Annotated in this window: 49 protein-coding genes, 1 pseudogene and 1 riboswitch (1 of these 51 running past the window's edge); of the genes and pseudogenes, 24 read left to right on the forward strand and 26 right to left on the reverse strand. The window is 69.3% G+C overall.

What is annotated here, in order from left to right:
* The first annotated feature begins 102 nt into the window (after positions 1 to 102).
* The 4 genes from ACWDUD_RS20615 to ctaD all read left to right on the forward strand — a co-directional run bounded on the left by ACWDUD_RS20615 (position 103) and on the right by ctaD (position 4,981).
* Positions 103 to 1,185: an alpha/beta fold hydrolase gene (locus ACWDUD_RS20615; protein WP_450110511.1), complete on the forward strand. Its 1,083-nt coding sequence runs from the start codon at positions 103 to 105 to the stop codon at positions 1,183 to 1,185.
* A 5-nt stretch (positions 1,186 to 1,190) separates the two neighbouring features.
* Positions 1,191 to 2,408: a glycoside hydrolase family 1 protein gene (locus ACWDUD_RS20620; RefSeq protein WP_450110512.1), complete on the forward strand. Its 1,218-nt coding sequence runs from the start codon at positions 1,191 to 1,193 to the stop codon at positions 2,406 to 2,408.
* 25 nt (positions 2,409 to 2,433) lie between these two features.
* A complete protein-coding gene (rhtB, locus tag ACWDUD_RS20625; protein WP_248674892.1) occupies positions 2,434 to 3,066 on the forward strand; it encodes a homoserine/homoserine lactone efflux protein in 633 nt (210 codons plus the stop codon).
* Between the two features lie 202 nt (positions 3,067 to 3,268).
* Entirely contained in the window at positions 3,269 to 4,981 is a 1,713-nt protein-coding gene (ctaD, locus tag ACWDUD_RS20630) for an aa3-type cytochrome oxidase subunit I (RefSeq protein WP_450110513.1), read from the forward strand.
* Between the two features lie 48 nt (positions 4,982 to 5,029).
* Here ctaD and ACWDUD_RS20635 read toward each other — a convergent pair whose 3' ends face one another.
* A complete protein-coding gene (locus ACWDUD_RS20635; protein ID WP_248674891.1) occupies positions 5,030 to 5,329 on the reverse strand; it encodes a DUF2470 domain-containing protein in 300 nt (99 codons plus the stop codon).
* Between the two features lie 159 nt (positions 5,330 to 5,488).
* Between ACWDUD_RS20635 and ACWDUD_RS20640 the strand changes: the two genes are divergently transcribed.
* On the forward strand, positions 5,489 to 5,917 hold the full coding sequence (locus tag ACWDUD_RS20640) for a CBS domain-containing protein (protein WP_450110473.1): 429 nt from the start codon (positions 5,489 to 5,491) through the stop codon (positions 5,915 to 5,917).
* A gap of 10 nt (positions 5,918 to 5,927) precedes the next feature.
* Here the strand turns inward: ACWDUD_RS20640 and ACWDUD_RS20645 are convergent, their stop codons facing one another.
* The 3 genes from ACWDUD_RS20645 to thiC all read right to left on the reverse strand — a co-directional run bounded on the left by ACWDUD_RS20645 (position 5,928) and on the right by thiC (position 11,034).
* Entirely contained in the window at positions 5,928 to 7,322 is a 1,395-nt protein-coding gene (locus tag ACWDUD_RS20645) for a WS/DGAT/MGAT family O-acyltransferase (RefSeq protein WP_450110474.1), read from the reverse strand.
* Between the two features lie 179 nt (positions 7,323 to 7,501).
* Positions 7,502 to 9,175: an MDR family MFS transporter gene (locus tag ACWDUD_RS20650; protein ID WP_450110475.1), complete on the reverse strand. Its 1,674-nt coding sequence runs from the start codon at positions 9,173 to 9,175 to the stop codon at positions 7,502 to 7,504.
* A gap of 128 nt (positions 9,176 to 9,303) precedes the next feature.
* Complete coding sequence (gene thiC / locus ACWDUD_RS20655) at positions 9,304 to 11,034, reverse strand: phosphomethylpyrimidine synthase ThiC (protein WP_450110476.1); 1,731 nt, start codon at positions 11,032 to 11,034, stop codon at positions 9,304 to 9,306.
* A riboswitch (TPP riboswitch) is annotated at positions 11,033 to 11,142 on the reverse strand. (Overlaps the previous gene by 2 nt.)
* Before the next feature lie 327 nt (positions 11,143 to 11,469).
* Between thiC and ACWDUD_RS20660 the strand changes: the two genes are divergently transcribed.
* Positions 11,470 to 13,152, forward strand: coding sequence for a PHA/PHB synthase family protein (locus ACWDUD_RS20660; protein ID WP_450110477.1), 1,683 nt, complete (start codon positions 11,470 to 11,472; stop codon positions 13,150 to 13,152).
* A gap of 124 nt (positions 13,153 to 13,276) precedes the next feature.
* Here the strand turns inward: ACWDUD_RS20660 and nadC are convergent, their stop codons facing one another.
* Genes nadC through nadA form a run of 3 tightly spaced genes read right to left on the reverse strand, consistent with a single transcriptional unit; the run spans position 13,277 to position 16,746 of the window.
* Entirely contained in the window at positions 13,277 to 14,143 is an 867-nt protein-coding gene (nadC, locus tag ACWDUD_RS20665; RefSeq protein ID WP_450110478.1) for a carboxylating nicotinate-nucleotide diphosphorylase, read from the reverse strand.
* 3 nt (positions 14,144 to 14,146) lie between these two features.
* Positions 14,147 to 15,718, reverse strand: a complete 1,572-nt coding sequence (locus ACWDUD_RS20670; protein WP_450110479.1) for an L-aspartate oxidase — start codon at positions 15,716 to 15,718, stop codon at positions 14,147 to 14,149.
* Positions 15,715 to 16,746 carry a quinolinate synthase NadA gene (gene nadA, locus ACWDUD_RS20675; protein WP_197255389.1) on the reverse strand — a complete coding sequence of 344 codons (1,032 nt, stop codon included), beginning with the start codon at positions 16,744 to 16,746 and terminating at the stop codon, positions 15,715 to 15,717. Before nadA ends, ACWDUD_RS20670 begins: the two co-directional genes overlap by 4 nt.
* 80 nt (positions 16,747 to 16,826) lie before the next feature.
* Here nadA and ACWDUD_RS20680 point away from each other — a divergent pair, with 80 nt between their 5' ends.
* Positions 16,827 to 17,537 (forward strand): NUDIX hydrolase, encoded by a 711-nt coding sequence (locus ACWDUD_RS20680; RefSeq protein WP_450110480.1) that lies wholly within the window; start codon positions 16,827 to 16,829, stop codon positions 17,535 to 17,537.
* On the opposite strand, the gene ACWDUD_RS20685 is transcribed toward ACWDUD_RS20680, so the two are convergent.
* Positions 17,500 to 18,102 carry a radical SAM protein gene (locus ACWDUD_RS20685; protein ID WP_450110481.1) on the reverse strand — a complete coding sequence of 201 codons (603 nt, stop codon included), beginning with the start codon at positions 18,100 to 18,102 and terminating at the stop codon, positions 17,500 to 17,502. The two genes, ACWDUD_RS20680 and ACWDUD_RS20685, sit on opposite strands and share 38 nt — an antisense overlap.
* A 325-nt stretch (positions 18,103 to 18,427) precedes the next feature.
* Here ACWDUD_RS20685 and ACWDUD_RS20690 point away from each other — a divergent pair, with 325 nt between their 5' ends.
* Positions 18,428 to 20,176 (forward strand): cutinase family protein, encoded by a 1,749-nt coding sequence (locus tag ACWDUD_RS20690; protein WP_450110482.1) that lies wholly within the window; start codon positions 18,428 to 18,430, stop codon positions 20,174 to 20,176.
* Positions 20,177 to 20,264: 88 nt separating this feature from the next.
* On the opposite strand, the gene bsaP is transcribed toward ACWDUD_RS20690, so the two are convergent.
* Positions 20,265 to 20,462: a biotin synthase auxiliary protein BsaP gene (gene bsaP, locus ACWDUD_RS20695; protein WP_197256707.1), complete on the reverse strand. Its 198-nt coding sequence runs from the start codon at positions 20,460 to 20,462 to the stop codon at positions 20,265 to 20,267.
* Between the two features lies 1 nt (position 20,463).
* Positions 20,464 to 21,477 (reverse strand): biotin synthase BioB, encoded by a 1,014-nt coding sequence (gene bioB / locus ACWDUD_RS20700; protein ID WP_197256709.1) that lies wholly within the window; start codon positions 21,475 to 21,477, stop codon positions 20,464 to 20,466.
* 120 nt (positions 21,478 to 21,597) lie between these two features.
* Between bioB and ACWDUD_RS20705 the strand changes: the two genes are divergently transcribed.
* The 9 genes from ACWDUD_RS20705 to ACWDUD_RS20745 all read left to right on the forward strand — a co-directional run bounded on the left by ACWDUD_RS20705 (position 21,598) and on the right by ACWDUD_RS20745 (position 31,457).
* The gene (locus ACWDUD_RS20705; protein WP_450110483.1) at positions 21,598 to 22,224 is read left to right on the forward strand and encodes a TetR/AcrR family transcriptional regulator C-terminal domain-containing protein; all 627 of its coding nucleotides are present in this window, start codon (positions 21,598 to 21,600) and stop codon (positions 22,222 to 22,224) included.
* A gap of 42 nt (positions 22,225 to 22,266) precedes the next feature.
* Positions 22,267 to 23,562, forward strand: a complete 1,296-nt coding sequence (locus tag ACWDUD_RS20710; RefSeq protein ID WP_450110484.1) for an SWIM zinc finger family protein — start codon at positions 22,267 to 22,269, stop codon at positions 23,560 to 23,562.
* Positions 23,559 to 25,028, forward strand: coding sequence for a DUF5691 domain-containing protein (locus ACWDUD_RS20715; RefSeq protein ID WP_450110485.1), 1,470 nt, complete (start codon positions 23,559 to 23,561; stop codon positions 25,026 to 25,028). The genes ACWDUD_RS20710 and ACWDUD_RS20715 overlap by 4 nt, the downstream gene beginning before the upstream one ends.
* Positions 25,025 to 26,128 (forward strand): ATP-binding protein, encoded by a 1,104-nt coding sequence (locus tag ACWDUD_RS20720; RefSeq protein ID WP_197256717.1) that lies wholly within the window; start codon positions 25,025 to 25,027, stop codon positions 26,126 to 26,128. The genes ACWDUD_RS20715 and ACWDUD_RS20720 overlap by 4 nt, the downstream gene beginning before the upstream one ends.
* Positions 26,086 to 28,341, forward strand: a complete 2,256-nt coding sequence (locus tag ACWDUD_RS20725; RefSeq protein WP_450110486.1) for a DUF5682 family protein — start codon at positions 26,086 to 26,088, stop codon at positions 28,339 to 28,341. Before ACWDUD_RS20720 ends, ACWDUD_RS20725 begins: the two co-directional genes overlap by 43 nt.
* Entirely contained in the window at positions 28,338 to 29,495 is a 1,158-nt protein-coding gene (locus tag ACWDUD_RS20730) for a VWA domain-containing protein (RefSeq protein ID WP_450110487.1), read from the forward strand. The genes ACWDUD_RS20725 and ACWDUD_RS20730 overlap by 4 nt, the downstream gene beginning before the upstream one ends.
* Before the next feature lie 80 nt (positions 29,496 to 29,575).
* Positions 29,576 to 30,232, forward strand: a complete 657-nt coding sequence (locus ACWDUD_RS20735; protein WP_450110488.1) for a TetR/AcrR family transcriptional regulator — start codon at positions 29,576 to 29,578, stop codon at positions 30,230 to 30,232.
* A 26-nt stretch (positions 30,233 to 30,258) separates the two neighbouring features.
* Positions 30,259 to 30,969 (forward strand): hemerythrin domain-containing protein, encoded by a 711-nt coding sequence (locus tag ACWDUD_RS20740; RefSeq protein WP_450110489.1) that lies wholly within the window; start codon positions 30,259 to 30,261, stop codon positions 30,967 to 30,969.
* A complete protein-coding gene (locus ACWDUD_RS20745) occupies positions 30,969 to 31,457 on the forward strand; it encodes an SRPBCC family protein (protein ID WP_450110514.1) in 489 nt (162 codons plus the stop codon). Before ACWDUD_RS20740 ends, ACWDUD_RS20745 begins: the two co-directional genes overlap by 1 nt.
* Positions 31,458 to 31,469: 12 nt before the next feature.
* On the opposite strand, the gene ACWDUD_RS20750 is transcribed toward ACWDUD_RS20745, so the two are convergent.
* The gene (locus tag ACWDUD_RS20750; RefSeq protein WP_197256735.1) at positions 31,470 to 32,423 is read right to left on the reverse strand and encodes an alpha/beta fold hydrolase; all 954 of its coding nucleotides are present in this window, start codon (positions 32,421 to 32,423) and stop codon (positions 31,470 to 31,472) included.
* A 266-nt stretch (positions 32,424 to 32,689) separates the two neighbouring features.
* On the opposite strand from ACWDUD_RS20750, the gene ACWDUD_RS20755 reads away from it, so the two are divergent.
* On the forward strand, positions 32,690 to 33,865 hold the full coding sequence (locus tag ACWDUD_RS20755) for a serine hydrolase domain-containing protein (protein ID WP_450110490.1): 1,176 nt from the start codon (positions 32,690 to 32,692) through the stop codon (positions 33,863 to 33,865).
* Positions 33,866 to 33,969: 104 nt separating this feature from the next.
* Here the strand turns inward: ACWDUD_RS20755 and ACWDUD_RS20760 are convergent, their stop codons facing one another.
* The 8 genes and pseudogenes from ACWDUD_RS20760 to ACWDUD_RS20795 form a co-directional block, all read right to left on the reverse strand.
* On the reverse strand, positions 33,970 to 34,548 hold the full coding sequence (locus tag ACWDUD_RS20760) for a class I SAM-dependent methyltransferase (RefSeq protein WP_197251036.1): 579 nt from the start codon (positions 34,546 to 34,548) through the stop codon (positions 33,970 to 33,972).
* A gap of 81 nt (positions 34,549 to 34,629) precedes the next feature.
* On the reverse strand, positions 34,630 to 35,676 hold the full coding sequence (locus tag ACWDUD_RS20765; protein ID WP_450110491.1) for a zinc-binding metallopeptidase family protein: 1,047 nt from the start codon (positions 35,674 to 35,676) through the stop codon (positions 34,630 to 34,632).
* Entirely contained in the window at positions 35,669 to 36,604 is a 936-nt protein-coding gene (locus ACWDUD_RS20770; RefSeq protein ID WP_450110492.1) for a transglutaminase family protein, read from the reverse strand. Before ACWDUD_RS20770 ends, ACWDUD_RS20765 begins: the two co-directional genes overlap by 8 nt.
* A complete protein-coding gene (locus ACWDUD_RS20775; protein ID WP_450110493.1) occupies positions 36,601 to 39,147 on the reverse strand; it encodes a circularly permuted type 2 ATP-grasp protein in 2,547 nt (848 codons plus the stop codon). Before ACWDUD_RS20775 ends, ACWDUD_RS20770 begins: the two co-directional genes overlap by 4 nt.
* Positions 39,148 to 39,205: 58 nt before the next feature.
* Positions 39,206 to 42,242 (reverse strand): annotated as a pseudogene (locus ACWDUD_RS20780) (transglutaminase family protein).
* A 185-nt stretch (positions 42,243 to 42,427) separates the two neighbouring features.
* Positions 42,428 to 44,053 (reverse strand): MFS transporter, encoded by a 1,626-nt coding sequence (locus tag ACWDUD_RS20785; protein ID WP_450110494.1) that lies wholly within the window; start codon positions 44,051 to 44,053, stop codon positions 42,428 to 42,430.
* A gap of 134 nt (positions 44,054 to 44,187) precedes the next feature.
* Positions 44,188 to 44,817: a hypothetical protein gene (locus ACWDUD_RS20790; RefSeq protein WP_197251039.1), complete on the reverse strand. Its 630-nt coding sequence runs from the start codon at positions 44,815 to 44,817 to the stop codon at positions 44,188 to 44,190.
* Positions 44,818 to 44,916: 99 nt separating this feature from the next.
* Entirely contained in the window at positions 44,917 to 45,537 is a 621-nt protein-coding gene (locus ACWDUD_RS20795) for a TetR/AcrR family transcriptional regulator (RefSeq protein ID WP_450110495.1), read from the reverse strand.
* Positions 45,538 to 45,584: 47 nt separating this feature from the next.
* Here ACWDUD_RS20795 and ACWDUD_RS20800 point away from each other — a divergent pair, with 47 nt between their 5' ends.
* The gene (locus ACWDUD_RS20800) at positions 45,585 to 46,103 is read left to right on the forward strand and encodes an FBP domain-containing protein (protein ID WP_197251031.1); all 519 of its coding nucleotides are present in this window, start codon (positions 45,585 to 45,587) and stop codon (positions 46,101 to 46,103) included.
* 34 nt (positions 46,104 to 46,137) lie between these two features.
* Here ACWDUD_RS20800 and ACWDUD_RS20805 read toward each other — a convergent pair whose 3' ends face one another.
* Positions 46,138 to 46,773, reverse strand: coding sequence for a pentapeptide repeat-containing protein (locus ACWDUD_RS20805; RefSeq protein ID WP_450110496.1), 636 nt, complete (start codon positions 46,771 to 46,773; stop codon positions 46,138 to 46,140).
* Positions 46,774 to 47,434: 661 nt separating this feature from the next.
* On the opposite strand from ACWDUD_RS20805, the gene ACWDUD_RS20810 reads away from it, so the two are divergent.
* Positions 47,435 to 47,713 (forward strand): hypothetical protein, encoded by a 279-nt coding sequence (locus ACWDUD_RS20810; protein ID WP_197251029.1) that lies wholly within the window; start codon positions 47,435 to 47,437, stop codon positions 47,711 to 47,713.
* 54 nt (positions 47,714 to 47,767) lie between these two features.
* Here the strand turns inward: ACWDUD_RS20810 and ACWDUD_RS20815 are convergent, their stop codons facing one another.
* The gene (locus tag ACWDUD_RS20815; RefSeq protein ID WP_197251028.1) at positions 47,768 to 48,565 is read right to left on the reverse strand and encodes an SMP-30/gluconolactonase/LRE family protein; all 798 of its coding nucleotides are present in this window, start codon (positions 48,563 to 48,565) and stop codon (positions 47,768 to 47,770) included.
* 109 nt (positions 48,566 to 48,674) lie between these two features.
* Here ACWDUD_RS20815 and ACWDUD_RS20820 point away from each other — a divergent pair, with 109 nt between their 5' ends.
* Positions 48,675 to 49,664, forward strand: coding sequence for an iron-siderophore ABC transporter substrate-binding protein (locus tag ACWDUD_RS20820; RefSeq protein ID WP_450110497.1), 990 nt, complete (start codon positions 48,675 to 48,677; stop codon positions 49,662 to 49,664).
* A 10-nt stretch (positions 49,665 to 49,674) separates the two neighbouring features.
* On the opposite strand, the gene ACWDUD_RS20825 is transcribed toward ACWDUD_RS20820, so the two are convergent.
* Positions 49,675 to 50,313 (reverse strand): pyridoxamine 5'-phosphate oxidase family protein, encoded by a 639-nt coding sequence (locus ACWDUD_RS20825; protein ID WP_450110498.1) that lies wholly within the window; start codon positions 50,311 to 50,313, stop codon positions 49,675 to 49,677.
* A gap of 39 nt (positions 50,314 to 50,352) precedes the next feature.
* Positions 50,353 to 51,237 carry a LysR family transcriptional regulator gene (locus ACWDUD_RS20830; RefSeq protein ID WP_450110499.1) on the reverse strand — a complete coding sequence of 295 codons (885 nt, stop codon included), beginning with the start codon at positions 51,235 to 51,237 and terminating at the stop codon, positions 50,353 to 50,355.
* A 110-nt stretch (positions 51,238 to 51,347) separates the two neighbouring features.
* Here ACWDUD_RS20830 and ACWDUD_RS20835 point away from each other — a divergent pair, with 110 nt between their 5' ends.
* Together ACWDUD_RS20835 and ACWDUD_RS20840 are read left to right on the forward strand one after the other, a co-directional pair.
* On the forward strand, positions 51,348 to 53,054 hold the full coding sequence (locus ACWDUD_RS20835; RefSeq protein ID WP_450110500.1) for an acyl-CoA dehydrogenase family protein: 1,707 nt from the start codon (positions 51,348 to 51,350) through the stop codon (positions 53,052 to 53,054).
* Positions 53,051 to 54,229 carry a CaiB/BaiF CoA transferase family protein gene (locus ACWDUD_RS20840; RefSeq protein ID WP_450110501.1) on the forward strand — a complete coding sequence of 393 codons (1,179 nt, stop codon included), beginning with the start codon at positions 53,051 to 53,053 and terminating at the stop codon, positions 54,227 to 54,229. Before ACWDUD_RS20835 ends, ACWDUD_RS20840 begins: the two co-directional genes overlap by 4 nt.
* 25 nt (positions 54,230 to 54,254) lie before the next feature.
* Here the strand turns inward: ACWDUD_RS20840 and ACWDUD_RS20845 are convergent, their stop codons facing one another.
* Positions 54,255 to 54,740, reverse strand: coding sequence for an ester cyclase (locus tag ACWDUD_RS20845; RefSeq protein ID WP_450110515.1), 486 nt, complete (start codon positions 54,738 to 54,740; stop codon positions 54,255 to 54,257).
* Positions 54,741 to 54,906: 166 nt separating this feature from the next.
* Between ACWDUD_RS20845 and ACWDUD_RS20850 the strand changes: the two genes are divergently transcribed.
* Positions 54,907 to 55,548, forward strand: coding sequence for a TetR/AcrR family transcriptional regulator (locus ACWDUD_RS20850; RefSeq protein WP_450110502.1), 642 nt, complete (start codon positions 54,907 to 54,909; stop codon positions 55,546 to 55,548).
* 39 nt (positions 55,549 to 55,587) lie between these two features.
* Here the strand turns inward: ACWDUD_RS20850 and ACWDUD_RS20855 are convergent, their stop codons facing one another.
* Positions 55,588 to 56,334: a succinate dehydrogenase/fumarate reductase iron-sulfur subunit gene (locus tag ACWDUD_RS20855; protein WP_450110503.1), complete on the reverse strand. Its 747-nt coding sequence runs from the start codon at positions 56,332 to 56,334 to the stop codon at positions 55,588 to 55,590.
* Position 56,335: 1 nt separating this feature from the next.
* A protein-coding gene (locus tag ACWDUD_RS20860; RefSeq protein ID WP_450110504.1) for a fumarate reductase/succinate dehydrogenase flavoprotein subunit crosses the window boundary here: on the reverse strand, positions 56,336 to 57,671 show its 3' portion. It continues 581 nt past the right edge of the window; only the last 1,336 of its 1,917 coding nucleotides appear in the window; its start codon lies beyond the right edge, outside the window; the stop codon is at positions 56,336 to 56,338.

A 57,671-nucleotide genomic window follows, 5' to 3' on the forward strand; every position in this document is an offset into this window, starting at 1 on the left:
GCAGGTACCGCCCGAGACCGGACCGGTGCAGATCGCCCGCTGCCGTCGCGATCAGGCCGATCCCCGCCACCCGGCGGCCGATCTCGTGCGGATGCCGCGGCGATCGCCGGTTGGAGCGCCTATCTGCTCGGTCTGGCCCGGCGCGGTGCCGGTCCGCTCGACATCGTCGACGACGCCACCGCGTTCGTGAACGTCCTCACCGACCGCGACCGGCCCGGCTGGGCCCATCCGTGGCCCGTGGCCCTGCAGTGGCCGCTCGCGCGGCTGCGGGACTGCACCGTCGCATCACCGTCGGCGGCCGGGACCGTGCCCACCCTGCTCCTGCCACCGCAGGCCGGCACCGATTCGTGCATCGTCGACCACTCCACCGAACGCAGCCAGATCGCGGCGCTGCACGCCGGCGGACTGACCCGGCTGTACTGCCTGGACTGGCTACCCGCGACGGCCGAGACCGACGGCGACTCGATCGACGAACATCTGGCCGTCGTCGCCGAGGCGGTGGCCCACCTCGGCGGACGGGTCAATCTCATCGGTGACAGCCAGGGCGGGTGGCTCGCCACCGTGTACGCGGCGCTGCACCCCGACGAGGTACACACGCTGACCGTCGCGGGAGCCCCGATCGACTTCCACGCCGACCGGCCGGGACTCGGCCTGCTCGGCCACCTGCCCCGCAGGATGGGCGCCGCCGCCGCGGCCCTGGTCTACGACACCGGGCACCTGTTCGGCGTCCACCTCACCGACCCCGTCGGCGAGGTGCAACGGGCGATGGACCTGCTCGGCGGGCTCGACGACCCCGAGGTGATCGCGCGGATCACCGAGCAGCGCCGCTGGTTCGTGTGGCGCCAGCCGATCCCCGCCGCGTTCCGGGACTGGATCGTCGAGCACCTCGTGGTGGGCAACGAACTGGCCCGCGGGGAACTGGTGATCGGCGGGCGGCGCGTCGACCTCACCGAGATCGACTGCCCTCTGGTTCTGCTCGCCGGTACCGGCGACCTGCTGGCCCCGCCCGCACAGGTGCACGCCCTGGCCGCGCTCGTGGGCACCGCACCCGAACGGATCGCCCTGCACACCGTCGAGGACGGGCACATCGGGCTGTTCGTCGGGCGCCGGGTCCTGGCCGAACAGTGGACCCCGATCGCGTCCGCCGTCGCAGCGCAGTCCGGATCGGCAGCGGGGTTCGGGTGAACCGGGTGCGGGCGGCGGTCGTCGCGGTCGCGCTGATCCTCACCGCGTCGATCCTGCCCACAACGGCCGCAGCGGCACCGACCGAGTTGGCACCGACCGAGTTGGCACCGACCGAGTTTCTGTGGGGCGTCTCCTCGTCCGGCTTCCAATCCGAGGGCTCGTCGCCGGACAGCAACTGGTCGCGCTACTCGGCCTCGGGCCGCACCCGCGACCCGATCGGTGCCGCCGTCGACTTCCGCCACCGCTATCGCGAGGACATCGCGCGCGCCGCCGACCTCGGGGTGGACGTGTTCCGGTTCTCCGTCGAATGGGCCCGGGTCCAGCCGCGGGCAGATCACTGGGACGAGACGGAGTTCGCGTACTACGACGACGTGGTCGCCGCGATCCGGGAGCACGGCATGACGCCGATGATCACCCTGGACCACTGGGTGTATCCCGGGTGGATCGCCGACCGCGGCGGCTGGGCCGATCCCGGCACGGTCGCGGCCTGGCTGGCCAACGCCGAACGGGTGGTCGCCCGGTACGCGAGCGTCGGGGCGCTGTGGGTCACCGTCAACGAACCGACGATCTACGTGCGGCAGGAACTCACCTTCGGCGGGTTGTTCCCCACCGACGTCCCCCGCATGTTCGACGGGCTCGTCGCCGCGCACCGCGGTGCGTACGAGCTGATCCACCGGCACGATCCGGACGCGAAGGTCACCTCGAACGTCGCGTACATCCCCGGCGCCCAGTCCTACCTGGACACGTTGTTCCTCGACCGCGTCCGCGACCGCCTGGACTTCGTCGGGGTCGACTACTACTACGGGGTGGAGCCCGGCAATCTCACCGCGATCCACGCCGCGTTCGACGACTTCGCGGCGGTGCGCCCGCATCCGCAGGGGCTGCACGACGCGCTGATGGACTACACCCGGCGGTATCCGGGGCTGCCGCTGTACGTCGTCGAGAACGGTATGCCCACCGCCGACGGGGCGCCGCGTCCGGACGGCTGGACCCGCTCCCGGCACCTGCGCGAGCACGTCGCCGCGGTGGCCCGCGCGATCGACGACGGCGCACCGGTGTTCGGCTACAACTACTGGTCGCTCACCGACAACTACGAATGGGGCTCGTACACGCCACGGTTCGGGCTCTACACGGTCGACGCCCGCACCGATCCGACACTGGCCCGCCGCCCCACCGACGGCGTCGAGGCCTATCGCGCGATCATCGGCGGCGGCGCACCCTAGATCTGCGCTGTCCTAGAATCGTGCGATGACCTGGCAGATGTGGCTCGCCTTCCTCGGCGCGGCGTGGGTGATCAGCCTGTCCCCCGGCGCCGGGGCCGTCGCGTCGATGTCCTCGGGACTCGCGCACGGCCTGCGCCGCGGCTACTGGAACATCCTCGGTCTGCAACTGGGTCTGCTGCTGCAGATCGCGGTGGTCGCCGCGGGCGTCGGCGCCGTCCTGGCCCGGTCCGCGACCGCGTTCACCGTCATCAAGTGGTTCGGCGTCGCGTATCTCGTGTATCTCGGAATCCGGCAGTGGCGGGCCCGGCCCACCGAAACCGAGGCCGAGACGCCGACGCGGGGCGCGTCCGCGCCGGCGCTGGTGCTGCGGGGCTTCCTCGTCAACGCCTCGAATCCGAAGGCCGTCGTCTTCATGCTGGCGGTGCTGCCGCAGTTCCTGGAACCGGCGGCGCCGCTGTTGCCGCAGTATCTGGCGATCGCGGCGACCATGGTCGCCGTCGACGTCGTCGTGATGACCGGCTACACCGGTCTGGCCGCGCGCGTGCTCACCCTGATGCGGTCCCCGCGGCAGCAGTCGATCACCAACCGCGTGTTCTCCGGACTGTTCCTGACCGCGGCTGCGTTCCTGGCGACGGTGCGCCGCGCCGCGACGGTCTGACCCGCCCCCCGAAAGCCCCGCGAGCGCCGGCGGAACGGGGTTACGCTGGCCCGGACCAGCCAACTGCCGGTCGTCCGGTACCGGGTGTCGGTACCCGCGTCCGAACCTCTCGGTGGTGCACGACTCGGCCGTTCTCGGACGGCGGACCGGAGGCATCGTGAATCCAGTGGTGACCGCACCCGCGCCCCGCGCGACGCGTCCCATGCCCGCGCGTTATCACCTCAAGGGCTCGGTGCTCTACAAGCTGATGACCACGACCGATCCCAAGGACCTCGGGATCATGTACATGGTCACTTCGTTCGGGTTCTTCCTGGCCGGCGGCCTGATGGCAATGCTGATGCGCGCCGAACTCGCGGTCCCGGGCATGCAGTTCCTGTCGAACGAGCAGTACAACCAGTTGTTCACCGTGCACGGCGGCGTGATGCTGCTGATGTACGCGACGCCGATCGTGTTCGGTTTCGCGAACTACATCCTGCCGTTGCAGATCGGCGCCCCCGACGTCGCGTTCCCGCGTCTGAACGCCCTGAGCTACTGGCTGTACCTGTTCGGTGCGCTGATCGTCGTCTCGTCGTTCATCACCCCGGGCGGCGCCCCCGACTTCGGCTGGACCTCCTACACCCCACTGTCCGACGTGACGCACACGCCCGGCGTCGGCGCGAACCTGTGGGTGATGGGTCTGGCCATCATGGGTCTGGGCACGATCCTCGGCGCCGTGAACATGACCACGACGGTCGTGTGCCTGCGGGCCCCCGGCATGACCATGTTCCGGATGCCGATCTTCACCTGGAACATCCTCATCACCAGCGTGCTGATCCTGCTGGTGTTCCCGCTGCTCACCGCCGCGTTCATGGGGCTGTTCGTCGACCGGGTGCTGAACGGGAACGTCTACGACCCCGCCACCGGCGGGGTGATCCTGTGGCAGCACCTGTTCTGGTTCTTCGGGCACCCCGAGGTGTACGTGGTGGCGTTGCCGTTCTTCGGCATCGTCTCGGAGATCTTCCCGGTCTTCTCCCGCAAGCCGATCTTCGGGTATTCGGGTCTGGTGTACGCGACGATCGCGATCGCGGCCCTGTCTATCGCGGTGTGGGCGCACCACATGTACGCCACCGGCGCCGTGCTGCTGCCGTACTTCTCGTTCATGACGTTCCTCATCGCCGTCCCGACCGGCGTGAAGTTCTTCAACTGGATCGGCACGATGTGGAAGGGTCAGCTCACCTTCGAGACCCCGATGCTGTTCTCGGTCGGGTTCATCATCACGTTCCTCTTCGGTGGCCTGACCGGCATCATCCTCGCGAGCCCGCCGATGGACTTCCACCTGCACGACTCGTACTTCGTGGTCGCGCACTTCCACTACGTGCTCTTCGGCACCATCGTGTTCGCCACCTACGCGGGCATCTACTTCTGGTTCCCGAAGATGACCGGCCGGATGCTCGACGAACGCCTGGGACGGTGGCACTTCTGGCTGACGTTCATCGGCTTCCACACCACCTTCCTGGTGCAGCACTGGCTGGGCAACGAGGGCATGCCGCGTCGCTACGCCGACTACCTGCCCACCGACGGCTTCACCACGCTGAACAGCATCTCATCCGTGGGCGCGTTCATCCTCGGCGCGTCGACGCTGCCGTTCCTGTGGAACGTCTTCAAGAGCTACCGGTACGGCCAGGTCGTCACGGTCGACGACCCGTGGGGTTACGGCAACTCGCTCGAGTGGGCCACCTCCTGCCCGCCGCCGCGGCACAACTTCACGGAGCTGCCGCGCATCCGTTCGGAGCGTCCGGCGTTCGAGCTGCACTACCCGCACATGTCGGATCGGATGCGCGCCGAATCGCACGTCGGCTGGGGCAGCGGCAGCCACGAGGTCACCGAAGGAGCGAACCTCCAGGATCTCGCCGACCGCACGCCGAAGGAATACTGACCGCCCGCGATCGTGGAGTACCGACCGCCCGCGGTCAGGGTTGTCGAGTCAGTGCTCGGCGGGCGCGACGCCGAGTCGCTCGCACGCCGCGTGGTAGAGCGCCACCACCGCGCCACGGATCGCCGCCCGGTCGCCGGCCGGTTCGAGCCACGGCACCCGCACGATCCGCTCGTCGCCGTCGCCGGTGGTCAGCTGCCACTGCCCCGCCTCGGCGTCGAGACCGATCATGCGCGCCGCCGTGGCGGTGGGCTCCGCGAAGGCACGGACGATCAGCAGGTTGTCGTCGGCATGGTCGTCGTTCATGTGTCCGGTCACGGCAGCAACGACGTCGGCATCGAATCGAGTCACGGCGAGGAGCCTAGCGAAGCCGAAACCGGCGCAGACAGCCGCGCATCGGTCACGAGTCGGTAAAGACCCCGGGGCGGGTCGCGACCCTGGCATACGCTCGATGTCTGCCGATGCTGGACGCGGGCGGATAACGGAAAAGCGGATGGATCGGAGATCCGGATGCGAATCGCGGATGTGCTGCGCAACAAGGGCCGGAACGTGGTGACCGTGCCCCCGACCGCGACGGTCGGGGAGGTTGTCGAAGTCCTGGCCACCCGAAACCTGGGTGCCCTGGTCGTCCTCGAGGACACCGCCCCGATCGGCATCGTCACCGAACGCGACGTGGTCCGGCTGATCCACGTGCACGGCCCCGGCGTCCTCGATGCACGCGTCTCCGACGTGATGACCACGGCGATGTACACGTGCCTGCCGAGCGACAGCGTCGACAGTCTCGCCGAGACCATGACCGAGCGGCGGATCCGGCACCTGCCCGTGCTCGTGGACGGGCACCTCGCGGGCATCGTCAGCATCGGCGACATCGTCAAGAGCCGCATCGACGAACTGCAGGCCGAACGCGACCAGCTCGAGTCGTACATCGACCACGGCTGACGACCACCGCCTACGCCGGGGCCCCCACCTCGTAGGCAGCCTCGAGCGCCTCGAGTTCCGCGCCGAGATGATCGAGCAGTGGATGCAACTGCCGGATGCTGCGCCCGCACGACGTGAGACCGAACGCGATCTCGCCGTCGGTGCTCGTGCACGTGATGTTCAGCGCCTGCCCGTCGACCGGCACCGACAGCGGATACAGGGCGTCGACGCGGCAACCGTTCCAGTACAACGGATCCGTGGGACCGGGCACGTTCGAGACGATCACGTTGAACGGTGGCCGCGGCAACGCCCGGTTCCCGGTGAGCACCCCCACCGCGAGCGGCGCGATGCCCAGGGCACTCGCCGCGAGCCGCGACACCGTCGACATCCCTTCCATCGACTGCTTGCCCTCGGCCATCGAGTCCCGGACGGCCTTCAGGCGGGCATGCGGGTCCGCGAGGTGGGTAGCGATATTGCACATGAGGACGCCGACGTCGTTGCCGCCCGGATCCTTGTCCTTGCGCAGCGACACCGGGACCATCGCGATGAGCGGATCGTCGGGCAGGGCGTCGTGTTCGAGCATGAACGTGCGCAGCGCGCCCGCCGACATCGCGAGCACCACGTCGTTGACGGTGGCATCGGCAGCCTTCGCGACCATCTGCACGCGTTCGAGCGGCCACGAGCGGGCCGCGAACCGGCGTGCCCCCGCGATGGGCACGTTGAACATGCTGTTCGGCGCGGACAGCGACATCGACCCACCGCGGTCGTGCAGCGCCCGATCGACGGTCCCCACCAGCGCCGGCACGATCCCGACGGCCTCCGCGACGGTCGCGCGCACCGCGCGGACGATCGCGCCGGGCAGGTCGATGGCGGTGCCGACCGCGGACCTCGCCGGGTTCGAGCGGTCCACGGTGCCCCACGGCGCCGGCATCCCGGTCTCGCACGGATCGGGGGAGAGCACCCGCCGCAGCAGTTTCATCGCGCCGACACCGTCGGCGAGGGCGTGGTGGATCTTGACGTAGATCGCGTACCTGCCGTCGGCCAGCCCCTCGATCAGGTAGATCTCCCACAGGGGCCGGGACCGGTCCAGGACGGTGCTGTGCAGGCGCGACACCAGCTCCCACAGCTCGTCGATACCGCCCGGTCGCGGCAGGGCGTTGAAGCGCACGTGGTGGTCGAGATCGAAGCGAGGATCCTCCTCCCACGCCCACTGCCAGAGCGTGGACAGCGACCGCACCGCGCGGCGGCGCCACAGCGGCGCCACAGCGTCGTCGCGGGACAACGCCTCGACGAACAGAGCTCGAACGTCCTGATCGGTGGCGCCCTCCGGTGGCTGCAGCAGCAGCAGTCCCCCGACGTGCATCGGATGCTCACGGGACTCGCCGAGCAGGAACATCGAATCGGTCGGTGACATCGGTAACCGCATTCGGTTTCTTTCCGCTACCCGCCACGCGAGAGCTCACTTCGGGGTGAGCCCCCTGCAGCTCACCGGAAAAGCACCCGCAGTGAGAGCGATCACATCGGGTGCTCTCCAAAGTTCTACGTGATGAACCACCGGGATCGCCACCGTTCGAACGACCGATCTGATGCACTGCGAATGCATGTTCAGTTACCGGTGTCCGTGGCCCGGGCCGCGGCGAGGCCGGAATCGGGTCGCAGCGGTACCTCCCGCCAGAGCAGCACCAGCACGACCGTCACCACACCGACGACCGAGGTCACGAGGAAGACCGTGTCCATCGCGTCGGCGAACCCGTCGGCGAGCGGTCGCGCGAGAACCGGGTTCAGCCGCTGCACGATCGAACTGTCCCCGAGCACCGATTCGAGCGCACCCGGATCCCGTTCGAGCACACCGCGGGCGAACGACGCGTCGACCGGATCACCCCCGCGCGTCGCCGCGGTCAGCGCCGACCGGAAACCGGGATCGGCGGCCGCGGCGGCCAGACGCTCGGCGATCGCGGAAGTGACTCGGGCGAACAGGATCGACAGGAACACCGCCACCCCGAGGGTGCCGCCGATCTGCCGGAAGAACGTGGCCGCCGCGGTGGACACCCCCATGTCCTGCGGTGGCAACGCGTTCTGCAACGCGAGGGTGATCGGCTGCAGGAGATTGCCCAGGCCGAACCCGAGGATCGCCATGTAGGCCATCACGAGCGCCAGCGCCGTGTCCGTGGCGATCGTGTGCAGCAGGAACATGCCGACGGTGAGCATCGCCGATCCGATGATCGGGTAGATCCGGTAGTGCCCGGTGTGCGCGATGAGCTGGCCCGAGAACACCGAGCCGGTCATGATGCCGAGCACCATCGGGATCATCTGCAGCCCGGCGACCGTCGGTGACGATCCACGCACCACCTGCAGGTACTGCGGCAGCAGTGAGATGCCTCCGAACATCGCGGTGCCGACGAGCAGCGAGATCAGCACACCCAGCGCGAACGTGCGATTGCGGAAGAACCGCATCGGGATCAGCGCCGCGTCCTTCATTCCGATCTCGACGGCGACGAACACCGCCACCCCGACACCGCCGACGAGATAGCAGCTCACCGCCGGGCCGCTGCCCCAGCCCCATTCGCGGCCCTGTTCGGCGACGACGAGCAGCGGCACCACCGCGACGACGAGCGCCAGCGCACCCCACCAGTCGATGCGGATCGCCCGGCGCTGCGCGGGCAGCCGCAGATTGCGGGCCACCACCGCGAGGGCGAGCACCCCGACGGGAACGTTGACCAGGAACACCCACCGCCAGCCCGTGATACCGAGCAGGCTGCCGGTCCCGGCGAAGAAACCGCCGAGGACCGGACCGAGCACGCTGGAGACGCCGAACACGGCGAGGAAGTACGCCTGGTATTTGGCACGTTCGCGAGGCGCGAGGATGTCGCCGAGAATCGCCAGCGCCAGCGACATCAGGCCGCCGGCGCCGATGCCCTGGATCGCCCGGAACGCGGCGAGCATGTACACCGAGGTGGCGAACGAGCACAGCAGCGAACCCAGCAGGAACACGGAGATCGCCGTCAGGTACAGCCGGCGTCGCCCGTAGATGTCGGACAGCTTGCCGTACAGCGGCGTCGTGATCGTCGCGGTGACGAGATACGCCGTGGTGACCCACGCCTGCAGCGCATAGCCGTTCAGGTCGTCGGCGATCGTCCGGATCGCGGTGGCGACGACGGTCTGATCGAGGGCGGCCAGGAACATCCCCAGCATCAATCCGCTGAGGATGGAGAGGATCTCGCGGTGCGTGAACGCGACCGATGCGGCCGGGTCGGCACGGTCGCGGTCGGTGCCCGTCACCGTTCCACTCTGTGCCCGGCCCGGCCCGTCGGCAAGTACCACCTGTCGTCAGCGGCGTGACCTCGCCGGACACGCCCGGCGTGCTCGCCGACCCGACCCTGCCGCCGTCCCGTTCCGCCGGCGAACCCTCAGGGGGACGGGACGGCGGGTGTCTCGAGGTAGACCGTGCCGCCGGCGGCTCGGAACTCGGCGGATTTGTGCTGCATCCCGGCGACGACCGCCTGCTCGGTGGCATCACCGAACCGGTCCCGGATGTCCTGGGAGATGCGCATGGAGCAGAACTTCGGCCCGCACATCGAGCAGAAGTGCGCGGTCTTGGCCGGTTCGGCCGGCAGCGTCTCGTCGTGGAACTCCTCGGCGGTCTCCGGATCCAGGGACAGAGCGAACTGGTCCCGCCACCGGAACTCGAAACGCGCCTTCGACAACGCGTCGTCACGCTCGGCGGCACCGGGATGACCCTTGGCGAGGTCCGCGGCGTGGGCGGCGATCTTGTACGTGATCACCCCGGTCTTCACGTCGTCCCGGTTCGGCAGTCCCAGATGCTCCTTCGGCGTGACGTAGCACAGCATCGCCGTGCCGTAGCGGGCGATCTCGGCGGCCCCGATCGCGGAGGTGATGTGGTCGTAGCCCGGGGCGATGTCGGTCACCAGCGGGCCCAGGGTGTAGAAGGGCGCGCCGTGACACAGCTTCTGCTGCCGCTCCACGTTCTCCCGCACCAGGTGCAGCGGGACGTGGCCGGGCCCCTCCACCATGACCTGCACGTCGTGGGCCCAGGCGCGGGCGGTCAGCTCGGCGAGGGTGTCCAGCTCGGCGAACTGGGCGGCGTCGTTGGCGTCGGCGATCGACCCGGGCCGCAGCCCGTCACCGAGGGAGAAAGCGACGTCGTAGCGGGCGAAGATCTCGCAGAGCTCGTCGAAGTGGGTGTAGAGGAAATTCTCCTCGTGGTGGGCCAGGCACCACCCGGCCATGATCGACCCGCCCCGGGAGACGATGCCGGTGACCCGCTCGGCGGTCAGCGGCACGTAGCGCAGCAGCACCCCGGCATGGATGGTCATGTAGTCCACGCCCTGTTCGCACTGCTCGATCACGGTGTCGCGGAAAATCTCCCAGGTCAATGCTTCCGCCTGCCCGTTGACCTTCTCCAGGGCCTGGTAGATCGGCACCGTGCCGATCGGCACCGGGGAGTTGCGGATGATCCACTCCCGGGTGGTGTGGATGTCCTCGCCGGTGGACAGGTCCATCACGGTGTCCGCGCCCCAGCGGGTGGCCCAGCGCATCTTGTCCACCTCCTCGGCGATGGAGCCGGTCACCGCCGAGTTGCCGATGTTGGCGTTGATCTTCACCAGGAACGCCCTGCCGATGATCATCGGCTCGGACTCGGGATGGTTGATGTTGGCCGGGATGATCGCCCGCCCCGCCGCCAGTTCGGTGCGTACCAGTTCCACATCGCAGTTCTCCCGCAATGCCACGAACCGCATCTCCTGGGTGATGATCCCGGCCCTGGCGTAGTGCATCTGCGTGACCGTCCGGCCCGCCTTCGCCCGCACCGGGACGCGGCGGGGGCCTTTCCACTCCCGGGACGCCTCACCACGCCGGGCGGCCGAGCGACCGTCGTCGAGCAGATCCCGTTCCCGGCCCGGGTACTGCTCGACGTCGCCGCGAGCGGCGATCCAGGAGGCCCGTGCCGGCGGGAGCCCGACCTCCGGGTCGCTGCCGGGACCCTCGGTGCGGTAGACCCGCAGTGGCGGGTTCGGGACCCCGCCCGGGGAGTTCTCCAAGCGGATTTCCGTGACGGGAACGTGGAGGTCGTGTTCCTCGTCGTGGACATGGGTCAGGGCATGGGGGTTCGATGCGCTCATCGGAACTGTGCCTACTTCCTTCGCCGGCATTACCCGGACAGGTTCGACGGTCGCAGGCTGCGTCAGCCCGATCTCAGCCCCTGCAATAGGGCTCCCGTGTGGACGGCACCGACACTAACACCGTTGCCGGCCCGGGTATCCCACCAGGGTCCGCACCGACGGTGCGCCTTCAGGGACTTGCGTTGCTGTGATGGATGTTTCGTGGTCACGATGGATGTTTCGTGGTCACGCGGATTGGGCATCGCCGAGATCGCACCCGGTGCTGTCGATATCCATTCGTACACCGCTGCTTCCGTCGTCCGGAACGTCGCGCCGAGCTCCTCCGCGTCGAGATACATACTGCTTGAATGTGCTGTCTTGTAATGCAATTCGATATCGTCGGCCGCCACGGCACCTATGCGGTGCGACAATTCAGGTGTCGAAGGGAGACCCGCGATGACCCAGACACGACCCGTGATCAGGGACGACGTCGAGGAATCGATCGGCGGTGGCGAGGACGTCGCACCCCCTGGGCTCGGGATGGCCCTCGGCGCCCTGGCCGATGTGTTCGGCCACGGACGGACAGTGGCCCGGCACAGCGCCGCGTTCGGCAAGGAACTGGCGAAGATCGCCGTCGGCCGGTCGACGGTGGCCCCGGCCAAGGGCGATCGCCGGTTCGCCGACCCGGCATGGGATACACACCCGGCCTACCACCGCCTCGAACAGACCTACCTGGCGGCCACGGGCGCCGTCGACGGCGTGGTCGACGACGTCGGCCGCGCGATCGACGCGCGCCGGGCGGCCGAGGCCAAATTCGCAGCCGACATCCTCACCGCGGCTCTGGCCCCGACGAACTACCTGTGGACCAACCCCGCGGCACTGAAGGAAGCGTTCGACACCGCCGGACTCAGTCTGGTGCGCGGCACCAAGCATTTCGTCTCCGATGTGATCGAGAACCGGGGCATGCCGTCGATGGTGCCGCGCGACGCCTTCACCGTCGGTAAGGACCTCGCGGTGACCCCGGGAGCGGTGGTCTCCCGCGACCCGGTCGCCGAGGTGATCCAGTACACCCCCACCACGACCACGGTGCGCAGCCGGCCGGTGCTGGTGGTGCCGCCACCGATCGGCCGGTACTACTTCCTGGACCTGCGGCCGGGACGCAGCTTCGTCGAGTACAACGTCGGCCGGGGCCTGCAGACCTTCATGCTGTCGTGGCGCAATCCCAGCGCCGAGCAGGGCGACTGGGACATGGACACCTACGCCGCGCGGATACTCCGGGCGATCGACGAGGTGCGGGAGATCACCGGCAGCGACGACGTGAACCTGATCGGGTTCTGCGCCGGCGGCATCCTCGCCACTACGGCGCTCAACCATCTCGCCGCTCAGGGCGATGACCGGGTGCACAGCATGGCGTACGCGGTGACGATGCTCGACTTCGGTAACCCGGCCTTGCTCGGCGCGTTCGCGCGCCCCGCGCTGGTCCGGTTCGCGAAGGGCCGCTCGCGCCGCAAGGGCCTGATCAGCGCCCGGGACATGGGCTCGGCGTTCACCTGGATGCGTCCGAACGATCTGGTGTTCAACTACGTCGTCAACAACTACCTGATGGGACGCACCCCGCCGGCGTTCGACATCCTCGCCTGGAACGCCGACGGCACCAACCTGCCCGGCGCCCTGCACGGTCAGTTCCTCGACATCTTCCGCGACAATCTGCTCGTCGAGCCGGGCGGGCTCACCGTGCTGGACACGCCGGTGGACCTGAAGTCGATCACCGTGCCCACCTTCGTCTCCGGTGCCATCGCCGATCACCTGACCGCGTGGCGCAGCTGCTACCGCACCACCCAATTGCTCGGCGGCGACACCGAGTTCGTGCTCAGCTTCTCCGGGCACATCGCCAGCCTGGTCAACCCGCCCGGCAACCCCAAGGCCCACTACTGGACCGGCGGCACACCGGGCCCGGATCCGGACACCTGGCTCGAGCACGCCGAACGACAGCAGGGCAGCTGGTGGGAGGCCTGGGCGGACTGGGCAATCGCCCGCAGCGGAGAGGAGACCGCCGCACCCGCCGCACCCGGCAGCGACCGGTATCCGCCGCTCGAGGCTGCCCCCGGCCGGTACGTGCGCGACCTTCCCGCCGACTGACCACCGGCCTGCACCCTGCATCAGGACAGCGGCCGCGGTGCCGAGCTCTCGTCACCGCGGCCGACTCCGCTCACTTCGCCTGGCGCGGAGGAAGATTCGCGCCGGATCGACGCCCGAACCGGTGTTACATGTCCAGGCCGAGATCGAGGACCGTCACCGAGTGCGTGAGCGCCCCGACCGCGAGGTAGTCGACGCCGGTGCGCGCGTAGTCCGCGGCGACCTCGAGGGTCAGCCCACCGGACGATTCGAGCCGGGTCTGCGGCGCGTGGGTGTTGCGGCGCTGCACCGCGATCTGCGTCTGCCACACCGGGAAGTTGTCGAGCAGGATCAGCTCGGCCTTCTCGGCGAGCACCTCGTCGAACTGTTCGAGGCTGTCCACCTCGACCTCGCACGGGATGCCCGGGGCGTGCGCACGCACTGCGCGCAGCGCCGCGACCACCGAACCGGCGGCGGCGACGTGGTTGTCCTTGATGAGCGCCTCGTCGCCGAGACCCATGCGGTGGTTGACGCCGCCACCGACGCGCACCGAGTACTTCTGCAGGGCGCGCATCCCGGGCAGCGTCTTGCGGCTGTCGCGGATCTTCGCCTCGGTTCCGGCGACCGCGTCCACCCAGTGCGCGGTCGCGGTGGCGATGCCGGACATGTGGCACATCAGGTTCAGCATGGTGCGCTCGGCGGTGAGCAGGCCCCGCGTCGGCGCCTCGACGGTGAGCACCGGCTCACCGGCCTGCACCCGATGCCCGTCCTGGACCCGGTCGAGCACCTGGTAGTTGCCGTCGCCGATCACCTCGTCGAGGACCATCAGGCCCACGTCGACGCCGGCGATCGTGCCCGGTGAGCGCGGCACCACCGCCGCGGCCGCGACCGCGTCCGCCGGCACCGTCGCTTCGGACGTGACGTCGGCGCCGTAACGCAGGTCCTCGTCGAGCGCGACCCGGATCAGGGTGAGGATCTCTTCGCGGTCGAGGCCTTCGGGCAACTCGGTGGCCATTGTCTAACGCACTCCTGTCAGGTCGGGGATGGTCAGGGCGACGTCGCCGTCGACCAGGCGGATCTCGAGGCTGCGCGCCTGCGCCGGATCGGTGTCGGGGCAGTCGCTGCGGGTGTGGCAGCCGCGGCTCTCGGTGCGGGCGCGTGCCGCGACGAGCAGCGCGTCCGCGGTGACGGTCAGCGCGGCGTCCTCGAGCGCGGTGGCGTCGGCGCACAGGGCGTACTCGGCGTCCAGGAGGCCGGCCTGGGCCGCGGCGAGCCCGGCGTCGTCGCGGACGACCGGGGCGTGGCGCGTCATCAGGGCCTGCAGGGTCGCGCGGTCCGCGCGCCGGCGGGCCGGCAACGTCGCGTCGGTCGCTTCCACGCGCAGTCCGGCGCGTTCCTCGGCGGCGGCGTGCCCGGCGCGTTCGCCGAGCACGAGTCCTTCGGGGAGGCTGTTCGACGCCAGCCGGTTCGCACCGTGCAGGCCGGTGCGGGCGACCTCCCCCGCCGCGTACAGGCCGGGCACCGCGGTGCGGCCGTGCACGTCGGTGACGACGCCGCCGCACGAGTAGTGCGCGGCCGGGGCGACCGGGATCAGGTCGACTGCCGGGTCGAGACCGACGGCCAGGCACGAGGCGGTGATCGTCGGGAACCGTTCGGCGAAGCCGTCGAGGTGCCGGGCGTCGAGGTACACGTGCTCCTCCCCCAGCACGGCGAGCCGCTCGGCGATGGCACGGGAGACCACGTCGCGGGGTGCGAGATCACCGAGCGGGTGCACGCCTGCGGTGATCGAGGCGCCGCGGGAATCGACGAGGCGTGCGCCCTCGCCGCGGACCGCCTCGCTGATGAGCGGGCGCCGGCCCTCGCCGCCCCGCGCGTACAGCACGGTCGGGTGGAACTGCACGAATTCGACGTCCGCGACCGCGGCACCGGCGTGCAACGCCAGTGCGATTCCGTCGGCGGTGGCGCCGGACGGATTGGTGCTGCACGCATACAGCTGGCCCAGCCCACCGGTGGCGAGCAGCACGGCGGGGGTGTGCACGACGCCGAGGCCGCGCTCGTCGAGGACGAGGACTCCGGTGACGCCGCGCGCATCGGTGAGGATCCGGGCGGCCGCAGCCCCGAACAGCACGGGCAGGCTCGCGGCGTTGAGCGCGCGCTGCACCTCCATGCCGGTGGCGTCGCCGCCGGCGTGGATGATGCGCCGGGTCGAGTGCCCGCCCTCGCGGGTGCGGGCGACGTCCCCGTCGCGGCCGCGGTCGAAGACGGCACCGAGATCGGTGAGCGCGGCGACGGCGTGCGGGCCGGCGCTGACGATGGAGCGGACCGCGTCCTCGTCACACAGGCCACCACCGGCGGCGAGGGTGTCGGCGACGTGCGAGTCGACGCTGTCCCCGGTCGGGGCGACCACGGCGATGCCGCCCTGCGCGTACTGGGTGGAGGTGTCGGTGGGGCCGCCCTTGCTGAGGGTGAGCACGGTCAGGCCGCGCCGCGCGGCCGCGCGGGCCGCGGTCAGTCCCGCAACCCCGCCGCCCACGACCACCAGGTCGGCGCGGGCCTCCCAGCCCACGCCGACCCCCGTAGGCGTCGTCACTCGCCGCCGCCGGGATTGCCGATGGCGATCATCCGCTGCACGGACAGGCGGGCGCGCTCGGCGACGGCCGGGTCCACGTGCACCTCGTCCTTGCCCTCGCGCAGGCAACGCAGCAGGGAGGCGGGGGTGATCATCTTCATGTACGGGCAGGAGGCGCGGTCGTTGACGGCCTGGAAGTCGATGCCCGGTGCGGCCTTGCGGAGCTGGTGGAGCATGCCGACCTCGGTGGCGACGAGGACCTGCTTGGCGCCGGTCGCGCGCGCGGCGTCGATCATGCCGCCGGTCGAGAGGATCTTGACCTTGTCGTCCGGCACGAAGCCTTCCCCGGCCAGGTAGAGGGCGGAGGTGGCGCAGCCGCATTCGGGGTGGACGAACAGGTCCGCGTCCGGGTGCGACTTGGCCTGGGCGGCCAGTTCCTCGCCGTTGATGCCGGCGTGGACGTGGCATTCGCCGGCCCAGATGTGCATGTTCTCGCGGCCGGTGACGCGCTTGACGTGGGCACCGAGGAACTGGTCGGGCAGGAACAGCACCTCACGGTCGGGGTCGATGGAGGCGACGACGTCGACCGCGTTCGAGGACGTGCAGCAGATGTCGGTCAGGCCCTTGACCTCGGCGGTGGTGTTGACGTACGAGACGACGACGGCGTCCGGGTACTCGGCTTTCCATTCGCGCAGCTGATCTGCGGTGATCGAGTCCGCGAGCGAGCAGCCGGCGCGCTCGTCCGGGATCAGCACTGTCTTGTTCGGGCTGAGGATCTTCGCGGTCTCGGCCATGAAGTGCACGCCGCAGAAGACGATGGTGTCCTCCTCCGCCTCGGCAGCGATGCGCGAGAGCGCGAGGGAGTCACCGACGTGATCTGCGATGTCCTGGATGGCAGGCAGCTGGTAGTTGTGCGCCAGCAGCGTCGCGTTGCGCTCGCGGGCCAGCCGACGGACCTCCTCGGCCCACTCCGGCGTCGCGTCGATGCCGGCGTAGCCGCCGGGGCCGTCGACGATTGCGGCGGCTCCCGCCCACTCGATCGTGGTCATGGACTGGCTCCTTCGTGCAATCCGGGGCGGGCTGCGCCCGGATTTCCGTATTCGGGGGTTTTCGACTTAGGATCGAAAACATGCCACATAGTAACACTCATCACGAAGTGCTCATCGTGGTGTTCCAGGTTCGCCACTTTCCGGCCACCCCCGAGAACCCCGCAACCGGGCCGGAACTGGCGGTTCTGCTCTGGCAGCGGGCCCTGGATCCGGAGGCCGGGACCTGGTCGCTGCCCGGTGGGCAGCTGCGCGACGACGAGGACCTCACCGCCTCTGCGCGCCGCCAGCTCGCCGAGAAGGTGGATGTGCGCGAGGTCTCCCATCTCGAACAGTTGTCGGTGTTCTCCGCCCCCCACCGCATCCCCGGCCCCCGTACCATCGCGTCCACCTATCTCGGCCTGATACCGAGCACGTCGGATCCGCAGTTGCCCGACGACACCGCCTGGCATCCCGTGGCGCACCTGCCGGAGACGTCCTTCGACCACGGCGTGATGGTCGACAACGCCCGTGCCCGCCTGGCGGCGAAGCTGTCCTACACGAACATCGCATTCGGGCTGGCCCCCGCGGAGTTCGCCATGTCGGAACTGCGCGACATCTATTGCGCCGCACTGGGTTACCAGGTCGATGCGACGAACCTGCAGCGAGTTCTCAAGCGCCGCAACGTGCTGACCGCAACCGGCACGACCGCCCCGCCCGGACGCACCGGGGGCCGCCCCGCCGCCCTCTACCGGTTCACCGACTCACGCCTGCGCGTCACCGACGAATTCGCCGCCCTGCGCCCGCCCGGCTGAGATGGATCGCGCCGGATCGAACATCCGGGCGCGGTGGATGATTCGAGACCGCGCACCGAGGCTTCGATCCTCGGAACCCCGCGGTGTCGTTGTCGATCGCCAGTACCGCCGCACGGGTCGGCACCTTCCGTTCGATCAGCCGGCGCAGGTTTCCGGTCGTGCGCCGATGGCTCCCCCGAACCTGTGTGACGGTGTCGTGGACCGCGGGATCGTCCGAGTAGACCGAGGTGGCGAAATGGATTCCGTTGGCTGTGTAGAATTCGAGGGTCGCCTCGTCGAGCCGCGTGAGGTTGGTGAACACCTCGACGAAATCGAATCCGACGTCGACACTCCGGCGCAGCAGCCGGCCGAATGCCGGATTGAGCTGCGGCTCCCCTCCGATGAACTGAATTTTCCGGCGGCCGAGTGCATACGCCTCGGCCGTGATCCGCGGCCACGCCTGCCCGATGGTGAACCAGATCTCACAGTCCGGAGCCGTCCGGGCTCTCCCAGCAAAACCAGCCGGCCCAGAGACTTTCGGCGGCACGGAGAAGGGCGCTCGGGTCGGGTTGTCGTCATCGGCCACGGATTCGTTCCTCCCGTGCAGTATTCGACATGCAACGGTCGGTGCCACGACAAAATCGAGATGCAGAGCCCGCGGTAGCCATCAGGCCACACCGCGTAGCCCTCAGGGAACATTGGGCGCGTCCGACATCCTACGAGTCGAAGCCACAGGGCCGCTGCGTTTTCGCTCATTCGCCCGCAGCCGGCACCACCTGGTACCGGACACAGATCGGCGACGCGGCCCACGGAAATGTAACGCCGTCGCCGGGGCAGCCGACATGCCCTGTGACGCGGGGGCACCCCATTGCGGGGTGGTCGATGGGTGACCACAACCGGATTGGACGGATATGGCAGAGCAGACGGCGTCGCACCGACGGCGGATCGCAGCGGGCCTGGCGGCCCCGGCAGTGTTGGGAGTGGCGGCGCTGGTAGCGGTCGCCGTGACGGGGACCGACACGCCGGTCAGAACGGACACCGCTCTGGTCGCGATGACCAACGAATGCCACGACATGGTGAGCATCGCCATCGGCGGCCGGACCGACACCCCGCGCACCGGTCAGCACGCAATGCTCACCACGCCCGACGGCACGACGCTGCCCGCCGCGATGTCCGGGGACTACAACAGCCCCTGGGTCGACCCGGTGGTCAACGCCCCGCGCGACGCCGGCAAGGACTACGCCGCGTTCTACGTCGAATATCCAGCGCACATGGCGACCTACGAGGACGCGGTCGAGACGGGCGTCGACAACGCCCAGACCGTGATGAAGGCGATCCGCGCCGAGTGCCCGAACACGCAGTTCGCGATCGTCGGATACAGCGAGGGCGCCGACGTGGCCCGCCGCGCCGCGATGGAGATCGGCAACCAGAAACCGAACGAGGACGGCTCGTACGACATCGTCGACCCGAACTACGTGGTCGGTGTCGTCATCCTCGCCGACGCCGGCCGCACCGCGGGCGAGGGTCCGTTCCCCGGCGCGCAGGATCCGTTCCGCAATCCCGACGGATACGACCGCCCCTACCAGTCCGGGAACACGAGCGCCGACGGCAGCGGCATCGCGACGGACACCAGCGGCAGCTTCGGCGCGCTGGACGGCAGGATCGCCTCGTTCTGCTCCGAGGGCGACTTCACGTGCGACGCCCCGGAGAACATCGCTCTGCTCCAACTCGCCTCGAACGTCGGCCGGCAGCTCAACATCGACCGGATGCAGGACGAAGGCCTCACCCTGGCGACCGGCCAGGACCTGGCCGTCACGGTCGGCCGCGTCGCGATGCTCGCGTTCGCCGACATCCAGGCGCAGGGCAACTGGATGCAGTCCGACGAGACCTTCCTCGACGTGCTGATCAAGGTGTCCGATCCCAGCTACACGCCGACCCAGCCGACGGACGTCGCCGCCGACACGGAGCTGAAGCTCAGTGCGGCGGAGAACCTGGTGTATCTGCCCGCGAAGGTGCGCAACGAGATCATCGGCTTCATCGCGGACAACGCGAACACCATCCCGGTCGCGCTGAGCGATCCCTACCAGCAGACCCTCGGCGAGGTCAGCGGACACCACTTCGACTACTGGCGCGACGCGGACGCGGCGAACGGCAAGCCGCTGACCTCGGCCGAATACGCCGCCCAGTGGCTCACCCACCTGGCCGAACAGGCCGACAAGGGTGAACTGCCCAAGTCCACCGCGAAGAGCGCCTCCGCGGACGCGCTCGCGGTGACCGCGGAGACCACCTCCGAGACCACGACGAGCACCACGACAACCCCGGGCACCGACGCGGTGACCACCGAGCCCGGGACCACCCCGGCCGGCACCACCGCGTCCACCGCGGGAACCACCACCACGGGAACGTCGGATGCCGCCCCGGCGCCGGTCGCCGACACCGCTGTGGCACCGGCCGCCACCGATCCGGCGGCAGCCTCCCTGACCGCGACCCCGGAGACGGTGACCGAAACCGCCACGACCGGGACCACCACGACCGAGACCACCACGTCCGGAACCACCACGACCGAGACGACGGAGACCGCACCGGCCACGTCGACGACGACCCGCACCACGACCGTCGCTCCCACCACGACGACCCCGGTTCCGCCGCAGCAGCGCTGAGCGGAACGGCAGCGCCGCACCGAACGACGACGAAGCCCGGAGGGTTCTTCCCTCCGGGCCTCGTCACATGTTCAGCGCAGTCGCACGCTCAGCGCTGCTCGTCCTGGGCCGAATCGATCGTGCCGTGGCGGGAGCACCGCGCCCACCATCCGTCCGGGGTGATCTGGACGATCATCCGGCGGCCGCACTGCGCGCAGAAGCGCGGCGGTTCGAGGCCGAGTTGCGCGGCACGCGGCCGGACCGGCTCGGCGCCGTCGAGCTCGGCGCCCGTGAACGGATCGAACATGTCAGAAGCTTTCGCTCAGGGCCTTGATCGGCATCTTCAGCTCGCCGAGCAGATCCAGATCGGATTCGGCGGGGCGTCCCAGCGTGGTGAGGTAGTTGCCGACGATGACGGCGTTGATGCCGCCGAGGATGCCCTGCTTGGCACCCAGGTCGCCGAGGGTGATCTCCCGTCCGCCGGCGAATCGCAGGATGGTGCGGGGCAGCGCGAGCCGGAACGCGGCGACCGCGCGCAGGGCGTCGGCCGCGGGCAACACGTCCAGGTCGCCGAAGGGCGTGCCGGGGCGCGGATTGAGGAAGTTCAGCGGCACCTCGTCCGGGCCGAGTTCGGCGAGTTCGGCGGCGAACTCGGCGCGCTGCTCGAGCGTCTCCCCCATCCCGAGGATGCCGCCGCAGCACACCTCCATACCCGCTTCGCGGACCATGCGCAGCGTCTCCCACCGTTCCTCCCAGGTGTGGGTGGTGACGACGTTCGGAAAGTACGAGCTGGAGGTCTCGAGGTTGTGGTTGTAGCGGTGCACACCCATCGCGGCGAGCTGGTCGACCTGCTCCTGGGTGAGCATGCCCAGCGAGCACGCGACCTGGATGTCGACCTCGTTGCGGATGGCCTCGACACCGGCGGCGACCTGCGCCATCAGCCGGGCGTCCGGGCCACGGACCGCGGCGACGATGCAGAACTCGGTGGCTCCGGTCTTGGCGGTCTGCTTCGCGGCCTCGACGAGGCTCGGGATGTCGAGCCACGCGGAGCGCACCGGGGAGGCGAACAGACCCGACTGCGAACAGAAGTGGCAGTCCTCGGGGCAGCCGCCGGTCTTGAGGCTGATGATGCCCTCGACCTCGACCTCGGGTCCGCACCACTTCATGCGCACGTCGTGCGCGAGGGTGAGCAGGTCCTCGAGCCTCTCGTCGGGCAGCTGCAGCACTTCGAGGATCTGGTCGCGGCGCAGACCGTCACCGCGGTCGAGCACCTGTTCGCGGGCCACCGCGAGGATGTCGGTGGGGGCGAGTGCCTTGGTCACGGCGGATCTCCTGGAGTATCGGGAACAAACTTGAACACCGTTCACTTGAACAGCGTTCAGGTTAGGGCGGTGGTCGACTACTGTCAAAGGGGACAAGCACGGAACAGAGGGAGCGAACAGGTGCAGTTGCGACGCGGCGACGTCCTCGACGGCGCCATGGCGATCCTCGACGAATACGGTCTCGGCGACCTGACGATGCGCAAGCTCGCCGGATCGCTCGGCGTGCAGCCGGGCGCCCTGTACTGGCATTTCCCCAACAAGCAGACACTGCTCGGCGCGATGGCCGACCACATCCTCGAGGGCGTGGACGCCCCGCCGAGCACCGAATCGTGGGACGAAGCCCTCGCCGAACTCGCCCACCGCTTCCGCGCCGCACTGCTCGCGCACCGCGACGGCGCCGAACTCGTCGCCTCCAGCTACGCGTCCCGGCTGACCACCTCCCGCGCCCGCGACAGTTTCGTCGCCGTCGCCCAGCGCGCGGGGCTGTCCCGCGCGCACGCCGAACTCGCCGGCTACGCGCTGCTGCACTATGTACTCGGCCACACCGTCGACGAGCAGTCGCGCCTCCAACTCGCGGAATTCGGCGCGCTCACGCGGTCCCCGGTCTCCCCCGACGTGACCACCGAAACCCCCGCTACCTCCGACGACGACCTGCTCGACGGCGATCCGGCGGTCCGGTTCGACTTCGGTCTGGATCTGCTCGTCGACGGCATCCGGCGCCGGCTCGACGAACACGTCACGCACTGACGGTTGGCGTCCTGTCGGACCCCTCCCGTACGTTGCTCCGACGTGACGACACCCTGGTCCCCCGCTCAGATCGCCGCGGCCGCCCCCGACCGTTCGTCGGAGACGGCGGCGCGCGGGCTGGCGTCGAAATGGACGGAGACCGGACGCAGCGACCGCGCCCTGTGGGGTGTGTGCCGCGGCAGCGGCGCGAGCAACTACCTGGCTTCGGTGGACCTGACCGGGCCCGCCTACCGGTGTTCGTGCCCGAGCCGGAAGTTTCCGTGCAAGCACGCCCTGAGCCTGCTCATGCAGTGGTCCGCGGGGTCCGTCCCCGAAGGGTCCGCACCCGACGCCGTCACCGCCTGGCTGAAGAGCAGGACCGAAAAAGCCGAAAAGCCAACGACTTCCGAGGATACTCCTCCGAAGGAAACCGACCCGGCCGCGCTGCAGCGCCGCCTCGAACGGGCCGCCGCGGGACTCGAGGATCTCGATCGCTGGCTCACCGACCGCATCCGCCACGGACTCGGGTCCGTCGACCACGGCTACGCCACCTACGACGAGATCGCCGGACGCATGGTCGACGCGCAGGTGCCCGGCGTCGCCGGGGCACTGCGGACGCTGCCGTCCGTCGTCGCGACCCACGAGGACTGGCCCGCACGGGTGCTCGGTGAATACGCGCGCCTGCACCTGCTGATCCGGGCCTTCCGGAGCCTCGCGGAACTGCCCGAACCGCTGGTCCGATCGGTCTACACGCACCTCGGATTCCCCACCAGAACGGACGAGGTGCGCCGCGAACCCGCGGTCCGCGACCGCTGGCAGGCGGTCGCGAGCCGCACAACCGAGGACAACCGCATCTACACCCGCAAGCTGTGGCTGCGCGGACGGGACACCGGACGATGGGCGGTGGTGCTCGATTTCTCGCACGGCACAACACGATTCGACGCCGAGGCGCCGGTGCCCGGCACCCTCGTCGACGCCGACCTGCACTTCTATCCCGGGGCCGCACCGTTGCGCGCGCTGATCGGCACCCGGCACGCGGCACCGGAACCCTTCACGACCCTGCGGGCGACGGATTTCGACGCCGCGCTGAGCGACTACGCCGGCGCGCTCGGCGCCGATCCGTGGATCCGCTCGTGGCCGGTGCTGCTCAGCGCCGTGACACCCACCCGCATCGACGACCGGTGGTGGCTCGTCGACCGGGCCGACCGCGCCCTGCCACTGGCCGGTGATCTCGACAGCCGCTGGCGTCTGCTCGCGGTGTCCGGCGGCCTCCCGGTGACGGTGTGCGGCGAGTGGGACGGGCATGCCGTGACACCGGCCTCGGTGTTCGAGCCGGGCCAGGAGGCGGTCGCCCTGTGAGCACGCACGGACTCGAGACCCTGACCTCGGCGGCGTTGCTGGGCACCGCCCGGACCGAACCCGATTTCGCCGCGCTGCACACCCACGACGCGGCAGCCGCCATCGTGGCCCCGCCCGAGCACCGCCTGCTCGGTGCCGCGGCACTGGAACGCGCGTTCGTCGCCGCCGGATCCGTTCCCGTGACGCGCCCGCTGCCCGAGCCCGCCGCCGACGACGACCGGCCGCTGCTGCCCCCGGCGGCAGGCGAACGACTCCGTGCACTGCTCACCGTGCGATCCGACCTGATCGGCGAATGGCTCGATGCCGCACAGGGTTTCCGCGCCCCGCACGGCATCGTCGTGGACCTGCTCGAGCGCGCCTCGGCGCTCGACGAGGAGCTGCGGGACAAGCTGCTCGTCCTGCTCGGGCCGCGCGGCCGATGGCTGGCGCAGCAGAATCCGCGCTGGTCCGATCTGGTCGCGCCCGACACCGACGATCCGTCCGTGTGGCAGCACGGCGCCGCGGCCGCCCGGCGCCGCTGGTTCCGGGCCCTGCGCGCCCAGGACCCCGCCGCGGCGACCGAGTTGCTCGCCGCGTCGTGGAGCACCGAGACGGCCGCGAACCGCCAGAACCTGCTCACCGAACTCGCGGCCGGGTTGGGTGCGTACGACGAGGACCTGCTCGACACCGCGCTGGACGACCGCAGCCGCAAGGTCCGCGACGTGGCACTCGATCTGTTGCGCCGGCTCCCCGAGTCCGCGTTCGGCCGCCGCCTGACCGAGCGTGTCCGAGCCTGGGCGCGCGTGCACGGCGGCGCCGTCGAGTTCACGATCCCGGACGTGCTCGACGCGGAAGCGATGCGCGACGGTCTCGACGATCCGCTCCCCCGTGCCGCCGAGGCGGCACGCGCCGACCGCGCGTACCCGGTCGAGGAGGCCCGCGACCGGGCCCGGGTGTGGGCGCTGGCGGCGTCCGCGCCGCTGTCCGCATGGCTAGCGTCCGGCATGCGGATCGGCGACGTGCTGGACCTCGAAGTGAGCGAGCACCTGCGGGACGTCCTGCGGCACGGCCGGGAGACCGCCGTCGATCATCAGCGCGACAGCGCCTGGGCCGCCGCGCTGCTGCCGCGCGAGGACCGGGCCGGCCTCCGGGTTGCCGAACACGCACCTCGGGACGTGCTCGTCGAGCACCTGCGACGCATGTCCGCCCGGCAACTGCTGCTCGTCGACGACATCGCCGCGCTGCCCGCACCGTGGCCCGCCGACATCGCCCGGAAGGTTCTGACCGTCCTCTACACCGCCGCGGCGCCGACTTCGCACAGCTTCCGGGCGCTGACCGACCTGCTCGCGCGCCGCGCCCCGTTCGAACTGGTCGACCTGTTCGACGACGCCGCCACCCGCACCGACGACCTCGTCCGGCTCAATCGCTTCGCGACGGCCGCCGACATCCTGAAACTTCGCCGAACCCTTCACGAGGAGTTGAGTTGACCGACACCGTCATCGACGAGCCGAACCTGCTGCGCCCGCACGCGGAGCAGCAGTACGCGCACGAACTCGCCGCGCTCGCCCGCGTCGACGATCGTCCGCGGCCGCCGTCCTGGCAGCTGTCGCCGTGGGCGGTCGTGACGTACCTGCTCGGCGGGGAACTGTCCGACGGCACCGTCGTCAGCCCCAAGTACGTCGGGCCGCGTCGGCTCATGGAGGTGGCGGTCGCGACCCTGGCCACCGATCGCGCATTGCTGCTGCTCGGTGTACCCGGCACCGCCAAGACCTGGGTGTCCGAGCATCTGGCGGCGGCGATCTCCGGAACCTCCACGCGTCTGGTGCAGGGCACCGCCGGCACCGCCGAGGAAGCGGTCCGCTACGGCTGGAACTACGCGCGGCTGCTCGCCGAGGGTCCCACCCCGGCCGCGCTGGTGCCGTCCCCGGTGATGACCGCGATGCGCGACGGCGCCGTCGCCCGCATCGAGGAACTGACCCGCATTCCCGCCGACGTGCAGGACGCGCTGATCACGATCCTGTCCGAGAAGACGCTGCCCGTCCCCGAGCTCGGCATCGAGGTGCAGGCGGCCAAGGGATTCAACGTCATCGCCACCGCCAACGACCGCGACCGCGGTGTCAACGACCTCTCGTCGGCGCTGCGCCGACGGTTCAACACCGTGGTGCTGCCGCTGCCCGCCAGCGAGGACGACGAGGTGGAGATCGTCGCGCGGCGCGTCGCCCAGCTCGGGTCCGCACTGGAACTGCCGCAGGTTCCGGCGGCGGCCGACGAGATCCGGCGCGTGGTAACGGTTTTCCGGGAGCTGCGGCGCGGCGTGACCAGCGACGGCCGCACCAAGCTCAAGTCGCCGTCGGGCACCTTGTCCACCGCGGAGGCCATCTCGGTGGTCACCAACGGGCTCGCCCTGTCGGCCCACTTCGGGGACGGCGTGCTGCGCTCGGCCGATGTCGCCGCCGGCATCCTCGGTGCCGTGATCAAGGATCCGGTCGCCGACACCGTCGTGTGGGACGAGTACCTCGAAGCCGTCGTCCGCGGCCGTCCCGAATGGGCCGACTTCTACCGTGCGTGCCGCGAGGTCGCCGGGTGAGTGTGACCGCGCAGGTCCGGGTGCTGGGCATCCGGCACCACGGGCCGGGCTCGGCGCGCGCCCTGCTGCGCGCGCTCGCCGAGTTCGAACCGGACACCGTGCTCATCGAGGGCCCCGCCGACGCCGATCCGCTGGTGACGCTGGCGGCGTCCGAGCAGATGCGCCCGCCCGTCGCGCTGCTCGGCTACGCGAGCGGTAATCCGGCGACGGCCGCGTTCTGGCCGCTGGCCACGTTCTCCCCGGAGTGGCAGGCACTGCAGTGGGCGATCCTGCACGACGCGGACGTCCGCTTCTGCGATCTGCCGGCGGCGCTGAGCCTCGCGGCGGACCGGCCGGCCGGTGAGCAGGGTCCGGATCCGCTGGACGCGCTCGCCGCGGCCGGCGGCTACGACGATTTCGAGCAGTGGTGGGACGCCGTCGTCGAATCCCGTACCCGGCACCGAGACGACACGAACATCGAAAACGGCTGTCACGCAGACGGTTTCGATGCCATCACCGAAGCGATGGCTGCGCTGCGCGAGACGATGGAGATCGACGAGCACACGCTGCGACGCGAAGCGCACATGCGCCAGGTGCTGCGCGCGACCGTCAAGGCCGGGGCCCAGAAGGTCGCGGTGGTGTGCGGGGCGATGCACGCTCCGGCGCTGTCCGGCAAACTCGGGCCCGCCGCACCCGACGCGCGACTGCTCAAGGGCCTGCCGAAGATCAAGTCGTCGCTCACGTGGGTGCCGTGGACGCACTCGCGGCTGGCGGCGGCCTCCGGATACGGCGCGGGCATCACCTCGCCCGGCTGGTACCACCATCTGTTCACCCACCACGACCACACGATCGAACGGTGGTTCACTCGGGTCGCGCGGGAACTGCGCCGCGAAGACCTACCGGTCTCGAGCGCACACGTCATCGAGGCCACCCGACTGGCCGAGGCGCTCGCCGCGCTGCGCGAGCGCCCCCTGCCCGGCCTCACCGAGGTCACCGAGGCGACCCGGTCGGTGCTGTGCGACGGCGACGACGTGCTGCTCGACCTGGTGACGCGGCGACTCGTCGTCGGCGAGGCGCTCGGCGAGATCCCCGACGACACCCCGACGGTTCCTCTGGACGCGGACCTGCAGGCCCGGTCGAAGACGCTGCGGCTCAAGAGATCCGCGGCCGACAAGAACCTCGACCTGGATCTGCGCAAGGACAACGACCTGCAGCGGTCGCGGTTGCTGCACCGCCTCGCGCTGCTCGGCATCGACTGGGCGAAGCCGACGACGAGCGCGGTCCGTTCCACCGGCACCTTCCGCGAGTCGTGGACGCTGCGGTGGGAGCCGGAACTCTCCGTCGCCGTCGTCGAGGCCTCGCGGTGGGGAACGACCGTCGAATCGGCGGCGCACGCGGTGGTCCTCGACCGGGTGAGTCGCCCCGACGTTTCCCTCGGTGCGGTCACCGAGACGCTGGAGAAGGCGCTGCTCGCCGACCTGCGCACAGCGATCCCCGATGTGCTGTCCGCGGTCGATGCCGCGGCCGCACTCGATCACGACGTGCTGCACCTGATGTCGGCGCTGCCGGCGCTGATCCGCACACTGCGGTACGGCGATGTCCGGGGCACCGACCTGACCTCGCTCGCGCACGTCACCGACGCCTTGCTCGCGCGGATCTGCGCCGGCCTGCCCGCGGCGGCGACCGGCCTGGATGCCGATGCCGCGGACGCACTGCGCAAGGCCGTCGACGAGGTGCACACCGCGATCGCCGTCCGCGACGACGCGGACACGACCGGGCGGTGGCTCGCCGCCCTCCGGGTGATCGCGGACCGCGACCACGTCGACGGCATCCTCACCGGACGGACCGTGCGACTGCTGCGCGACATCGGCCGGATCGACGAGCACGAAACCGCGCTGCGGGTGTCGCGGGCACTGTCGGTGGGCAGCGATCCGGGTGCGAAGGCGCGCTGGATCGACGGATTCGTGGGCGGCGGCGCGGTCCTGCTCATGCACGACCGCGACCTGCTGCGGTTGATCGACGACTGGGTCTCGGCACTTCCCGCACAGGATTTCGTGGACGTGCTGCCCGTGCTGCGCCGCACCTTCGGCTCGTTCGCTCCCGCCGAGCGCCGCACGCTCGGCGCGGTGGTGCGTGGCGGCGAGCGGACCCCCGGCAGCGTCGCCTCCGTCGATGCCGAGCGCGGGGCCCGCGCCGTCCGCACCACCGCACTGATCCTGGGAGTTCCTGCGTGACAACATCATCGGACGAGACGGAACGGCTGCGTCGCTGGCGGCTGCTGCTCGGCGAAGCCTCCGAGGACTCCACCGGCGGGCTGAGCTCCAGCGACGACGAGGCGATGGACGGTGCCCTCGCCGCTCTCTACGATCGCAGCGATCCGGATCCGAGCGGCCGGCGCAGCGCCGGTCTGGGCGGTTCGGCGCCGCGGGTCGCGCGCTGGCTCGGCGACATCCGCACCTACTTCCCCACCTCGGTGGTGCAGGTCATGCAGCGCGACGCGATGGAGCGGCTGGGGCTGACGCAACTGCTGCTCGAACCGGAACTGCTCGACGCCGTCGAACCGGACGTGCATCTCGTCGGCACATTGCTCAGCTTGAACAAGGTGATGCCGGAAACCACCCGCGCGACCGCGCGGATGGTCGTGGAGAAGGTGGTGCGCGAGATCGAGGAACGCATCGCCCAGCACACCCGGTCCGCGGTGACCGGTGCGCTGAACCGGGCGGCGCGGACGTCGAATCCGAAGTTGCGCGACATCGACTGGGATCGCACGATCCGCGCGAATCTCGCGCACTATCTGCCGGAGTACCGCACGGTGGTGCCGCAGCGGCTGATCGGGTACGGCCGGCGCTCGCAGGCCGTGGAGCGCGACGTGGTGCTGGCGATCGACCAATCGGGGTCGATGGCGTCGAGCGTGGTGTACGCGTCGGTGTTCGGGGCGGTGCTCGCGTCGATGCGGGCGCTGCGCACGTCGCTGGTCGTGTTCGACACCGCGGTGGTGGATCTGACCGACAAGTTGTCCGATCCGGTGGAGGTGCTGTTCGGCACGCAACTCGGCGGCGGCACCGACATCAACCGCGCGATCGCGTACAGCCAATCGCTGATCACCCGGCCCACCGAGTCGCTGTTCGTGTTGATCTCCGACCTGTACGAGGGCGGGATCCGCGCGGAGATGCTCAGCCGGATGGCGTCGATGCGCGACGCCGGGGTGCAGGTGGTGGTGCTGCTGGCCCTGTCCGACGACGGCGCTCCGGCCTTCGATCGGGAGAACGCGGCCGCGCTCGGTGCGCTGGGAATCCCAGCGTTCGCGTGCACACCCGACCGGTTCCCGGAACTGCTGGCGCTGGCGCTCGAACGCGGCGACGTCGGGCGGTGGGCGCAGTCGCTGTAAGACACAGCGACCCCACCACGTCACGCCATGATTCGATACAAACACTTGTATTGAAAATAATGACGTTACACAATGGAGTGGTGAGCACGAACGCGGACGCACGCGGGACTACATCGACCACCCCGAAGGCGCGGCGGTACGACGCGACACTCCGGCGCCGTCAGGCCGAGGAGAGCCGACGCCGAATCCTCGACGCCGCCGCGACCCTGTTCACCGAACGTGGCTGGTCCGTCGGGATGCGCGAGATCGCACGCGCGGCCGGGGTCTCGTTCGAGACCGTGTACAGCCACTTCGGTTCCAAGCCTCGATTGTTCAACCAGGTGATCGATATCGCGGTCGTCGGCGACGACGAGCCGGTGGCGCTGATGGACCGGCCCGAGTTCGCCGCAATTTCCCGCGGAAGTCACCTGGAACGGGCCACCGCGGGAGCCAAGTTGGTCGCCGGCGTGAACGGGCGCACCGTCGGCCTGCAACGCGCCCTGCGCGAGGGAGCCGCCGCGGAACCGCAACTCGCGTCCCGGCTCGACGAGATCCGGCAGGCCCAGCGGCACACCGTTCACATCGCGGGAGCAGCCATCGCGGGCCGCGAACTGACCCCACTAGAAGGCGACGGCCTCTGGGCGGTGATCACGTTGGAGGTCTACGACCTTCTCATCCGCAGCGCAGGGTGGAGCCCCGCCCGGTACGAAGAGTGGCTCACCGACACGATCGTCAAATTGCTCTCCCTGGGGAAGTGACTGGAGAAGTGAAAGGAGGGCGGGCCATGAACACCAACAGGATCGAGCCCGCCGACACACGAAGCATGGGGATCGTGCACAGCGCACTGCGACGTGACCTGCGACGAACGCGCATGGTGCTGGAGACTCCCCCGTATCCCGACGAGCCGCGCCGCCGCACTCTCGCCGCGCACATCCTCTGGATGTGCCGGTTCCTGCACATGCACCATGCCGGCGAGGACGCCGGACTGTGGCCGACGATCCGGGCGAAGAACCCGGCGGCCGGTGCGCTGCTCGATCGGATGGCGTCCGACCACGAACGGATCGGCGGAGCGACCGCCGTCGTGGAGGACGCCGCGCGGGCGTACGGCGGCGACCCGTCCGCACGGGCACGGTTGCTCGCCGCCGTGACCGGACTCGACGACGTTCTGCTCCCCCACCTGCAGCGCGAGGAACTCGAGATGATGCCGGTCGTTGCCGCCACGATCACCACCGCGGAGTACCGCGCAATCGAGAAGAAGTACTTCGTCGAGCCGAAGGGCTTCGCCGAACTCGGCATGGAAGCGCACTGGATCATCGACGGGGCGACACCCGAGGATCGCGACACGATCGTGCACGTCGTTCCCGCCGTGCCGCGCTTCCTCCTCCTGCACGGTTTCGCCCGAAAGTACCGTCGGCAGGCCGCCGTGCTGTGGGGCACGGGTCCTGCGTCCACCGTGCCGTCGCTGCGCGTGGCACCGATCGAGGAGCATTCGTGATGGGCACGCTGGCACGACACGGACGCACCGAAGCGATCACCGCCGCGCCGCCAGAAGCCGTGTGGCACATCATCACCGACGTGACCCGGATCGGTGAATGGAGTCACGAATGCCGGGGTGCCCACTGGATCGGCGACGGTAGACACGCAGCGCCGGGCATTCGATTCCGCGGCACGAACCGGTCCGGCATCTTCGTCTGGAGCCGCTCGTGCATGTTCACCACGGTCGATCCCCCACGGTCGCTGGCATGGAAGACGGTGGGCCTGTGGGGCAAGGTCGACAGCACGGTGTGGCGAATCGACCTGGAACCGAACGGAACCGGAACACGGATCGCGCAGACCTACGACGTCGTGCACGTCGCTCCCGGTCTGGACCGCGTGTACTGGCTCCTCGTCAAGGCACACCGCGACCGTCGCGACGCGCTGTCCGACGACCTGCAACGGCTGGCGCGCCTCGCCGAGGTCCCCCGCTTCCACCAGGCAGCGTAGGTGCTGCGGAGGTTATCCGTCCGCGCGATCGCGGACGCGGTTCACGGCGTCGACCACGGCGTCGGGTCGTTGGGTCTGGATGTAGTGCGTGGTCCCGGGGACGACGACGAGTTCGGCATCGGGCTGGCTCGCGACGAAGTCCGTCTGGGCCTGCGGCTCGGCACCGTGCAACGCCTCGAGATCGGCGGCCGACATGCCGGGAGGCAGCGGGTCGGGAAGCGGCGTGTCCTCGCCGCGGACCAGCACCTCCATCGGCACCGGCGGTAGCGGCGGCGCAGTCTCGATCTCGTCCATGAGCTGGTCCAGAGAATATGTTTCGGCCGTATATCCGTCCGGATAGCTTCCCGGCGTCAACTGCGGGTGGGCCATCAGGTTCCATTGATCGGCGGTCACGCTGTCGCGCAGTTCCGGCATCGGTGCGTCCACCAGGACGATCCCGGCCACCTCCGAGGGATACGTAGCGGCATAGAGCGCCTGCAGCGGACCACCCAGCGAGTGCCCGACCAGCACATATGGCCCGGTTTCACCGGCTGCAGTCAGCAGGTCGTGCAGTTCGGCGACCACCTCCGCCGGATCGCGCGGCATCGGGACCTCGTCGCTGCGGCCCGGCGACGGCTCCTCCGCGTCGACGACTTCGCCATCGCGAACGGTCGTGGTGACGAGGGAACCGGGCCGGTCGTAGGAGCACACGCGAGTCGACGTCGCGAGCGCCGGTTGCACAGCCGGAGAATCGGATTCGCTCAGGCTCCAGATGTCGCCTGCGTTGCCGAACCCGGATTGCAGGACCACCGTGGGACTTCCGGTGCCGCGACAGTCCAGATACAAATGGTGGCCGTCCCCGATGTCCACCCGACCCGCGACGTCGCCGCTCGCCACGGCGTCCTCGGCCTGCGTGTCCGTGCCACACGAGCACACGAGCACCCCGCCCATCAGCGCGGCGACCAGAGCGCGTCGCAAAACAGCCATCACAAACCCTTCCGAAGATGCTGCCGGGGCGGCCCGCAGCAGGCTGTTCGTTTGTCGAGACTAGTCCGTCGGACCGTGGCACGAAGCCGCATCCGCCGGTCGGCCGGCCGTTCGATGCCGTCCGGATTCCGGGATGGAAACCGCGGGACACATGCGACACTGGTCATCGACGGCGCCCCTGACCTGAGGCATTCCCCGGGTCGAGGGTTCCGCGGGAACACAATCCGTCTCACCCTTACAGGTGCCCGGGCCAGAGGTATCCGCTGATGCGAGCTCGATCGTCCTCGATGCGCAACCATCGTGCCGCGGCGGCCACAGTGCTCGGGACGATGATGTTCGCGACGCTGACCGGCTGCGGAAACTCCGCCCCGACTGCCGAAGCCCCGCCGGCGCAGGACGATCTCGAAGCTGCGGTGCGGCCGGTGATCACCGAGCAGATGGAGGAGATGGGCATTCCGGGACTGGTCGCCATCGTCCGGAGTCCCGAGCGGGGCGACTACGAGATCGCGGCCGGCGTCGCGAACATCGACACCGGCGAACCGGTGGAGATGACCGACCACTTCCGGATCGGAAGCATCACCAAGACGTTCACCGCGACGGTCGTCCTGCAACTCGCTCAGGAGGGCAAGTTCGGACTGGACGATCCACTCGAGCAGTACTTCCCACAGGTCGACACCAACGGGGCCACCATCCGTCAGGCACTGAACATGACGTCCGGGATTCCGACCTACACCACCGACGCGTTCCTGAACGCACTGGCCGACGATCCACAACGAGTGTGGACCCCGGACGAGCTGCTCGCGACGATCGAGGGCACGCCCGCCGAATTCGCGCCGGGCGAGGGCTGGGACTACTCGAACACCAACTATGTGCTGCTCGGAATGCTGGCCGAGCGCTTCGGTGGCGCGCCCTTGAAAACGTTGATCCAGGATCGCATCTTCACCCCGCTGCAGATGAACGGCTGCTCACTCCCCGCCGCGACGGATGCGACCGTTCCCGCCCCGTTCAGCCACGGCTATCAGTACGGCACCGAGTGGGACGACCCGAGCCCGCCCGCCCCGAGGCCGGAACTGGTCGACGTCACGAACTTCAACCCCTCCTGGGGATTCGGCGCCGGCGAGGCCATCTGCACCGCCGCGGACCTGGCCATCTGGGCGAAGGCCCTCGTCGACGGCGACCTCCTCGAACCGGAGATGCAGGCTCAGCGACTCGATTTCGTCACCACCGGGCCCCTGCCGTACGGCCTCGGCATCGGCGACCTGAACGGACTCGTCGGTCACAACGGGCACATCAGCGGCTTCCAGACCCAGGCTGCGGTCCGACAGGCCGACGGCACCGTCATCGTCGTTCTCACCAACATCACCCAGGCGCCCGACCTGCAGCTGCCGGCCTCGATGATTTCGGCGTTGATTTCCGGCGCCATCCCGGCTTCGCCGAACTGACCAGTTCGAAGATGCACCCGCACATTCGGTTAATTCTACAGTTCCGTACGGTTCAGATTCCCGCAGCCCGGATTTCGCGGTCGAATGCCCGAAAGCCCCGCGAGCTACGGCACGTGCCGGCGCCGGACCAAGCGATACCACTTCGAATGGAATCCGACCCGCACCGAAACCTCCTCCACCACCGACCATCCGGAGAAGATCTGCTCGATTTCGGCCAGGTCGACGCCGCGCGGGAGCGGTCCGCGGAAACGCGGCTCGAACGCGAACATCAGAAATGTCGCGTCGGGCGAGGACACTCGGTCGAGTTGCCGGCGGTACGCGGCTCGCTCGCTGTCCGAAAGTCCGTGGAAGCAACCGAAATCCACGATCAGGCCGTAGTCCGACCCGACCCGGTCCGCCATCGCGGTGACGTCGCCTTCGACGAATCTCACGTCGACCCCGGCCTGCTCGGCGGCAACCATCGCCAATTCGACCGCTGCCGGCACATTGTCGATTCCGGTGACGTCCCAGCCGCGCCGCGCGAGCCGGATCGACAACTCACCGCTGCCGCAGCCGACGTCGAGCGCCCGGCCCGGGCCGGGTACCGACTCGAGCAGCGCGTCGAAATGGGCGCCCCGCGAAACGTCCGCGCGTTCCCACGGTGTGAAGCCGACACGGTAGGCGAGGCGATAGAACAGGCTCATGCGACCACTCCTCGACGGGCTTCCGTTTCGACCGTAGGCCGCTCCCCCCGCCCGGCACAACGGCGCCGGAGCAGACGCGCCTCAGGACACCGAGATGCGCGCGGTGATCTGCTCGTGCACGAATCGCATCTTGTTCAGGACCGGAGGCGGCAGCACGAACGGATACAGGTCCGGCCTCCCCATCGACCGATTGACCATGTTCAACGACCACGTAAGAGGTAACCACTGTTCGACGAGCCGGTCGAAGCCGGCCGGCCCGGGTTGCGGCCGATCGAGGCCGGCACCGGCCGGCACGAACCCGAATGCCGCCGCCGTGTCGAGCGTGTCGCGCATGTGCAGGTAATGGGCGAACGTTTCGGCCCAGTCCTCGGCCGGGTGCATCGTGGCGTAGCTCGACACGTGGGTGTCCTCCCACCCGGCGGGAGCGCCCTCGGAGTAGTGCCGGTCGAGGGCCTGCTGGTAGTCCTGGTCGGGATCACCGAACAGTTCCGTGAACCGCTGCCGGGCGTCGTCGTCGACGATCAGCACCATCTGGTAGTAGTGCCCGATCTCGTGACGGAAGTGGCCGAGCACCGTGCGGTACGGCTCGTCCATCGCGACCCGCAGTTGTTCGCGGTGCACGTCGTCGCCCTCGGCGAGATCGAGGGAGATCACCCCGGAATCGTGCCCCGTGACCACCGGCTCGTCACGGCTCGACAACAGATCGAAGGTCAGCCCAGCCTCGGGGTCCTCGGCCCGGCCGACCACCGGCAATCCCAGCTCGGTCAACTCCACCAGCAGCCGCCGCTTGGCCGCCTCGGCCTCGGCGAACGCCTCGAGCGCGACGACGTCGTCGTCCGCGGGCCGCGTCCGGGTCAGCTCGCACGACGGACACAACGTCACGCCGTTGCCGGAGTGGTCGACACGGACGATCCAATTGCACCGCGCGAGATGCATATTGGCGCACAGCCGGTATGCGGCTGCGGGCACCGACCCTGTGCTCGGATCCAGGGAGACCGCGGGTTCGTCGACGATGGTGACCATGGAGACCGTGCCGAGGTCGAAACCGAGGCGCGCGCCACATCCCAGGCAGACCGAGTTCTCGAAGGCGAGTTGCTGACCGCAAGTGGGACAGGAGAAGTCACGCATCGAAACCATCCTTCGTGATCGGTGCGACGTCCACGGACACGTCGATGGTACTGTCCTTCGCTTCGGTATAGATGACGCCACGCAGGGGCGGCACGTCGGCGTAGTCACGGCCCCACCCCACCGTCGTGTAACGCTCGTCGACCAGTTGATCGTTGGTCGGGTCGAAGGCCAGCCATCGATCACCCGGGAGCCACACCGCCGCCCACGCGTGAGTGGCGTCGACCCCGATCATGCGTTCCTTGCCGGGCGGCGGATCGGTTGCCAGATATCCCGAAACATACCGTGCGGCAAGACCGTTCGCGCGCAGGCAGGCAATCGCCAGGCGCGCGAAATCCTGGCACACGCCGGCCCGGGCGGCAAGGACCTCGGAAACCCGGGTCGACACCGAGGTCGATCCCGAGCAGTACGTGAAGTCGGTGAAGATCCGGTGGGTGAGCTCGACGATCGCCTCCCCCAACGGGCGTCCCGGAACGAATGTCGCTGCGGCGTATTCGATCACCGAATCGTCGATCTCGGCGGGCTCGAGGTCGAGCACGAAGTCGGTCGCCAGCGCACCGCCCGCGGTCGCCGGTCGCGCCGACTCCCAGGGCTGCAGCGCGGGCCCGGCCGTCCACAACGCGGGGTCGGGCCGGCTCACCTCGACCACCGAACGTGCGGTCACCACCAGCGTGTCGTGCGGTTCGACGACGTGGAAGTACACGTCCCGGTTGCCCCAGATGTCGACGCCGGTGGAGGTGTCGCCGGGCGCCGGTTCGACGGTGACGGCGGTGTGGACGACCCGCTGCTCGCCGGTGTCCCGCGGCATCAGGTAGCCGCGGCCGTAGGAGGAGGTGACCGCCCCCGAGTACCGGTAAGTGGTGCGGTGCACGATCCGGTAGCGACGCACGGCGTCGGTCCCAGCGGTGTCGGTCCCGGCGGTGTCGGTCACGGCATCCTCCTGTTCTCGGCGCCGCCCCACAGCGGCCGGGTGCCGCCGGGAAGCGACAGCGGTCCCTGCAGCAGCAGCTCGGACAGTTCTTCGAGTCCGCGATGCACCGCGGTGAGCAGTTCGGCCAGCTCGGTGCGGGTGCCGTCCGTGGCGGCCTCGAGATCCACCGGATCGACGCGGCGCAGCCGGGTGATCAGCTCCTCGGCGAGCCGCTCGGGCCGCGAGGCACCCGACGCGTCCGGCAGCGCCCGGAGGTTCTCCTTGATCCGGTCCAGCAGGTGCGCGAGCGACCGCGGATTGCCGATGTCGAACAGCAGTAGCTGGGCCACCGCCGCCACCCGCACCCGATGATTGCGGCGCCGGAACGTCACCGAGCTCTCGGCCGCGACGAGCACCGACTCGACGAGGGCCCGCTCGGTGCCGGGCGCGCGCACGTCGACCAGCGTCGTCGACAGCAGCGAGGTGAGCGCCAGTCCCCGCTCGATCCGCTTCCCGATGTCCATCACGTGCCAGCCGATGTCACGGACCATCGATTCGGCGCCCAGACCGGACAACGCGAGCATGCCCCGCAGCGCCGCGGACTGGGTGACCTCGAGCAGCGACCCGCCCTCGTCGGGGGTGGTGGCCAGTTCGTCGAGGGCGCGCCGCACGTCCGCCAGCACCGACCACGTGTCGTTCGAGAGTTGGTCGCGCACGGCCCGGGCGGCCCGCTCGAGTCCGGCGAACGACTGCGCCAGCGATCCGAGCCGGTCCGCATCGACCGTCAGCGAACGGAACTCCGCGGTCGCGACCCGGTAGCTGTCGATGCGCGGGGCGTCCGGATCGTCGGTGACCGCGAACTCGGACGACGGCGCCGCGGCCGTCAGGGTCTGCAGCAGCACCGGCAGGCATTCGCTGCCCGCGAGCCACGGCCGGAACCGGTAGTCCTGGTAGCGTTCCCGCACCGCGATGAGCAGCCGCGCGGTGTCCTCGGCGCGCTCCGAGTAGCGGCCGATCCAGAACAGGTCACCGAGGACACGGGGTGAGGTGACCACGTCGACCGCGGGCACCGCGAATTCGGGCAGCGTCTCGGCCGTGCCGGACGGATCCGCCGTCGACGCGGCGGGCACCGACCGGACCCACACGTCCTTGGCGACGATGTCGCGCCCGGCGCCCGGCGCGAGGACCTGGCCGAGCCCGCCGGGCATCGGCGTGAATCCGACCCGCTGCGCGACCGTGAACAGGCGGAGCCCGACGGGTGCGGCCTCGAACGCGTCGCGCCCGGCTGCCAGCACCGGCGCGTACGAATGCTCGGTCGGTTCGGTTCCGACCCAGCGTGCCGGATCGGCGAACACCCTGTCCCGCAACAGTTCCCGTTGCGCCGCGTCGAGCGCGCCGGGCACCACTGTCTCGGTGGTCACCGCGGACCGCAGCACCAGGTCGTCGAACCGTGCGGTGAGCAGCGACCGCCCGTCGTCGGTGCCGCCCCAGTGGGCGGGTGCCGACTCGAGCAGCAACTCCTCGTCGAGCAGGGCCCGGCACAACCGCGGCAGATACGCCGCGAGCGCCGGGTTCTCGAGAACCCCGCTGCCGAGGGTGTTGACGACGGAGACCGCACCGCGGCGCACCACCTCCACCAGTCCCACCACTCCGAGATGCGAATCGGGCCGCAGGTCCAGCGGATCCGCGAAGGCCGCGTCGACGCGGCGCAGCACCACGTCCACCCGGGTCAGCGATCCGAGCGAGCGCATCCACAACCGGCCGTCGCGCACCACGAGATCGGCGGATTCGACGAGCGGCAGGCCCAGGGTCCCGGCGATGTAGGCCTGGTCGAACGCGGTTTCGGAGGTCGCGCCGGGGGTGAGCACCACGACCGTGGGATCCTCCACGCCGACCGGCGCGACATCCCGCAACGCCAGCCGCACGGCCTGCGCGAACGGGGACAGCGGCCGCGGGCTCGTCGTCTGGTACAGGTCCGGCAGTGCCCGCGACATCACCCGCCGATCCACCATCGCGTACCCCGCACCCGACGGCGCCTGCGTCAGATCCCGCGACACCCGGAACCGGCCGTCGGTGCCGCGCGCAACATCCACGGCGTGCAGGAACAGCTGGTGCGGGCCGGGCAGGGTCAGCCCGTGCGCGGCCCGCACGTACCCCGCGTGCCCGAACACCAGCCGCGGCGGCAGCAGCCCGTCCCGAACGGTCCGCAGTTCGCCGTACACGTCGGCGAGCAACGCGTCGAGCAGCCGCGACCGCTGCACCAGGCCCCGTTCCAGCTCGGCCCAGTCGTCGGCGGCCAGCACCAGCGGCACGCCGTCGACGTTCCAGCGCACCGACGTCGGCGTCCCGGACGGGTCGATCGGGTTGTAGCTGATGCCGTGGTGGTCGACCAGCGTGCGCAGCCGCTGCCGGTACATCGCGAGCGGTTCCGGCCCGCGGGGACGCCACCCGTCCGCGAAGTCGGCCCAGTGGGCCCGCAACCGGCCGTCCGGACCGAGCAGTTCGTCGAATTCGGGCCCGCGGTGCACGTATCCGGTCAGCGCCACATCGGCGACGTCGGTCATCGGTTGCCGTCCTCCCGGAGCTCGTTGCCTGCGCCACCGGGCCTCTGCTTCGGTGCCGTCAACGCCAGGCGGTGTCCGTCCGTCGCAGGTCGAGGAGTCCGGGGGCCGTCACGTCCACCGCCAGCCGCGCCTGCGTCTCCTGCAACCTTGCCAGGTCGATACGTCCGGGTGTGAATCCGTGGTCCTCGAACCGGCTGTTGCGGCGCGACTGCGCCTCGACCGCGTTGACCGGCGGGGTGTCGTAGGCACGGCCACCGGGATGCACGACGTGGTAGGTGCAGCCGCCGCGCGAGCGACCCGACTCGAGGTCGACGACGTCGACCACCAGGGGGCTGTGCACTTCGATCGTCGGATGCAGGGCGCTCGGCGGCTGCCATGCGCGATACCGCACCCCGGCGACCTGCACGTCGTCCTTGCCGGTCTCGAGCAGTGGCATCGGCACCCCGTTGCAGGTGACGACGTACCGGCCGCGGTCGGCGCCGGTCACGGACACCTGCAGCCGTTCGACGGACGAATCGACGTAGCGGGCGGTGCCACCGGCGGTGGCTTCCTCCCCGAGCACGTGCCACGGTTCGACGGCGGCGCGCAGTTCCAGCGTGACCGGGCCGGCCTGCACGCTGCCCAGACGGGGGAAGCGGAATTCGAGGAACGGGTCGAGCCAGGCGGTGTCGAAGTCGACGCCGTGCTCGCGCAGATCCGCGACGACGTCGGCGATGTCGGCCGCGACAAAGTGCAGCAGCAGATAACGCCCGTGCAGGTTCGCGCCGTGCCGCACCAGCGGTGCCCGTAGCGGCTCGTCCCAGAACCGGGCGACGAGGCCGCGCACCAGCAGCGACTGCACCATCGCCATCTGCGCGTGCGGCGGCATCTCGAAGCCGCGCAGTTCGAGGACGCCGAGGCGGCCGCGCGCCGAGTCCGGGCTCTACAGCTTGTCGATGCAGAATTCGGCGCGGTGCGTGTTGCCGGTCAGGTCGGTGAGCAGGTGCCGCAGCGCACGGTCGACGACCCACGGTGACGGCGGCCGGTCGTCGTCCGCGTCGCCGGTGAGCCGCTCGATCTCGGTGAAGGCGATCTCGAGTTCGTACAGCGCGTCCGGCCTGCCCTCGTCGACGCGCGGCGCCTGCGAGGTGGGGCCGATGAACCGGCCCGAGAACAGGTACGACAGCGCGGGATGCCGCTGCCAGTGGGTGAGCAGGGAGACGAGCAGGTCGGGGCGGCGCAGCAGCGGGGAATCGCTCGGTTTCGCGCCTCCGAGCGTGATGTGGTTGCCGCCGCCGGTGCCGGTGTGGGTGCCGTCGACGTCGAAGGACTCGGTGGTCAGCCGCGCGGCGCGGGCCTGCTCGACGGTGGCGATCAGGTCGTAGAAGTGTTCGAGCGCACCCAGGGGCGGCAGGAACACGTGCAGTGCGTCGTCGCGCACCTCGGTGACCAGCGCGGTGGGGATACCGACGGTCGGCGACGCGACGGCAGTCGGTGCGGGTGGCGGCGCCGGCTGGAACAGCAGCGGTGGCCGGTCGTGAAGTGGATCGGCTTCGAACAGTGGGTCCGGTTCCTCCCAGCTCACCGAGCGGATGGGCAGGCGCAGCCCGGCCGGAGAATCGCCCTCGACGAGGACGATGCGGCCGCGGCGCATCGTCCACCGTCCGCTCTGCCACCCGGTGTCGTCGTCTCGGCGCTGCAGCGGGATCACCCACGCGGCCGGGTCGGTGACGGATCGTTCGAGCCTGTCGAGCAGAGCGCGGCCTGCGTCGGGGGAATCGTCGTCGGGTGGCAAGTCCTCGGCGGGGTCCAGGGGCGGGCCGGCCGGCAGCCGCACCCAGCGGTGCAGCCGCGCGAGCGCGTCCTCGTACGCGGGCTGCACCACATCCGGCTGCAATCCGAGCCGGGTGGCGAGCTCGACGGCGAGATGCTCGGCGTCGGCGGGCTGCGCGGACGGCGGGTTCTCCGGATCCCACGGGTCGACGAGCAGCGCGGGGTCGTTCCACAGCGCGCCGCCGTCCTCGCGCCAGAACAGCGCGATCTGCCAGCGCGGCAACGCCTCTCCCGGATACCACTTGCCCTGGCTGCGCATCACCAGGCCGGTCGGCGCGTAGATGCGGCGCAGCCGCTCGGCGAGGTCCGAGGCACGTTCACGTTTGTCGGTTCCGTCGGCTTCGGTGGTCCACTCCGGGTCGCCGTAGCGGTCGATCGACACGAATGTCGGCTCCCCGCCGACCGTCAGCCGCACGTCCGCGGCGGCGGTGCGGGCGTCCAGTGCGGCGCCCGAAGCACAGATGCGTTCCCACTGTTCGTCGGTGTAGGGCAACGTGACCCGCGGATCCTCCCGGATGCGCGTGACGGTGTTCGAGAACGTCAGGGTCGCGGTGCATTTCCCGGTGGCACCGGTGATCGCCGCCGCCGACACCGGGTGCGGGGCAGCGGAGAGCGGAATGTGCCCCTCCCCCGCGAACAGCCCGGAGGTGGGGTCGAGCCCGATCCAGCCGGCGCCCGGCACGTACACCTCCGCCCAGGCGTGCAGGTCGGTGAAGTCGGCGGCGGGGCCGCTGGGACCGTCGAGGGCCGGCTGGTCGGCGGTGAGCTGGACCAGGTATCCGGACACGAACCGGGCGGCGAGACCGAGTTGCCGCAGCACCGACACCATCAGCCACGCCGAGTCGCGGCACGAGCCGACCGCGGTCGCGAGGGTGTGGTCGGGGCTCTGCACTCCCGGCTCCATCCGGACGCTGTATTCGATGTCGCGTTCGAGTGCCCGATTGAGCGACACGAGCACATCGACGGTGCGGATCTCGTCGGGAATATGAAAGTCCTTCAACCACTTCGGACGAGCTCACCGGGTCCCGAGCCGGGTTCGCCCTCGTCCACCGGGCGCAGGTACGGCTCGAGGTCGGCCGCGAGTTCCGGTGGGTACTCCCACCCGAAGTATTCGGCGTAGTCCTCGATGAAGAAGTCGAAGGGGTGATCACTTCCATGTCGGCCACGAGTCCGACGGTGATCGACAGCTTCCCGGCGCGCTCCGGGAAGACCACGCCGGCAAGGAAATTGCCGAAAGCGTCCTGGAATTCCGTCCGATGTTCCAGTGCGACCCTGATGCCCATGAAATCCTCCCGCCGAACGACGACGGCCCGATTCCACCACAGCTGTTCTCGGTGCACGCGACGAGCACGGCGACGCCGTCCGCACGAAATACGAACGGAACATTCCCCACACGAAACCTCGCTTCGGCCGGTGATCACCCCGGGCGACGATCGGATCCTCTCGAAGGAACAGTGTGCCCGGTTTTCTACCCTGCGTCCCCGATCGCCCTGTCCCCGGTCTCCGCGTCCCTGCTCTCCCTGTCCCCGGTCTCCGCGTCCTCGGCCGCATACCGCTCCAGCAGTGCGGTCTCCGCATCACGCTTGGGGAACACGAAGAACACCAGTGCCGCTCCGATCAGCACGATCCCGATCGCGGCGGCATACGCGCGGGTGTCGCCGTCGAGGAACGCCGACCGGGCCGCCGCGAGGATCTGCTGCGCGTACTGCGGATACGTCTCGGCGATGTTCACGGCGCCCGCGAACGACTTCTCCAGGGCGACCTGCGTCTGCTCGCTGACCGACGACGCCTGCGGGCTCGCGGCGATGGTGGACGTGAACGACGCCGTGTACCCGGCGGTGAGCAGCGCACCGAGAATCGACTGCACGATCGCCCCGCCGAGGTCGCGTTGCAGGTCCGCGGTACCCGAGGCCATACCGGCCCGCGCCACCGGCACCGAACCGGTCAGCGAATGCGACGCCGGTGTCCCCGCGAGACCCACCCCGGCACCGAGACACATGTACCCGAGCGCCACTATCCAGTAGTGCGCATCCTCGTCCCACAACACCAGCGCGACGACCAGTCCCACCACGATCGCCACGTATCCGGACAGCAGGGTGAACCGCGAACCCCGCGATTCGACGAGTTTCGCCGAGTGCGGTGCGACCAGCACCATCACCAGCGCCGCGGGCAGCGCCGCCGAACCGGCCGCCAGCGTCGAATACCCCAGCACGTTCTGCAGATACTGCTGACTGATGTACATCGTGCCCATCAACGTGCCGAAGACGATGATGCCCGCGACCGCGGCGACCCAGAAGATGCGCCGCCGCGCGACCTGCAGATCGAACAGCGGATTGCGCGCCCGAAGTTGTCGGAACACGAAGGCGATTGCGGAGGCGAATGCGATCACCAGCGCGGACACGGCGACGGTCTGCAGCCCGTCGACGGGTACGAAGTTGATGCCGAGCACCAGGGAACCGACCAGAACGACCGAGACGATGCCGCCGAGATGGTCGACGGGATCGGTGGACTCGTTGACGTGACTCGGCACGAGTACCCACGTCAGCGCCAGCGCCAGCAACGCCAGCGGGATCGTCACCAGGAACACCGACCCCCAGAAGAACCCCTCGAGCAGGGCCCCGGCGACGAGTGGGCCGAGGGCGGTGAGACCGCCACCGATCGACGACCACAGCGCGATCGCGCGGGTCCGCGCCGGACCCGACCACAACGCGGTGATCAAGGCCAGCGTCGTCGGGAAGGCGAGACCGGCGGACACACCGCCGAGCAGTCGCGCCGCGAACAGTACCTCCACGTTCGGGGCGAACCCGGCCACGAGCGACGCCGGCACCGACAACGACATGCCGAGTATCAGCATGGTCTTGCGGCCGTAGCGGTCGCCGACCGCACCCAGGTAGAGCACCGACGCCGCCAACCCCACCGAATAGCCGACCGCGATCAGGTTCAGGTCGGTCTGGCTGGCGTCGAACGCCTTCCCGATGTCGGGGAGCGCGACGTTGGCGACGGCGAGATTGAGGTTCGCAACTGCCGCTACGAGGATCAGCGATGTGAGCACCAGCGGTGCTCGGGCGGGACGGCCCTCGTCGGGTGTGGTCACGGAACCATGGTGCGCGATTGCCGCTGTCCTCCGCTCGGATTCGGGAGGACGGCTCGGATGATGTGGTTGTGGTGCCGGCGGCTGCGACGGCCGCCGGCACTCGGCGGGGCCGTCCTTCGCGGCCGCCTAATCGTTCACGCCATCTCCGGGACGTGCAGGTGCGCAATGGCGAGTTCGAACTCGCAGGTGTCGAGGACCTCGGCACCCGCTTCCCGTGCCGTTTCGACCCGGATGGCATCGAGACGTTCCCTGTTGCCTTCCATCGCCTCTCTACTGTCGAACGTCAGCGACGACACTCCGCGGCCGGCTGCGCGGTCGAACATCAGGCTGGCGCTGCAGAAACCGGGAAGTTCTTCCATCTTGGGCAGTGCGGCCATCTTCCACAGGTCCACGCCGCGGTCCATGTCGGACGGCTCGGTCTTGACCCACGTGACCCGGCAATACGCCCCTCGCTCAGCGTGGTGGTCACGATGCATGACCGCGATCTCCCACCGCGACACCTCCGTGGTGCCGTGGAAGATCTCGGCGGCGGCATCCCGCAGATCGCGCACCGGTCCCTCGCTCGCGCGCAACGATTCCTCGTCCCGCCACGAACTGGTCGCGATGCAGCGGCCGGAGTCGCGATCGATCAACAGGGACATTCCCATGCATCCCTCGATATCCGTCAGCGCCGGCATCACGGTGTCGCGTACGTGCTTGATTCCGGCGTCGATGTAGGACGGATGCGCATGAATTGTGGTCGAGCGTGCATACACGATCGGCACCCTTCCGGTCAGGGCGGCGCCGACGCGGCGCCGCCGGTCGATTCCCTGTATTCCACAGTGCTCCTCCGCTCCCCCCGCAGGCAATGGCCGCGACCTCCTTCACGGAGCAACAATCTCGTTTCGGATGGCCTCGACGGCGTCCCGGTGTGCGCTTTCGCTTTCGGGGGTGGGGCCCGACACCGTGGCCTGAAGGAGAAGCCCTCGGTGGACAGCCAGGATGCGGTGGGCAAGCGATCGCGAGTCCGCAACACCGGCTGCTTCGAGTGCCTGCACCATCGGGGTGACCCATTCGGACACGACGGGAACGACGAATCTTGCGTGAAGATCGTCGTCTCGCGCCGAGGCGGCATAGATCTCGAAGAACATCGCCATCCGAGTCCGGCCCTCGGGAGTCGTTCCCTGGGTCCATGCGAGTTCGAGACCGTCCGCGATGACGTCTGCGACCCCGGTGGGGGTCGCGGCGGCGCTTGCCGGCGCGAGTGTTCGTATCCGGGACAGCAGTGTGCGTGAAGCCTCGAGTTGACCGGTGAGGACTTCGTCGACGATCCGGGATATCAGTTCCTCCCGACTGCCGAAGTGATGCAGCAGGTTCCGCGTCGATGTGCCCAGTTCGTCGGCGAGCGGCCGGAGCGTCAGACCGAAGAGGCCTCGCTCTTGTGCATATCGGACCGAGGCAGCGAGCAGTTCACGTCGACGTGCGTCGTTCTTGGGGCGTCCCACGACGCCGAGTTTATACTACGATCGTTTCATAAACTGGAGGAGGACACGTGAGGCAGCCGACGAGAAGCGAGATCACGGCCAGCTTCGTCAACAGCTCACGCAGCAGAGTCAAATCGGTGTCGTTCCCGGACGACTTCGATCGGACGCCGTGGGAAGACCTGGACTTCTACGGGTGGATCGACCCGCGGGCACCGCAGCGTGCGTATCTGGTCTGCGAGAGCGAGGACGGATTCGTCGGTGTCGAGTTCCGCGTCGCAGGCTCCGATCCGTCCCGCGCACGGGGGGTGATGTGCAATCTGTGCCGGTCCGCCCGGCGGAACGCGGACACGAACCTGTTCACTGCCGCCAAGGCCGGACCCGCCGGGAAAGCGGGCAACAGTGTCGGCACGTACATCTGCACGGACTTCCACTGTTCGCTCTACGTGCGCAACCTGATGTCGCTACCGGACCCGCAGCCGGAGCGCTCACTGCCCACCGAGACCCGGATCGAGAACCTCCGCCATCGACTGGACGGGTTCGTTGCCCGTGTCCTCGGGACGGACGAGGTCACGAATCCGAAGTCGTGACCTCGTCCTCGTGCGGCGCCCGAGGCCTCACCGACTACTCGCGGCACCAACCCGTCGGTACCGACACCGCTGAGGAAATTCGCGTTCTTTCATTGCCCCGGGCGGCGTTGATCTGCGGCTGGGTGAGATACAGAGCGAGGGACAGATCGGCGTCCTCCAACCGGGCATCGCGCAGGTCGGCACCGAGCAGATCGACCCCGGCGAGATCGCACCCTCTCAGGTCGGCACCGATCAGAACCGCTCCCCGAAGGTCGGCGCCACACAGCCGGTAGGCACGAAGGTCCGTTCCGGCCAGATCCGCACCCGGGGCGATGCGCGGATGCACACGGCCGCCGTCCGCGAAGTACGAAACCCGCACGTGCGCACTGACGGTCATCAGGACGGCTCGCACCGAGGCATGCACATCGCCCATGTCGGCCGAAAGCAGTTCGTCCACGTCACCGCGAGTCAGGGATACGAGGAAATCGGCGAGTTCCCGAATTTCGTCCTCGGCGTCGGGATCATAGGTACGCTCCTGCGCCTCGAGCAGGTACCACAGCATCTCGTGCAGCTGTTTCACGATCTTGAACGCGGAGAACATGCGGTCCCGGAGCTCCGGGCGTTCTCGCCAGCTCGTCCCGGAGAACAGTCGTTGCGAGACGACCTGTCCCGCGCCGAAACAGTCGAACACGGTGCATCCGCGAAAACCCCTGGACGGCAATGCTCGATGAATGCTGCATCCGAACGCGGAATCGAGGTGCCGGCACGGGGAGCCGGCGGTCTTGTCCTCGGCGAAGTCCGCCGATCTCGAGAATCCGAAAGCCGTGCAGCACAACGCGAAGCAGCGACCGCAGTCGGCCCGGAAGTCGGTGCGGTCAAGCGCGGTTTCCGTCGTGTGCGCCTCCGACGTGTCGGGTCGGAGTGCGGACGACGTCAGGGATGTACAGGGCGATGAGGTGATCACAGTGAGCTCCGAGAGACGATTCCGATGCATGCGGGAGCCGGGAACCCGGTGTCGGGTTCCCTCCGGGGGCCCACGGAATCACCACCGCACGAAGGCGCGGCTCACCAGCGCGGAAGGTCTGCGTCAAAGCTGCAATGTGTTGTTCACTGCGCACGAACATACCAGCGGCGGCTGCCGATTCGCGAATTCCCGGCCAGGCCGCACAACGCGGAAGGCCCGAAGCTGTCGGAGTTCGAAACTCACCGGTCACGCGCGGACGGAATCGGAGCGTCGTTTGCCGAAAACATCCGATTCCGAAACACAGTGTTCAAAGCGACGCCACATCCCGGCGATCGAAGACCGGAACACTGAAGACCAATGTGAGACGGCACACGGGGAGGACCCGGACATGACTGAGATCGCCTTCGCCCTCGACTTCATCGACACCCGCACCGATCGGCGACCGCGGCCCGTGGCGCCGACCAGACTCCCGGGAGCACACCTTCCGATGCCGGTGCTCGAGTACGCCCCGCCCTCGCCTCGCACCTCGGGTTTCCGAGCCGTCGTCGAGTCGGCGGTCGGCACCGCCTTCTCCGCGACCGTCGCGGTGGCGATGTTGACCGGACTGGCCGGTGCCGGCGCCGCGTCCGCCGTCGCCGGCGCAGCGACCGCGCTGCGCGCCCGCTGAACCTTCGGGAACCGAACGTTCGAGACGTTCACCGCGGCCGCCACCACGCCGAGATCATCCCGGGATGCGGCCGGTCGGAACCTTCGCCTCGGAGACGGGCACACCGGCGACCCCGACGTCGAGACGCAGCAGGGCGCCCGCCGTCGTGACGTAGATGCTCGTGCCGGCGAAGGCCAGCGACGACACGAAACGACCGTCCAGGTCGACGATTTCGTCCAGCTGACCGGCCGGAGTGAATCGGGCGATGCCCCCACCGCTGCCGAGCGCCACCCACACACCGCCCTCGACATCGACGGCGAGTCCGTCGCATTCACCGCGCGGAGCCTCGGCGAACACCGCCGTCGATTCCCCGTCGAACCTGCGCACCCGCGACGCCGCGTACTCGCTGACGTAGGTGGTCGCCCCGTCGGGTGAGAACCCGATCCCGTTGGGCCACAACAGGTCGTCGGCGACGACGCGCACGGATCCATCCGGTGCGATCTTCACCAGTTCACTCGGCGGTGCGGACTCGCCGAGCGCGGGACGATGGCGCAGCACGCCGGCGAGCAGTGACCCGTCCGCGGTGACCGCGATGTCGTTGATTCCGGTGGCGCCGTCCGGCGCGAGGATCGTGACGGTCTCGCCGTCACGGGCGTACGCGAGGTCGCGTCCGCTGACGAGAAGGCCCCCGTCGGCGTGTGCGGCGAGCCCGCCGATCCCGCGGCGGCGCTCGACGACCGTCCGCGTCCCGGAGGAGTTCCAGCGGTACACGCCACCGGTGGTGGTGTCGGCGAACAGCACGGATCCGTCTGCTTGCACGAGCGGGGCTTCGAGCAGTCCCCCTGCTTCGCACACGATGCTCGAATTTTCCATTCCACACATATAGACGATGCGCCGCGGTCCGCGCCCCGGGCGCCCTCGGAACCGCACGCAGATTAGGGTTGCCTCATCGAACTGCCGTGCACACGAGTCGAGGAAATCCATGAAGCGTCGATCCGCCGCGCTGCTCACCGCCAGCGTCACCGCCACCGCCCTCGCTCTGACGGCGTGCGGCTCGAACGACACCGGAACCGAATCCGACTCCGGTACCGGCTCCGGCGCATTTCCCGCGACCGTCACCACCAAGTTCGGGGACGTCACCATCGATGCGCAGCCCGAACGGGTCGCCGCGCTCGGCTGGGGTGACGCCGAGACCGCACTCGCGCTCGGGGTTCAGCCGGTCGCTGCCAGTGACTGGCTCGCGTTCGGGGGCGACGGCGTCGGCCCGTGGGCGGAGGGGCTGTACACGTCGTCGCCCGAGCTCATCGGCACGCTCGAGCCGTCCTACGAGATGCTCGCGGCGGTGACCCCGGATCTGATCCTCGACACCAAGAGTTCCGGCGACCCGGCCCGGTACGAGTCGCTGTCGAAGATCGCGACGACCGTCGGCGTGCCCGAGGGCAGTGACGCCTATCTGACCTCCCTCGACGATCAGGTGACGTCGGTCGCGACGGCACTCGGCGTGCCGGAGAAGGGCGAGGAGCTGCTGTCGCAGATCGACGCGGACTTCGCGGCGGCCGCCGCCGAGAACCCCGAGTTCGCCGGCAAGACCGTCACCGTCGCGGCCTACACGTCCGACGGCTGGGGCGCCTACGTCGTCGGCGACTCCCGGGTCGATTTTCTGACCGAACTCGGGTTCGTGAACAACCCGCAGGTGCAGGCCACCGAGACGGACAGCTTCTTCATCCCGGTCTCCGAGGAGAACCTGAACCTTCTCGACGCGGACATGCTGATCGTCCTGCCGATCTACCTGCCGTCGGAGGAAGTGACGAACAATGTGCTGTTCCAGCAGATCCCGGCGGTGAAGGACGGCCGGTTCCTGGTGCTCGGCAGCGACTCGGACATCTCCGCCGCGTTCTCGACGAATTCGGCGCTGTCGGTGCCGTTCGCGCTCGATGAGCTCGTTCCGCTGCTCGCCGAACGGGTGCAGTGATCCGAGGTTCTCAGTAGAGCTCGGCCCGGTAGGCCTCCTGCCGGGCCGGCTCGAGGTCCTCGTGCTTCAGGTTGTGCTGCTCGGCGAGGATGTCGCGCAGCGACGGCACCGACTCGGGCTCGACCCAGGTCTCGGGGTCCCACAGCTTGGCGCGCAGGATCGCCCGCGCGCAGTGCAGATAGGCCTCGTCGATCTGCACGATCACCGCAAGCTGCGCAGGTTTGCCGGACATCGCGAGCTCGGCCAGCAGGTCGGGATCGGTCGACAGCGACGCCCTGCCGTTGACGCGCACCACCTCGTCGACACCGGGTACGAGGAACAGGATTCCCACGTGCGGGTTCTCGAGGATGTTGCGGTAGGAGTCGGCCCGCCGGTTGCCGGGGCGGTCCGGGAGCACGAGGGTCTTGTCGTCGGGGAACAGCACCTTGCTGATCAGGTCCCCGCGCGGCGAGCAGTCGCAGTTGCCGTCCGCGTCGGAGGTTGCGAGCACGAAGAATCGCGCCTGCTCGATGTACTCGCGCATCAGCGGCGTCGTGAACGTCGTGTGCTTCTCGAGGATCGCCGGCGTGGGCACCCCGACGACCGCTTCGAGTTCTTCGACCGTCTCGATCCTGGTCCGGACGAGTTCGTCGATCCTGCCGGTATCCACAGGCGTCACCTCCGCCCGAGACCGTACCAAGCCGGGAACCTACGGGAGGTCCATGTCCCGGAGCACGGCGACGACCCGGTGGGCAGCCGGGTTCGGATTCTCGGCGCGCCAGGCCATCGCGATCTCGAGTGGCGGCACCTCGTCCTCGATCGGCCGGTAGACCACGCCGTCCACCCGCACGTGCGTGGTGGAGTCGACGACGACCGCCACCCCAAGCCCGGCGCCGACGAGCGCGAGCAGGCTGTAGGGGTCGGGCGCCTCGTGCACCGTCCGCGGGGTGATCCCCGCCTGCGCGCACAGCGCGAACGTCGCCTCCCGGACGCGGGAGCCGTGCGCCGACGGATACATCACGAACGGGTCCGCGGCGAGTTCGCGCATCGCGATCCGTTCCTCGCCGGCGAGCCGGTGCTGCACGGGCAGCGCCGCGAGCAGCGTCTCCCTGCGCACGGTCAGCGTCTCCAGATCGCCGCCGACCGGTAGCGACACGATCCCGAGATCGATTGTGCCCGCGCGGATCAGCTCGACCGCCTGCCCCGAGTACGTCTGCGGTCGCAGCTCGAGCGCGATGCCCGGATATGCCTCCGCGACGGCGTTGGTCAGTCCCGAGAGCACGGCGTACCCGCCGGCGCCCCCGAATCCGATGCCGACGACGCCGGTCTCCCCCAGCGCCGCCGCCCGCGTCACCGTCCGGCACACCTTCAGTTGCGTCTCGATGATGCGTGCCGGGGCCATCAGCGCCGAACCGGCCGCCGTGAGCCGTACCGAGCGCGTCGTGCGCGCGAAGAGTTCGACGCCGAGTTCGCGTTCGAGGGACCGGATGGTCTGGCTCAGCGGCGGCTGCGCGATGTGGAGCCGCTCGGCCGCGCGCCCGAAGTGCAATTCCTCGGCGACCGCCAGGAACGCCTGGATCTGACGAATGTCCACGTCACCCCGCATTGTGTGGTGCTGGATATGAATAGCAATCGATTAGGTCTTGGACTCTACATGGTGTGGCGGGTGACAGTGGAGACGATCCTCGAGCCGAAGGGAATCCCATGAACTACGCGCACCGCGACCCCGCACTCCGAGCCGTCGCCGACCGGTGGATCGACGACGCGGACCGCACGAACACCGATGCACTGCTGGACCGGTTGGGTGCCGACACCGCCGATCGTCTCGTCCGGCTCGCGGCGGTCGCCGACAAGAATCCGCCCGTCCTTCGCCAATTCGACGCCGACGGGAACCGTATCGACCGGATCGACTACCACCCCGCCTACCTGGAACTGTGCGAGGCGGCGTTCGGCGAGTACGGGCTGTCCGCCCTCTCGCACCGGCCCGTCCACGGCTGGGACCGCACTCCCCCGCACCTCGTGAAGTACCTCGCGTCGTATCTGTTCGTCCAGGCGGAGTTCGGCCTCGCGTGCCCGGTGTCGATGACCGACGCCGCCGCCCGCACGCTGCGGATGTTCGGGGACCCGGACGTGTTCGGCACCTGGATCGACGGACTCACCTCGACCGGACCGGGCCGGTTGACCGGCGCGATGTTCATGACCGAAACCCAGGCCGGCACCGACATTGCACAGACCGATACCCGTGCCGAGCGCACCGAGACAGGATGGCGCCTGACCGGCCGGAAGTGGTTCGCGTCCAACCCGGACGCCGACGTGATCATCACCCTCGCACGATTCCCCGGTGGAGATCCGACCTCGACCCGCGGCGTCGGAATGTTCATGGTGCCCAAGCATCTTCCGAACGGCGACCGCAACTCGTACACGATCGATCGGCTGAAGGACAAGCTGGGCACGAGGTCGATGCCGAGCGGAGAGGTCACCCTGCACGGCGCCTACGCCCTGCAGGTCGGCGAGCTCGACCGCGGGTTCCGGCAGATGACGGAAATGCTCAACACCTCGCGGCTGTCGAACGCGATGCGCTCGGCCGGGCTGATGCGCCGCGCCGTCCGCGACGCCGCCGACCACACCCGCGAACGCGTCGTCTTCGGCAAACCCCTCTTCGACCAGCCGCTCATGCGCGCAACCCTGCTGCCGCTGCTGCTCGAGGCCGAGGGCGCACTCGCCCTCGTCGGCTACAGCGCCGACTGCCTGCAACGCGCCGACGCCGGCGACGCGGACGCCACGACCCTGATCCGGATCCTCACCCCGATCGCCAAGCACTACGTCTGCAAGAGGGCCCGGAGCGTGACCGGCGAGGCGATGGAAATCCGCGGCGGCAACGGCTACATCGAGGAGCGGGACTTCGCCCGGCTGGTCCGCGACTCGCATCTCGGTTCGATCTGGGAGGGTTCGTCGAACGTCATCGCGCTCGACGTCCTGCGCTGCATGCGCAAGCAGAACGCACACCGCGCACTCGCCGCGACCATGCAGGCCACGCTCGCCGCCCTCGCACCGGACTGCCGGCCCGGGGCGCAGATCCTCACCGACCTGTGGGGCTCGCTCGCGGCGACCGGCGACGATCTGCTCGCCGGTGACGACACCCGCGCGCAGGTCGAGATGGCGCGCTACACGGATGCGCTCGCGCGGGCGGTGATGGCGGTGCAACTCTACGATCTCGCGTCGCATCGCATCGACTGTTGCGGCGACCACCGCTCGCTGCTCGTCGCGAACGCGTACCTCTCCGATATGCGTTCGGAGACGAATACTGCTGCGCTGCAACATCTCGAGGTGATCGTCGACGGCACCGAGGTCGCCGCGGAGATCGCGCGGGGCTCGGCGCCGCGCACCGATCTGACGGGAGCTACCCGATGACGTATCCCACCGGCCCCGCCCCGCTGGCCGGGATCAAGGTCGTCGACCTGTCCAAGATCCTCGCGGGACCGTACGCGACGATGTCGTTCGCCGATCTCGGCGCGGACGTCGTGAAGATCGAACATCCCGACGCCGGTGACCCGACCCGTCAGTGGGGTCCGCCGTTCGTCGGCGACGACGCCACCTACTACCTGGCGGTGAACCGCGGGAAGAAGTCGGTGGCGCTCGATCTGAAGTCGGAGTCGGGGCAGGAGATCGTGCACCGCATGCTCGAGGACGCCGACGTCGTGGTCGAGAACTTCCGGCCCGGCAGCGGTCTGCAACGGATCTTCGATTACCGCGCGTTGTCCGAACGTCACCCGCACCTGGTCGTGCTGCACATCTCCGCGTTCGGCGAGGTGGGTCCGCGGCGCGACGAGCCGGGCTACGACATGGTCGCGCAGGCCGCCGGTGGGCTCATGTCCCTGACCGGTGAACCCGGCGGTCCGCCGATGAAGGCCGGGTACGCGATGGGCGACCTGGGCGCAGCCCTGTTCGGCACGATCGGGGTGCTCGCCGCCCTCGTCGAGCGGGCCCGGACCGGACGCGGCCAGTACGTGACGACGTCGCTGTTCGAATGCCAGCTCGCGATGCACGTGAACTGGGCGACGAACTGGTTCGCCGACGGCAAGCGACCGCACGCGCTCGGCTCCGCTCACCCGAATCTCGCTCCGTATCAAGCATTTCCAGCACAGGACGGCTATTTCGTCGTCGCGGTCGGCAACGACGGACTGTGGGACCGGTTGTGCACCGCGCTCGGCCGGCCCGACCTGGCCGAGCGTACCGAGTTCTACCGCAATCGCGATCGGGTCGCGAATCGGGAACTGCTCGAAAAGGAACTGACGGACGCGTTCGCGGATGGGACGGTCGATCACTGGGTTGCGGTCCTCGAGCAGCACGGCGTGCCGGTGTCGGCGATCCGCTACCTGGACGAGATCTACGACGACCCGCACACCGAGGCGATCGGGATGATCGGCACGGTCGATCACCCGTCAGGGCCGTTGCGCCAGATCGGCTTTCCGGTCAGTTTCGCCGGCGAACGTCCGCGACTCGGGTCGGCGCCGCCCGCGCACGGCGAGCACACCGACGAGGTGCTCGGTGCGCTGACCAGGGACGGCGCCGCGACGTCGGCGTAGCCGCCGGGGAGCAGCACACAGCCACTCACGCACTGTGTGCTGTTTCCTTGTGCGCCTTGCGTTTTGCGAGCGCGTTCCGGATCAGTCCGGCCGGGGTCGGAGGGATCCAACCGGCTTGCCGGGCCATGCCCAGGTCGTCGCGATCCGCCCAGTGCTCGACGAGTTTGCCGTCGGCGATGCGCAGCCAGTGGGTTTGATGCACCGCGAAACTCTTGCCGGTCGGCGCGAAGACTTGATCGACCCGGCCACGCTCGTCGTAGGTCACGAACGGCCCGACGTGCCGGGCCGTCATGACGGTGTCGAGGACGACGACGTCGTCCTCCTCCACGGCGTGGACGACTTCGTGGCGGAAGTCGCCGAAGGCTTCACGCAGCCACAGGGCGGTGGCGTAGAACCCGTCCGGACCTGGGACTCTCGCTGCGGGCGGCTCGGTCCGGGACTCGCGGTTGATCGCCTCGGGGGCCACGAGCCGGTCGAAAGTATCGCGATCACCGTCGGCCATCATGTGCATGAAGCGCGCAGCGACGGACTTGTTCTCCGTGGAGGAGGTCGTGTCGGCGACGTCCGGGACGGATGGGGCCGAAATGGAATGATTGATGTTCACGGCGGCTCTCCCTGCCGTTGAATGAAGAATTGGATACAGTGAGTCAGTATCCAAATACAAGTATGGACCCGCGATGCCGAAAGTCAATGGGAAACGCCGCTACGATGCGTCGGGGCGCCGGGAACGCGCGCAACAGACGCGTCTCTCGATCCTGCGGGCGGCCCAGGACTTGTTCGAGGATCGCGGGTACCGTCCCACGACGGTGACAGCGGTGGCCCAGCGCGGCGGCGTGGCACCCGAAAGCGTCTACAAGATCTTCGGAACCAAGGCAGGCTTGGCGAAGGCCGTGTTCGACTACACGATCGCCGGGGACGACGATCCGGTGCCCGTCATCGAGCGGCCCGAAACGAAGGCGATCTTCGCCGAACCGGATGTGCGGAAGAAGATCACGATGTATGCGGACCAGATGGCCGCCCGGCAGGTCCGCTCGGCCAGGATCCAGTTGATGCTGCGGGACGGCCGGCACGGGCAGGAGGACCTCGAGGAGATCTGGCGGCGCCTCGTCGACGAGCGCCTCAACGGGATGACCATGCTCGGACGCCACCTGCTCGACACCGGCCAGCTGCGCCCGGGAATCGAGCTGGACGAAGTGCGCGATGTGCTGTGGACCTATATCGCGGTCGATCTGTACGAGTTGCTGGTGCTGGGTCGAGGCTGGACCGTTGAGCGGTATGCGCAGTGGATCGCCCGCGCCATCATCGCCGCACTCACGTGAACACGGGGAACGGTGTCCCGGTCCGACGCTTCCGGGCACTCAGCGCCGGAACAGCTTGTTGCCCAGCCAGACGATCGGGTCGTAGCGCCGGCCCGCGACGCGTTCCTTCATCGGGATCAGCGCGTTGTCCGTGATGTGGATGTTCTCCGGGCACACCTCGGTGCAGCACTTGGTGATGTTGCACAGTCCAAGACCGTGCTGATCCTGCGCGGCGTCGCGCCGATCGGCGACGTCGAGCGGGTGCATCTCGAGTTCGGCGATGCGCATGAGGTAGCGGGGCCCGGCGAATGCGGACTTGTTGTCCTCGTGGTCGCGCACGACGTGGCACACGTTCTGGCACAGGAAGCATTCGATGCACTTGCGGAACTCCTGCGAGCGCTCGACGTCGACCTGCTGCATGCGGTACTCCCCCGGCGCCAGGTCGGGTGGCGGCGTGAACGACGGGATCTCGCGGGCCTTCTCGTAGTTGAACGACACGTCGGTGACGAGGTCGCGGATGATCGGGAAGGTGCGTACGGGGGTGACGGTGATCGTCTCGTCCGGGTCGAAGGTCGACATCCGTGTCATGCACATCAGCCGGGGCCTGCCGTTGATCTCGGCCGAACACGACCCGCACTTGCCCGCCTTGCAGTTCCAGCGCACCGCCAGGTCCGGGGTCTGGGTGGCCTGCAATCGGTGGACGACGTCGAGCACGACCTCGCCCTCGTTCGCTTCGACGGTGTAGTCGTGCAGGTCGCCGCCGTCGGCGTCCCCACGCCACACCCGGAAGGCCGCCTGGTAGCCCATGTCAGGACCTCCGTCCCGGATGATCGGCGAGTTCCTCGTCGGTGTAGTACTTGCCCAGTTCGTCGATGTCGAACAACGCGAGCAGATCCGGTCGCATCGGCTGCTGCCGCTCCGGGGTCACCGTCACGTCCGGGATGGATCTGTCGCCGCCGTCGGTGCGGCACACGAGCAGCGTCCGCCTCCACTCCGCGTCCATCGAGGGATGGTCGTCACGGGTGTGCCCGCCGCGACTTTCGGTGCGCAGCAACGCTGCTCGCGCCACGCACTCGCAGACCAGCAGCATGTTGCGCAGGTCCAGCGCGAGATGCCATCCGGGGTTGAACTGCCGGTTGCCCTCGACCGCGACGTTGCGGATCCGTTCGCGCAGCGTGGCCAGTTCGGCCAGGGCCCGTTCGATCTCGTCGGCGCGGCGGATGATGCCGACCAGATCGTGCATCGACTGCTGCAACTCCGCATGCAAGGTATACGGATTCTCGGCGCTGTCCGGGGCGGCCGGATCGAACGGCGACAACGCGGTCCGCGCGGCCGCGTCGATCGCGGCATCGGTCACCTGCGGCCGTTCGGTCAGCCCCTCCACGTAGTCCGCGGCCCCGATCCCGGCCCGCCGCCCGAACACCAGCAGGTCCGACAGGGAGTTGCCGCCGAGCCGGTTGGATCCGTGCATGCCGCCCGAGCATTCCCCGGCGGCGAACAGGCCGGGCACCGACGCGGCCGCGGTGTCCGGATCGACCTCGATACCGCCCATCACGTAGTGGCAGGTGGGGCCGACCTCCATCGGTTCCTTCGTGATGTCGACGTCGGCGAGCTCGAGGAACTGGTGGTGCATCGACGGCAGCCGCCGCACGATCTCGGCGGCCGGCATCCGGGAGGCGATGTCGAGGTACACCCCGCCGTGCGGGCTATCGCGACCGGCCTTGACCTCGGAGTTGATGGCTCGGGCGACCTCGTCGCGGGGCAGCAGATCCGGGGTGCGGCGGTTGTTCTCCTGGTCCTCGTACCAGCGGTCGGCTTCCTCCTCCGTCTCGGCGTACTGCCCTTTGAACACCGGCGGGATGTAGGAGAACATGAACCGCTCGCCCTCGGAGTTCTTGAGGACCCCGCCGTCGCCACGTACCCCCTCGGTGACCAGGATGCCCTTCACGCTCGGCGGCCAGATCATACCGGTCGGATGGAACTGGATGAACTCCATGTTGATCAGCGCCGCCCCGGCCCGCAGCGCGAGCGCGTGACCGTCCCCGGTGTACTCCCACGAATTCGAGGTCACCTTGTACGACTTGCCGATGCCACCGGTGGCGATGACGACGGCGGGCGCGTCGAACAGCACGAACCGGCCGGAT

The organism is Rhodococcus sp. NPDC003382 (assembly GCF_053589135.1).

What these genes read in the sequence shown, in the direction of transcription:
- ACWDUD_RS20775 (WP_450110493.1), bottom strand. Translation starts at nt 39,147, where the DNA reads ATGACCGACGTCGCCGATGTGGCGCTGACCGGATACGTGCACCGCGGG.
- bsaP (WP_197256707.1), bottom strand. Translation starts at nt 20,462, where the DNA reads ATGTTCGATCCGTTCACGGGCGCCGAGCTCGACGGCGCCGAGCCGGTC.
- ACWDUD_RS20765 (WP_450110491.1), bottom strand. Translation starts at nt 35,676, where the DNA reads ATGCGTGACTTCTCCTGTCCCACTTGCGGTCAGCAACTCGCCTTCGAG.
- ACWDUD_RS20815 (WP_197251028.1), bottom strand. Translation starts at nt 48,565, where the DNA reads ATGGAAAATTCGAGCATCGTGTGCGAAGCAGGGGGACTGCTCGAAGCC.
- ctaD (WP_450110513.1), top strand. Translation starts at nt 3,269, where the DNA reads ATGCCCGCGCGTTATCACCTCAAGGGCTCGGTGCTCTACAAGCTGATG.
- ACWDUD_RS20810 (WP_197251029.1), top strand. Translation starts at nt 47,435, where the DNA reads ATGACTGAGATCGCCTTCGCCCTCGACTTCATCGACACCCGCACCGAT.
- ACWDUD_RS20745 (WP_450110514.1), top strand. Translation starts at nt 30,969, where the DNA reads ATGGGCACGCTGGCACGACACGGACGCACCGAAGCGATCACCGCCGCG.
- thiC (WP_450110476.1), bottom strand. Translation starts at nt 11,034, where the DNA reads ATGAGCGCATCGAACCCCCATGCCCTGACCCATGTCCACGACGAGGAA.
- ACWDUD_RS20740 (WP_450110489.1), top strand. Translation starts at nt 30,259, where the DNA reads ATGAACACCAACAGGATCGAGCCCGCCGACACACGAAGCATGGGGATC.
- ACWDUD_RS20820 (WP_450110497.1), top strand. Translation starts at nt 48,675, where the DNA reads ATGAAGCGTCGATCCGCCGCGCTGCTCACCGCCAGCGTCACCGCCACC.
- nadA (WP_197255389.1), bottom strand. Translation starts at nt 16,746, where the DNA reads ATGACCACGATCGAGTGGGCGGGAGCCGCCGCAATCGTCGACGGCCCC.
- ACWDUD_RS20840 (WP_450110501.1), top strand. Translation starts at nt 53,051, where the DNA reads ATGACGTATCCCACCGGCCCCGCCCCGCTGGCCGGGATCAAGGTCGTC.
- nadC (WP_450110478.1), bottom strand. Translation starts at nt 14,143, where the DNA reads ATGGCCACCGAGTTGCCCGAAGGCCTCGACCGCGAAGAGATCCTCACC.
- ACWDUD_RS20645 (WP_450110474.1), bottom strand. Translation starts at nt 7,322, where the DNA reads ATGCGGTTACCGATGTCACCGACCGATTCGATGTTCCTGCTCGGCGAG.
- ACWDUD_RS20760 (WP_197251036.1), bottom strand. Translation starts at nt 34,548, where the DNA reads ATGAGCCTGTTCTATCGCCTCGCCTACCGTGTCGGCTTCACACCGTGG.
- ACWDUD_RS20680 (WP_450110480.1), top strand. Translation starts at nt 16,827, where the DNA reads ATGCCACATAGTAACACTCATCACGAAGTGCTCATCGTGGTGTTCCAG.
- ACWDUD_RS20660 (WP_450110477.1), top strand. Translation starts at nt 11,470, where the DNA reads ATGACCCAGACACGACCCGTGATCAGGGACGACGTCGAGGAATCGATC.
- ACWDUD_RS20755 (WP_450110490.1), top strand. Translation starts at nt 32,690, where the DNA reads ATGCGAGCTCGATCGTCCTCGATGCGCAACCATCGTGCCGCGGCGGCC.
- ACWDUD_RS20835 (WP_450110500.1), top strand. Translation starts at nt 51,348, where the DNA reads ATGAACTACGCGCACCGCGACCCCGCACTCCGAGCCGTCGCCGACCGG.
- ACWDUD_RS20690 (WP_450110482.1), top strand. Translation starts at nt 18,428, where the DNA reads ATGGCAGAGCAGACGGCGTCGCACCGACGGCGGATCGCAGCGGGCCTG.
- ACWDUD_RS20850 (WP_450110502.1), top strand. Translation starts at nt 54,907, where the DNA reads ATGCCGAAAGTCAATGGGAAACGCCGCTACGATGCGTCGGGGCGCCGG.
- ACWDUD_RS20845 (WP_450110515.1), bottom strand. Translation starts at nt 54,740, where the DNA reads ATGCACATGATGGCCGACGGTGATCGCGATACTTTCGACCGGCTCGTG.
- rhtB (WP_248674892.1), top strand. Translation starts at nt 2,434, where the DNA reads ATGACCTGGCAGATGTGGCTCGCCTTCCTCGGCGCGGCGTGGGTGATC.
- ACWDUD_RS20855 (WP_450110503.1), bottom strand. Translation starts at nt 56,334, where the DNA reads ATGGGCTACCAGGCGGCCTTCCGGGTGTGGCGTGGGGACGCCGACGGC.
- ACWDUD_RS20750 (WP_197256735.1), bottom strand. Translation starts at nt 32,423, where the DNA reads ATGGCTGTTTTGCGACGCGCTCTGGTCGCCGCGCTGATGGGCGGGGTG.
- ACWDUD_RS20725 (WP_450110486.1), top strand. Translation starts at nt 26,086, where the DNA reads ATGGGCCGACTTCTACCGTGCGTGCCGCGAGGTCGCCGGGTGAGTGTG.
- ACWDUD_RS20640 (WP_450110473.1), top strand. Translation starts at nt 5,489, where the DNA reads ATGCGAATCGCGGATGTGCTGCGCAACAAGGGCCGGAACGTGGTGACC.